Raw genomic sequence first — 57671 nt, 5'->3', positions numbered from 1 at the left:
ATAACATTGGTCACCTTTCACCAAATAGTCAATTAACAAATGGTGCATATGTACAAATTGGTACAAACGTTGACTTATTAAACTCGTTAACACCATATAAACCGACTGTTTACTACTATGTAAAACAAGAGCCAGTCGAAGTTACTCCAGAAGTTGAAAAACAATTGGAAGGACGTGTACTTGTTGACGGTGAGTTTACTTTCAAGTTAACAGAAAAGAGCAGCAGCCCTGATAAACATGAAGAAACAGTTACCAATAAAGATGGTAAAGCTACATTTAGCAAACTTACCTTTAACAAAGTTGGTACTTACACTTACACAATCACTGAGACTCCAGGTTCAGATGCAAACGTTGAATACGATGCAATGACTGTTACCATGACTGTTAAGGTAACTGAAAATGCTCAAGGTGATTTACAAGCTACTGTTAAATACAGTGCTGAAGGTGGATTCAAGTCAGGTGATGAAGATAAAATCTTCAACAACTATGTTGTAGCACCAGTTAAGACTAAGTTTGACTTCAGTAAGAAATTGGCTGGACGTGAACTTAAAGACGGAGAATTCAACTTTGTTCTTAAAGATTCAAGAGGTCAAGAAGTTGAAACTGTTGCCAACAAAAAAGATGGTACAGTGACATTTACTGAATTGTCATTTGACAATACGAAAATTGGCACACATACCTATACTGTAGAAGAAGTTATTCCAGCAACGAAAGAAGTTGGTATGACTTACGATACGATGAAGGCAACTATTACAGTTAAGGTTGCTAAGAACGGTCATACACTTACTACAGTAACAAGCGTATCATCAACTGGTGGTGTAGATGATAACGGAGCATCAACTGATGGTAAGGAAGATAAAGTATTCAACAACAAAATCACTCCTCCGGAAACACCTGAGTTCCAACCAGAAAAATTCGTCCTTAACAAAGAAAAATTTGACCTAACAGGTACAAAATTAATGGACGATGACGATGAGCTTCAGGATGAGTACACAGAAACAAATGCAAATCCATATGCTGATCAAACCAAGAACAACGAAGCAGAAAACATCAATACCAAGACTGTTAACCGCGGTGATAAATTAGTTTACCAAGTATGGTTGGATACTAAGAACTTCACTGACAAGAACAACATCCAATCTGTAGGTATCTCTGATACATACGATGCAGATAAATTGACTGTTAACAGTGCTGATATCAAGGCTTATGACAGCGAAACAGGAGTTGATGTAACATCTAAATTTGATATTACAGTATCTAACGGAGTCATTACAGCTACATCTAAATCTTCTATGAACAAATCTTTAGGTGATGCTGATAACACTCAAGTTATCGACACCACTAAATTTGCATTTGGTCGCTACTACAAATTCGATATCCCAGCAACTGTTAAAGAATCAGTAGCAGGTGGAGTAGACATCGAAAACAAAGCCAACCAAATCGTTCACGTATACAACCCAGTAAGCAAATCTGTAGAAACTCCAGAAAAACCAACTCAAAAACGTGTGAACAGTGTACCAATCACTGCAGAATTCAACTTCACAAAACGTTTGGAAGGTCGTGCGCTTAAAGCTGGCGAATTTACATTTGAGTTGAAAGACAGCGACAATGTTGTGATTGCGACTGTAACCAACGATGCAGATGGTAAGATTAAATTCTCTCCAGTAGAGTACACAAATAAAGCTGGTGAAAAAGTCACTGCCCTTAAATACAAGAAGGGTCAAGAAGGTACTTACACTTACTCTGTAACAGAGGTTAAAGGTGCAGACGCTACTGTCACTTACGATACTATGAAGGCAGAAGTAACTGTAACAGTATCTCACGACGGTACAGCTAAAGCATTGGTTGCTGACGTAACTGAACCAGCTGACAAAGAGTTTAACAATACAGTAACTCCTCCAACAGAACCTAAGTTCCAACCAGAGAAGTATGTATTGAATACAGCTAAATACTCAATCACTGATAACAAACTTCTTGATGATGATGCTGAGTTGACTGATAAATATGGTGAAACAAATACTGATCCATATGTTGATGGAACTTCAAACAACGAAGCAGAAAACATCAATACCAAGACTGTTAACCGCGGAGACAAGATCTACTACCAAGTATGGTTGGATACAACTAAATTCTCAGCTAACAACAAAGAAAACGTTCAATCAGTAGGAATCACTGATGACTTCGATGAAACAAAAGTTGATGTAAATTCTACTAAGATCAAAGCTTACGACTCAGTAACTGGTGACGATGTAACAAACAAATTCGATATTAAAGTTGAAAATGGTGTAATGACTGCAACCCTTAAAGCTGGCTTCACTAAGTCATTGGGTGATGCAGAAAATACTCAAATCATTGACACAACTAAGTTTGCATTTGAACGTTACTACAAATTCGATATCCCAGCAACAGTTAAAGCTGATGTACCAGGTGGAGCAGACATCGAAAATACTGCAGCTCAAGTAGTGAACTACTACAACCCAATAAGCAAGACTGTTGAAAAACCAAACAAACCAACTGAAAAACGTGTAAACAACGTACCAATCTCAGTTGAATTCAACTTCACTAAGAAATTGGAAGGCCGTGAGTTGAAAGCTAACGAATTCAGCTTCGTTCTTAAAGATTCAACTGGTAAAGTTGTTGAAACAGTAAGCAACGATGCGGCAGGAAACGTTAAGTTCTCAACTCTTACATTCAAGAAGGGTCAAGAAGGCGTTCATAACTACACAGTAGAAGAAGTTAAAGGAAACGACGCAACCGTTACCTACGATACTATGAAAGCAAATGTAACCATCACAGTTTCACACGATGGTACAGCTAAAGCTCTTGTGGCAAATCTTGGAGATATTGCAGATAAAGAGTTCAACAATACAGTAACTCCTCCAACAGAACCTAAGTTCCAACCAGAGAAGTATGTATTGAATACAGAGAAATACTCTATCACTGATAACAAGCTTCTTGATGATGATGCTGAGTTGGCAGATAAGTACGGAGATACAAATACTGATCCATATGTTGACAAAGCTAACAACAACGAAGCAGAAAACATCAATACCAAGACTGTTAACCGCGGAGACAAGATCTACTACCAAGTATGGTTGGATACAACTAAATTCTCAGCTAACAACAAAGAAAACGTTCAATCAGTAGGAATCACTGATGACTTCGATGAAACAAAAGTTGATGTAAATTCTACTAAGATCAAAGCTTACGACTCAGTAACTGGTGACGATGTAACAAACAAATTCGATATTAAAGTTGAAAATGGTGTAATGACTGCAACCCTTAAAGCTGGCTTCACTAAGTCATTGGGTGATGCAGAAAATACTCAAATCATTGACACAACTAAGTTTGCATTTGAACGTTACTACAAATTCGATATCCCAGCAACAGTTAAAGCTGATGTACCAGGTGGAGCAGACATCGAAAATACTGCAGCTCAAGTAGTGAACTACTACAACCCAATAAGCAAGACTGTTGAAAAACCAAACAAACCAACTGAAAAACGTGTAAACAACGTACCAATCTCAGTTGAATTCAACTTCACTAAGAAATTGGAAGGCCGTGAGTTGAAAGCTAACGAATTCAGCTTCGTTCTTAAAGATTCAACTGGTAAAGTTGTTGAAACAGTAAGCAACGATGCGGCAGGAAACGTTAAGTTCTCAACTCTTACATTCAAGAAGGGTCAAGAAGGCGTTCATAACTACACAGTAGAAGAAGTTAAAGGAAACGACGCAACCGTTACCTACGATACTATGAAAGCAAATGTAACCATCACAGTTTCACACGATGGTACAGCTAAAGCTCTTGTGGCAAATCTTGGAGATATTGCAGATAAAGAGTTCAACAATACAGTAACTCCTCCAACAGAACCTAAGTTCCAACCAGAGAAGTATGTATTGAATACAGAGAAATACTCTATCACTGATAACAAGCTTCTTGATGATGATGCTGAGTTGGCAGATAAGTACGGAGATACAAATACTGATCCATATGTTGACAAAGCTAACAACAACGAAGCAGAAAACATCAATACGAAGACTGTTAACCGCGGAGATAAATTAGTTTACCAAGTATGGTTAGATACAACTAAATTCTCAGCTGACAACAAAGAAAATATCCAATCTGTAGGAATCTCTGATAACTACGATGAGGCTAAATTAGAACTTGATGTTACTAAGATCAAAGCTTATGATTCAGTATCTGGTAATGATGTAACAGATAAATTTGATATCGTTGAAAACAACGGTGTGATCACTGCAACTCTTAAAGCTGGCTTCACTAAGTCACTTGGCGATGCAGAAAACACTCAAGTGATCGACACAACTAAATTCGAATTTGGACGTTACTACAAGTTTGATATCCCAACAACAGTTAAACAAACAGTTAAAGCTGGTGTAGATATCGAAAACACTGCTGCACAAGTAGTCAACTACTACAACCCAACAACTAAGAAGGTTGAAACTCCAGAAAAACCTACTCAAAAACGTGTTAACAACGTACCAGTACCAGTAGAATTCAACTTCACTAAGAAATTAGAAGGTCGTGAACTTAAAGATCAAGAATTCAGCTTCACACTTAAAGATGCTGACGGTAAAGTTCTTGAAACAGTTAAGAACGACGCTGACGGAAAAGTTAAATTCTCAGCTATTGAGTTCAAGAAAGGTCAAGAAGGAACTTACAACTACACAGTTGAAGAGGTAGTAGGAAGTGATGCAACTGTAACATACGACCCAATGGTCGCTACAGTTAAAGTTGTAGTATCTCACGATGGAACAGCTAAAGCATTAGTTACAAACGTAACAGACGCTGAAGACAAAGAGTTCAACAACCGTGTAACTCCTCCGGAAGAACCTAAGTTCCAACCAGAGAAATACGTTGTTTCTGAAGAGAAATTCGATATCACAGGCGACAAGCTCGTTGATGATGACAAAGAATTGGCAGACAAGTACGCAGATACAAATGCGAACCCATATGCGGACGATGCATCAAACAACGAAAAAGAAAACTTGAACACTAAGACTGTGAAACGTGGCGACAAGTTGGTTTACCAAGTATGGTTGGATACAACTAAATTTGACGCAGCTAACAAGGACAACATCCAATCAGTAGGAATCTCTGATAACTACGATGAAACTAAGTTGGATCTTGATTCTACTAAGATCAAAGCCTACGACTCAGTAACAGGTGCAGAAGTAACAGATAAATTCGATATCGCTGTGGACAACGGTGTGATCACTGCAACTCTTAAAGATGGCTTCACTAAGTCACTTGGCGACGCAGAAAACACTCAAATCATTGACACAACTAAATTCGAATTTGGACGCTACTATAAATTTGATATCCCAGCAACAGTGAAAGACGATGTTGTAGCTGGTGCAGATATTGAAAACAAGGCAGCACAAGTTGTGAACTACTACAACCCAGTAAGTAAGACTGTTGAAAAACCAAACAAACCAACTGAAAAACGTGTCAACAGTGTTCCAATCTCAGTAGAATTCAACTTCACTAAGAAATTGGAAGGTCGTGAGCTTAAAGCTGGCGAATTTACATTCGAGTTGAAAGACAGCGACAATGTTGTGATCGCAACTGCAACCAACGATGCAGCTGGTAAGATTAAATTCTCTCCAGTAGAGTACACAAATAAAGCTGGTGAAACTGTCACTGCCCTTAAATACAAGAAGGGTCAAGAAGGTACCTACAAGTACACAGTAGAAGAAGTTAAAGGAACAGACGCAACCGTTACATACGATACAATGAAAGCTGTTGTTACAGTTGAAGTTCGTCATGATGGTACAGCGAAAGCCTTGATCACAAACGTGACAGATCCTGCTGATAAAGAGTTCAACAATATTGTTCGTCCTCCAGAAGAACCTAAGTTCCAACCAGAGAAATACGTTGTTTCTGAAGAGAAATTCGATATCACAGGCGACAAGCTCGTTGATGATGACAAAGAGTTGGCAGATAAGGTCGCAGATACCAATGCGAACCCATATGCGGATGATGCATCAAACAACGAAAAACAAAACTTGAACACCAAGACTGTGAAACGTGGCGACAAGTTGGTTTACCAAGTATGGTTGGATACAACTAAGTTTGATGCCAAGAACAAGGACAACATCCAATCAGTAGGAATCTCAGATGACTACGATGAAACTAAGTTGGATCTTGATTCTACTAAGATCAAAGCCTACGACTCAGTAACAGGTGCAGAAGTAACAGATAAATTCGATATCGCTGTGAACAATGGTGTGATTACTGCAACTCTTAAAGCTGGCTTCACTAAGTCACTTGGCGACGCAGAAAACACTCAAATCATTGACACAACTAAATTCGCATTCGGACGTTACTACAAGTTCGACATCCCAACAACAGTGAAAGCTGATGTTCCTGGTGGTGTAGACATCGAAAATACTGCGGCTCAAGTAGTTAACTACTACAACCCAACTACTAAGAAGGTTGAAAAACCAAGCAAACCAACTGAAAAACGTGTAAACAACGTACCGGTTTCAATTGAGTTCAACTTTACTAAGAAGTTGGAAGGACGCGAACTTCAAGCCAACGAATTCAGCTTCGTGCTTAAAGATTCAGAAGGTAAGACTCTTGAAACTGTAAGCAATGATGCGGCAGGAAACGTTAAGTTCTCAGCACTTGAATTCAAGAAAGGACAAGAAGGCGTTCACAACTACACAGTAGAAGAAGTTAAAGGAAGCGACGCAACCGTTACATACGACACCATGAAAGCGAATGTAACAGTAACTGTTTCTCACGATGGAACAGCTAAAGTTCTTGTAGCTACTGTAGGCGACATTGCGGATAAAGAATTTAACAACCGTGTAACTCCTCCAGAAACTCCAGAGTTCAACCCAGAGAAGTATATCCTGAATGAATCTAAATTCGATATTACAGGTGACAAACTTGTTGACGACGATAAAGAGTTAGCAGACAAGGTAGCGGATACTAATAAAGATCCATATGCCGATAAGGTTGATAACAACGAAGCTCAAAATATCAATACGAAGACACTTAAGAAGGGTGATAAAGTATACTACCAAGTATGGTTGGATACAACTAAGTTCACTGAAGCGCACAATATTCAATCTGTAGGTGTAACAGATAAATATGACAGCGAAAACTTAGACGTCAACGTAGCAGAAATTAAAGCATACGACTCTGTAACAGGAGAAGATGTGACAGCTAAATTTGATATCAAGGTTGAAAATGGTGTGATTACTGCAACTTCTAAGACAGACTTGACTAAGTCACTTGGAGACGCAGAAAACACTCCAGTAATCGACACTGCTAAATTGGCATTCGGACGTTACTACAAGTTTGAGATCCCTGCAACTATCAAAGCAACAGCTAAAGATGGTGTAGATATCGAAAACACTGCTTCACAAACTGTTCACCAATACGATCCAACTAAGAAATCTGTTGAAAAACCAGAGAAACCAACAGAAAAACGTGTCGTTAACATCCCAACTAAAGTTGAATTTAACTTCACTAAGAAACTTGAAGGACGTGAGCTAAAAGAAGGTGAATTTAGCTTCGTACTTAAAGATAAAGATGGAAAAGTTATCGAAACAGTTAAGAACGATGCATCAGGAAACATCAAGTTCTCTGCATTAGAGTTCAAACGTGGAGATGAAGAAACTAAAACTTACACTTACACTGTGGAAGAGGTTAAAGGTACTGAAGCAGGAGTTGAATACGATAAGATGGTAGCTACAGTAACAGTAACAGTTACTAAAGAAGGCAAAGTCTTAACAGCAACTTCTCAATTACCGGAAGATACTGAGTTCAACAACAAGGTAATTCCACCGAAACCACCAGTAACACCACCAACACCACCGGTGACACCACCAACACCACCGGTAACACCACCAACACCACCGGTGACACCACCAACACCACCAGTAACACCACCAACACCACCGGTGACACCACCAACACCACCGGTAACACCGCCAGCACCAGAACTTCCTTCTACTGGTGAAGAACAATCAGCTTCTGCTGCATTGTTAGGCGCTGCTCTTGGTTTGGTTGGACTGGCTGGCCTTGCAAGACGCAAGAAAAACGAAGACTAAACAAGTGGTAGAAACCAACGATTCACACTAAGATCGTAAATGGTTTAGTTTTCCACAAGGAGGCCTCGCTCTAAGGAGTGGGGCCTTTTTGTTATTTCTTGAAAGCATTGAAATCACGTCTGGCAATATGATACAATAGAGGATATTTACAATAGTTAGGACAAAGGTATGCTTATTTCGATTATTTCACAAGGCTTGATCTGGGCTATTTTAGGGCTAGGAATCTTTATGACCTTCCGTATCTTGGATTTCCCAGATATGACCACAGAGGGCTCCTTTCCACTAGGGGGAGCAGTCGCGGTAACCTTGATCACCAAAGGGGTTCATCCTTTATTAGCCACTCTAGTGGCCGTAGGCGCGGGGTGTTTGGCTGGATTGGCTACAGGTCTACTTTATACCAAAGGGAAGATTCCGACGCTCTTATCGGGGATTTTGGTGATGACTTCCTGTAACTCAGTCATTCTCTTTGTGATGCAACGGGCCAACCTAGGCTTATTAGGATACTCAAAAATCCAAGATATGATTCCTATCGCCAGTGGCGTAAACGAGATTATCATTGGGATCATCTTTGTGACCTTAGTGATTGCCTCTATGCTCTTCTTCTTGGATACCAAATTGGGGCAGGCCTATATCGCAACAGGAGACAATCCTGAGATGGCTAAGAGCTTTGGGATCCATACCAGCCGGATGGAGTTGATGGGGCTAGTGGTTTCTAATGGGATTATTGCCTTGTCGGGTGCCTTGATGGCCCAGCAAGAAGGCTATGCAGATGCATCTCGAGGGATCGGGGTTATCGTCGTTGGCTTGGCTAGCTTGATTATCGGAGAGGTCCTTTTCTCAAAACTGACCTTAGCAGAACGTTTACTCAGTATCGTCATTGGATCGATTATTTATCAATTCTTGATTTGGGCTGTGATTGCTATTGGGGTCAATACCAGCTACATCCGTATCTTTAGTGCTATCATCTTGGCTATCTGTCTCATGATTCCAACCTTTAAAGAGAAACTGCTGAAAGGAGTCAAACTCAGCAAATGACCGCAATTATAGAATTAAAAAATGCCACCATAGTGGTGAATAATGGCTTGAATGAAGAAAAAGTCATTTTGGATAATGTCTCTTTGGAGATTCATGAGCATGACTTTATCACCATTCTTGGGGGCAATGGTGCTGGGAAGTCAACTCTCTTCAATACCTTGGCTGGGACCCTTCCGCTGACGAGTGGTCAAATCTTGATCAAGGGAGAGGATGTGACTCACTATGGTCCAGAAAAACGAGCAAAATACCTATCCCGTGTCTTCCAAGATCCAAAGATGGGGACAGCGCCTCGTATGACAGTGGCTGAAAATCTCCTGATTGCAAAATTCCGAGGAGAAAAGCGGGGTTTGGTTCCTCGTCGCCTTGCCCAGTACAAAGACGAATTTAAAGAGGTTTTGAGCCAGATTGGCAATGGTTTAGAGAGGCATGTCGATACGGCGGTAGAATTCTTATCTGGCGGGCAACGGCAAGCTCTGAGCCTTTTGATGGCTACCCTGAAACGACCTGAACTCTTACTCTTGGACGAACATACAGCTGCGCTCGATCCCAAGACGAGTCAATCCTTGATGGAGCTGACGGATCATTTTGTCAAAACAGATCGACTGACTGCCTTGATGATTACCCACCATATGGAGGATGCGCTCAAGTACGGAAATCGCTTGATTGTTATGCAGGATGGAAAGATTATCCAGGACTTGAATCAAGAGGAAAAGGCTAAGATGGCCTTGTCTGATTACTACCGTTTCTTTGAGTAAATTTAGAAACTAGTTTCAGTGTGTAATCGCTTGCAATACCGATATTAAAGGAGTATACTATAGGTGAAGATAAGGGAGAAGGGGTTGATACCAATGCCTTATAGATTCATACATTAGGTTACTTCGCTTTAGGTCTGTCTTCGCTGACACTTGATTGTGCTTTTTATAAAAAAGCTAGAACGTCGGAAATGTTAAATCGGTTGAGCCGTCAAGTAAGTCTGCTTAACTTACTAAATGACATTGAAATACGTGGAAATAGTAGTGGAAGCTTTAGATGGTTTTCGAACTTCGGTATGCTCAACTGAGTGCTTTGTAACAAAACTGAAAGAGAAATTGCAAAGAAAACCACTGGTATGTAAAAACGTACCATGAATAGAAATGAAAATCATAACTGTTGTTTTCGTTAGCCTAAATGGTTAATCGCCTCTTGTCAGTGAAGCAGACCAGACCTCTAGTCCCGTAAGACTGGAGGTCTTTTTGTCTGTCATGGTAGAAAGTCGAGGTGAGGGCAGTGGGATTGCCGTATGCACATGAATATAGCTGTCGAGCTCACTTTAAAGAAAGAGCAATGGAACGATTTGGAGTCGATGAAGATCAGTTGAGACGCTGGGTCAATCAACACGTGCCCTCGCTTCATCATTTTGATAGCAGTTTTGATCAACGGCCCGATACGGAAGCCTATGTAGCAGAGGACGGTGTCGTCTTTGTGTGTGATCTGAAGAATCGGGAATTTATTACCTGCTTCCAAGCTGTCAATTTGACGGTGGATGAAGAGCAGAAGGAGGCCTGTCAAGATATTCATCGTGAGAATGTGCTAGCCTATAAACATAGTCAAAGCAAGCTCCTGAATCGCTATCGCTTGAAAGAAGCCAAAGAGTTACTAGCCAATATTGAAGAGCATCTGGATCGATTTTATAGCTTGTCTCAAACCCTTAAGAAGGGGGCTCTCAGCGATCGGAATTACCAGCATTTGGAAGAACTGCTAAATGAGTTTCACGTGATCAAGGCGGCGATACGGGTGATTGAGAATAAGAAAAATGATTATCATACGGACTAGTGTTTCTTTACCAAGCTGACAATCTAGGCTCTTGATCTTCGTCTTAATAAAGGGTCCTCTATCAGATGATGGAGGGCTTTTGTTTGATCTGATTTTTGAAAAAATCGTGAAAAAATAGTATAATGTTCTAGATATGCAAGAAATTTGCAAAACTGTAATTCGACTTGGTGAGCCAAGGACCGTAAGTATGAACCATCACATAAAGGAGAAAACATGAGTAACATTAAGTTGATTACTTTAGGTGGAGTCCGTGAAAACGGGAAAAACCTCTACATAGCTGAAGTAAATGACTCTATTTTTGTTTTGGATGCTGGACTCAAGTATCCAGAAAATGAGCAACTAGGGGTCGATGTTGTTATTCCCAACATGGACTACCTCTTTGAGAATAGCGATCGTATCGCAGGAGTCTTTTTAACGCACGGGCATGCGGATGCCATCGGAGCTCTTCCCTATCTTTTAGCGGAAGCTAAAGTTCCTGTATTTGGGTCGGAGTTGACCGTCGAGTTGGCCAAGCTCTTTGTCAAGAGCAATGACAGTGTCAAGAAGTTCAATGACTTCCATGTGATCGATGCCAATTCAGAAATTGATTTTGGAGGAACCGTTGTTTCCTTCTTCCAGACCACCCACTCCATTCCAGAAAGTTTAGGAATTGTCATCAAGACTCCTGAGGGAAATATCGTCTATACAGGAGACTTCAAGTTTGACCAAACAGCGAGTGAGTCTTATGCGACAGATTTTGGTCGTTTAGCAGAGATTGGTCGTGAAGGGGTGTTGGCGCTCCTGAGTGATTCTGCCAATGCAGATAGCAAGATTCAAGTTGCTAGTGAGCAAGAAGTTGGAGATGAAATCCTAGATACCATTGGGGACTGGGATGGCCGTGTCATTGTTGCTGCTGTTGCTAGTAACCTATCACGGATCCAGCAGGTCTTTGACGCAGCTGCAGAGACAGGGCGTCGGGTTGTTTTGACTGGATTTGACGTAGAAAATATCGTCCGGACAGGGATTCGTTTAAATAAGCTTTCTTTGGCCAACGAAAAATTGTTGATCAAGCCAAAAGAAATGTCTCGTTTTGAGGATCATGAATTGATTATTCTTGAAACTGGACGTATGGGTGAGCCGATCAACGGACTTCGTAAGATGTCCATTGGCCGTCACCGTTATGTCGAAATCAAGGATGGTGACTTGGTCTATATCGTAACGACTCCATCTATCGCCAAAGAAGCGGTTATGGCACGTGTAGAAAACATGGTCTACCAAGCAGGCGGAGTAGTGAAACAAATTACTCAAAGCTTGCGTGTATCAGGACATGGAAATGCGCGTGATTTACAGTTGATGATCAACCTCCTTCGTCCCAACTATCTGTTCCCAATCCAAGGGGAATACCGCGAATTGGATGCCCATGCACGGCTTGCTATGGAAGTGGGGATTTTGCCTGAAAATATCTTCATTCCGAAGAAAGGCACCATCATGGAATATGACAATGATGACTTCGTTCCTGCCGGTAGTGTCTCTGCTGGAGATGTCCTCATCGATGGGAATGCCATTGGAGATGTTGGGAATGTCGTTCTCCGTGACCGGAAAGTCCTTTCAGAAGATGGGATCTTTATTGTGGCTATTACGGTTAACCGTCGTGAGAAACGCATCATCTCGAAGGCAAAAGTTCACACCCGTGGCTTTATCTATGTGAAGAAGAGTCGCGATATCTTGCGCGAAAGTGCAGAGATTGTCAACCAAAGTGTGGAAGAATACTTAGCTCAGGACAGCTTCGACTGGGGTGAGCTCAAGGGTGCTGTTCGTGATAGTTTGGCTAAGTACCTCTTTGACCAGACCAAACGTCGACCAGCTATCTTGCCAGTAATCATGGAAGTACGCTAGGATGAACATAAGAGGAAAAGTCGATCGTCGGCTTTTTCTTGTCAAGGAAGAAAGAAATGGTGAGGAAAGATAGATGGCAGTAATGCAGATTGAATACTATTCAGAAGCGCTCGCAATGGAGTGGGGGATCAACGTCCTCTATCCAGATGCGTCTCGAGTGAAAAATCCGGATGATCAAGATATCCCGGTCCTCTATCTCCTTCATGGGATGAATGGTAATCAGTACTCCTGGTTGAAACGGACCAATGTAGAACGGATTCTACGTTCGACCAATTTGATTGTCGTCTTGCCTAATACCAATAATGGTTGGTATACGGATACTCAGTATGGTTATCCCTACTACACAGCCATTGCAGAGGAACTGCCTAAGACCTTGGCACGCTTCTTCCCCAATATGACCAAGAAACGAGAGAAGACCTTTATCGCTGGTCTATCGATGGGGGGCTATGGATCTTTCAAACTGGCCCTTCAAACCAATCGCTTCTCGCATGCTGCTAGCTTTTCTGGTGCTCTTAGCTTTGAGGGGCGTCAACTGGCAGACACCGACCTTGGAAGTGCAGCTTACTGGAAAGGGGTCTTTGGAGAGCTAGAAGATTGGACGACGAGTCCTTACTCCTTGGAAAGTATTGCGGACAAGTATTCAGATAAAAAGACGGTCTTATGGGCTTGGTGTGGAGAGCAAGATGCTCTGTATGAGGCCAACAATACAGCTGTGGATCATCTGAAGGACCTCGGATTTGATATCACCTATAGCCATGGGCCAGGAAAACATGAATGGTTTTATTGGGAGCGGGAGTTGGAGCATTTCTTAGCAACCCTGCCGATCGATTTTGAACTAGAAGAACGACTCGATTAGGAAGCTACTCCTTCGGAGATATGCTATAATAGAGTGAAAAGTGCCTGGGCCAGTTAGATGAGAAGCCCAGAATCAATGAACAATTAGGAGAAATATACGTGACTAAAGATATTCGTGTGCGTTATGCACCAAGTCCAACTGGACTACTACACATCGGTAATGCCCGTACTGCATTGTTTAACTACTTATATGCGCGCCACCATGGTGGAACCTTTATCATCCGCATCGAAGATACGGACCGTAAACGCCATGTGGAAGACGGCGAACGTTCCCAACTTGAAAACCTTCGTTGGTTGGGCATGGACTGGGATGAAAGTCCTGAGACGCATGAGAACTACCGCCAGTCTGAGCGTTTGGAACTCTATCAAAAATACATCGACCAACTCTTGGCTGAAGGAAAAGCCTACAAGTCTTATGTAACAGAAGAAGAGTTGGCAGCGGAACGTGAACGTCAAGAAGCTGCAGGTGAAACACCTCGTTACATCAACGAATACCTTGGTATGAGCGAAGAAGAAAAAGCAGCTTATATCGCTGAACGTGAAGCGGCGGGTATTGTTCCTACAGTTCGTTTAGCTGTTAATGAGTCAGGTATCTACAAGTGGCATGATATGGTCAAAGGCGATATCGAGTTTGAAGGTGGCAATATTGGTGGTGACTGGGTTATCCAAAAGAAAGATGGCTACCCAACTTACAACTTTGCCGTTGTCATCGATGACCACGATATGCAAATCTCTCACGTTATCCGTGGAGATGACCACATTGCCAATACACCAAAACAGCTCATGGTTTATGAAGCGCTTGGATGGGAAGCACCTGAGTTTGGTCACATGACTTTGATCATCAACTCTGAAACGGGTAAGAAGTTGTCTAAACGTGACACCAATACCCTTCAATTTATCGAAGATTACCGTAAGAAAGGTTACCTTCCAGAAGCAGTCTTTAATTTTATTGCTCTTCTTGGTTGGAACCCTGGTGGAGAGGACGAGATTTTCTCTCGCGAAGAACTGATCAAACTCTTTGATGAAAATCGCCTTAGCAAGTCTCCAGCAGCCTTCGACCAGAAGAAACTAGACTGGATGAGCAACGACTACATTAAGAGAGCTGACTTGGCAACTATCTTTGAAATGGCCAAACCATTCCTTGAAGAAGCAGGTCGTTTGACAGACAAGGCTGAGAAATTGGTAGAACTCTATAAACCACAAATGAAGTCAGTGGACGAAATCGTTCCATTGACAGACCTTTTCTTCTCAGACTTCCCAGAATTGACAGAAGCAGAGCGAGAAGTCATGGCTGGTGAAACGGTTCCGACTGTACTTGAAGCCTTTAAAGCAAAACTTGAAGCTATGTCAGACGAAGAGTTTGTGGTAGAAAATATCTTCCCACAAATCAAAGCGGTTCAAAAGGAAACAGGTATCAAAGGGAAAAATCTCTTCATGCCGATCCGTATCGCTGTTTCAGGGGAGATGCATGGACCAGAACTACCAGATACCATTTACTTACTTGGTCGTGAAAAATCTATCCAGCACATTGAAAAAATGTTGGAAGAAATTGCAAAATAGGATTCAACTTTTGAAAATATGCTGTTCATTTCTAAAAAGTCATCAATTCGATGGCTTTTTTTGCTGAGATAGAGCATAGATATAGCCAAAATGATTGAAAATAGGATTCAATCATGTATAATCAAGAGAGAATAATTTTTGAGGAGAGAGGGGCACCCTTACCTTGCTAAAAAAAACATGGAATAGAGTGACGAGATTTAAATTAGTGAAATCGGGAAAACATTGGATTCGAGTAGCCTGTTCGAATGCTTCTTTTTTGCGCTCTAAAAAAGGAAGAGATGTTTCCAATCATTCTAGTATGGATGCGCCAAGATCTATAGCCTTAAAAGGTTTGATTGCTACTGGTTCTATTATGGGTGCTACGTCAATCGTGCATCCGACGGATGCTGATGAGCTAGCAGGTCCAACTTTACAGTCAGAAATAGCTTCGGAAGTGGGAGTAGTAGGTAAAGATAGCTTAGTGCTGAGCAGTGTGGGACAGTCGTCAACGACGAGTCTGTCTACGAGCGAGTGGTCTCCATTAGACTCACAGAGTGGCTCTCTTTCTACTACTTTGTCCATGACGCATTCAGAAGTACGCTCTACTTCAATGACGGAAGCTAGCGTCCTTTCAAATGGGAATCAAAAGGCTGTAGCCGTCTCAGATCCTGCTCGGGAAAAACAGCTTCAAAGTATTGCCCGGGATCTTTATTCGTATATAGAGCAAGCGAAAGAATTGAAGGATGGAGAAGGACTTGTGTTGGAAGCGGAAGGAGCTCTAGAGACGATCCGTAACCAATTAGCCGATCCGAATCAAGATGGAAAGGTGACTCTTCTTCAGGCGAAATCTGCTCGGAATCGCTTGGTCAATGCTGTGTTAAGAGAGCAATCAGGGAAGAGAGATCCGCGTACAGGTAGTGCCTTAGAAGTGGACAGTGCATTTCGTACTCCATTTGTCATGAGTGGTCCGGCAAATAATCATCTGATCACAGCTTATAATTCTGATTCGATTAAGTTGCAATATATTGTGAGAGAGCAGAATGGTGGCGTTATTCTCACCTATATGGGCTATGCTCCCAACAGTGAACGGGTTGATGGGGTTCTCGTTCCCAACGCAACCTTGAAATCGCCTTTTGCTCCCATGTTGATCGAAGGGAAAGTCGGAGGTACAGAGGTTGTCGAACCTGGGAAAACTTATACAATCACGGTTCGTTTTACCAATTCTAGAAATCAGTTCCTCGACCGTTCTTTCCGCATTAAAGTCTTACCTCAAAATGATGGCATCCGAAATCCGATTACTCCGGTGACTTCTAATACTCAAGTGACCGATTTGACCAATCTGACAGAATCAGAAAAAGCGCAGGTTTGGGAAAAATTTAAGGAGGCAAATCCACGTCTACTGGCGTCTAAAGATTTTAAGAGCTACTCAGTCTCTGCAACTGGAGAAATTACGGTTGTCTTCAAGGATAATACGTCTAATACTGTGAAGGTGCCTTTGACAGAGGATCCTCGAACGCAGTCGCTCTCGGTGAGTTATTCACAGAGCGTATCTGAAGCGCAAAGTACTTCTCAAATGCGGTCACAATCGGCTAAGTTATCAGAGTCTTTGTCTGAGAACTATTCAGAATCGGAGAGTGCTTCAACATCAATCGTCGCTTCTCAAAGCACCTCGCTTTCTACAAGTCTCTCGGTATCAAAAGCGGCATCTCAATCTTTGAGTGTTTTAGAATCAGAAAGACTTTCAGAATCTGCTGTGGCCTCAGAGAGTGAGTCTACATCAGTCAGTGTGGTGGTATCTGAGAGTCAGTCAACATCTGTAAGTGGTTCAAAATCTTTGAGTACCTCTGTTTCCACGAGTGAGTCAATTTCGACCTCTGAGTCAGAGTCGATCAGTCAGTCTGCGTCGGCAAGTATTTCAGAGTCAGTCTCCGAATCCGTGAGCACCTCTGTTTCCACGAGTGCTTCAGTTTCGACCTCAGAATCCGAGTCGGTAAGCCAGTCTGCGTCGGCAAGTGTCTCCGACTCAGTCTCAGAATCTTTAAGTACCTCTGTTTCCACAAGTGATTCTATCTCGACTTCTCAATCCGAGTCGGTAAGCCAGTCGCTATCGGCAAGTGTTTCCGACTCAGTCTCGGACTCCTTGAGTACCTCGGTTTCTGTCAGGGAGTCAATTTCGACTTCTCAATCAGAATCGACCAGCCAGTCTGCGTCGGCAAGTGTCTCCAACTCAGTCTCAGAATCTTTAAGTACCTCTGTTTCCACGAGTGATTCAGTTTCGACCTCTGAGTCAGAGTCGATCAGTCAGTCTGCGTCGGTAAGTGTTTCAGGGTCAGTCTTAGACTCGTTGAGTACCTCTGTTTCCGCAAGTGATTCAGTTTCGACCTCTGAGTCCGAGTCGATTAGTCAGTCGGTATCGGCAAGTTTTTCAGAATCAGTCTCGGAATCTTTAAGTACCTCGATTTCCGCCAGTGATTCAGTTTCGACCTCTGAGTCCGAGTCAATCAGTCAGTCAGTCTCGGCAAGTATCTCCGACTCAGTCACCGAATCCATGAGTACCTCTGTTTCCACGAGTGAGTCAGTTTCGGCCTCTGAGTCAGAGTTGATCAGCCAGTCTGCGTCGGCAAGTGTCTCCAACTCAGTCTCCGCGAGTGATTCAGTTTTGATCTCTGAGTCAGAGTCGATCAGTCAGTCAGTCTCGGAAAGTTTTTCAGACTTAGTCTCGTACTCGTTGAGTACCTCGCTTTCCACCAGTGATTCAGTTTCGACCTCTGAGTTAGAGTCGATCAGTCAGTCAGTCTCGGAAAGTTTTTCAGACTCAGTCTCGTACTCGTTGAGTACCTCTGTTTCCACAAGTGATTATATCTCGACTTCTCAATCTGAGTCGGTCAGCCAGTCGGTATCGGCAATTGTTTCCGAATCAGTCTCGAAATCTTTAAGTACCTCTGTTTCCGCCAGTGATTCAGTTTCGACCTCTGAGTCAGAGTCGGTAAGCCAGTCTGCGTCGGCAAGTGTCTCAGAAATAGTCTCGGACTCGTTGAGCACCTCGATTTCCGCCAGTGAGTCTATTTCGACCTTTGAGTCAGAGTCAGTCAGTCAATCTATATCCGCAAGTAGTTCCGATTCAGTCTCAGGCTCTTTGAGTACCTCTGCTTCCACAAGTGAGTCTATCTCGACTTCTCAATCTGAGTCAATCAGTCAGTCGGTATCGGCAAGTAGCTCAGAATCATTCTCCGACTCCTTGAGTGCTTCGGTTTCGGCAAGTGAGTCAGTTTCGACCTTTGAGTCAGAGTCGATCAGTCAGTCTGCGTCGGCAAGTATCTTAGAATCCCTTTTAGACTCTCAAAGTGTTTCAGCTTCTCAAGTTGTCTTTGATAGTCAATCGGAAAGTAGTTCTGAATCAGAATCCATTTCTTTGAGTACCTTGGATTCTACAAGAGAGTCGGATTCAACTTCCCAGTCCGAGTCGACAAGCCAGCTGACATCAGCTATGTTATCAGAGTCAGTCTCTAAATTCATGAGTACCTCAATTTTCGCCAGTGAATCTATGTCGGCTTCTCAATCCGAGTTTGTAAGGAGTTCAGAATCTATTTCGAGTTCTTCGAGTCAATCTGCTCCATCAAGTGAGTCTGTTTCGACACCGGAGTCTAGGTCTAACAGTCAGTCTGATTCACTCAGTCTAACCGAGTCGTCATCAGAATCCTTGAGTGGTTCGATCTCAAGAAGCGAAACCCTTTTAGAGTCCTCATTTAACTCGCATAGACAATCAGAGTCAATCAGTCATTCTCAGTCCGTTTCAATGCTAGATTCAGCAAGTGAAGCTCATTCTGGTGGGACTTCGGGAGTGCTCATTCAGTCCCTATCCTCTTCTACCCCAGTGATCCTATCCAATAAAGAAAGCTCATCGAAAGCCGTTCTTCCAGTAACTGGTGAAAAGAAATCTACAGCATCAACCTTATTTGCTACTCTTGCATCTTTCATTGGACTAACTCTATTGGGACGCCGTAAAAAAGAAGAGGAAGAATAACGGCATTTCTTTATAGGAAAATATCCGTCTAGTATTCAAAGTGTCTGCAAAAGAATCTCATTTTGAGGTTCTTTTTTTCTATTTTACCCTAGTAGATTTCACGGATTTTAGTAAAAGAAAACGGAATTACTTTTGGGAAGGAAATTTTTTGAAAATTGAATGGTTATCTACCTCAAATTACTTGAATATGTATAGTAATGATGTATAATATTAATGACTATAATGTTTAGGGGATATTCATGTTATTTAAACGTTTGAATGGAAAAGTTAGGGAGCTGGATCGAACGACTCGTTTCAAGTTAATCAAGTCTGGGAAGCATTGGGTTCGATCTGAAAATTCTACCTTAGGTTTATTTAAAATTGTTCGTGGAGAAGTGAAAACAACAGTCGGAACGAAGTCAGATAAGGAGCGGTATGTGATCCGTTCTACAAGTCAATTCGTACTGAAAGGCTTATTGGCGACGGGAGCAACTGTTGGTGCCACCGCCATTATCAATACGGCTTATGCGGATGAAGCAGGTGTTGATGTGGCTACAACTTCTGAATTACAGAAAGAAACCTTAGCAGAAGCGAATAGCTTGGTGATTGGTTCTGTATCTGATGCTAGATCAATGTCAGAAGAAAGTCTAGAATCGACAAGTTCTTCTGCCTCTTTAGGCGAGCAAACATCTGAGAGTCTTTCTGTGTCTCAGAGTGAATCTACTTCAGAAACATTGACGACATCAGAGTCAAACGAGGAAACGACCGAAACGGTTCTAGGAGCAACGGATAAGGCTATCCTGGAACAGAATATGTCAGAGGCTACCTTATTGACCCAGATGGCTGAAAATCATGCCTCAAACCTTGCAGATGCGGATCAGAAAACAGCTCTCTCAGTTGCGATTGCTAAGGTACAAACAGAATTGTCAACTGGTACTCAGTTGCTTAATGAACATGTGGCGATGCAAGCCTATGTGGATCAACGTCAACGGTTAAATAAGTCTGTTGATGAAATGATGCTTGTACTGAAAGCGACAGGTTTTGTGGGGAATAGCAGTGTAAACGGCAAACCTGCTATTGCAGCTCAGTTGGCACCGATTTATGAAATCGTAACAGACTCTAAAGAGTTGTCCAATATCACTCCTAATTTGGATGATCGAAACGGGGCTAGCATAGAAGACGTTGCTTTGAAATATGAAGACATAGAAAAGGATCCGAATTTAGATAAATCGGTAATAAATCTCGATCCTGTGACTCTTAAGTCTCTGTCTGAGAAACATGATGTGACGCGCTATACCTTTGCTATTTGGGATTTCGTTAATCGAGTGAAGCCGGACCCTCTGGATTATTATGCAACCTTATCCGTCGACCGTAGCTCGATTGGTTCAACTACTCCTAAAGGTCTCGATGTATACTTCCGTCTGGTTAAAAAATCTAGTGGTACGGAGGTTTTTGCTCAAACAGTTAAAGCAAATAGTGTGGTTGAATTTGATTTACCAAAGGAATTAACAGGTTCAGATACAAACCGCCAATATAGGGTTTCTTACTCAATTTATGATGATGGGAAACCTGGAGTTATACGGATGCAAAGTGTGGATTACCAGACTCCTAAGTTTATGATCCATCAGCTTTATGATGTGGTAGAACCTAAGAATGTAGGTATTTATGCACCATCGACCGTAGCATCAATTGTCCCATCACGAAGTGCTGAACACGTCACTTATTACAAGCTCGTTGACGACAAGGGAGAATTCCGGCAAGGAGCTTACGTTCCGAATGGTAGAGAAACTGTTTTGGCCTCTTATGCCCAGGTTGGTATTGAAGGTCAGGAGTACACAGCTTCAGCTGCTCGACAATTGGACGGATTTGTGCAAGTTCCACTGGTAGACTATCATCAGAATAAGATGTCTGGTGTCTTTGATCTTAGTGAAGTCGGGAAACAGACTGTCGAAACCTATCGAGGAGGGGCAAGAGACCACTATATTAAGCTTGTCCGAGAAGTAACGAGTCCAAATGGTGATTATACCTTAAAATACTATGTCTTGGATCCTTCTAAACTATGGAATTACCGCAAAGGAGATAACGGTACAGTATTTGATCTTGCAAATTATACCTTAGTGTATGAAAAGGCCTTTAGAAACGATCATTGGAATGAAACCTTTGAACATCTTGAGACGCGAGAGGTAAAAAGCAAGAAAGAAGATTATTCTCTTACAGTTACTCCTGATTTTTCAGATGGAAAAAACTTTAAGTTAAAAATCTCAGGTTGGTTCTCCTTGACAGAGAAGGTAAGCTATACGGATGAAAAAACGGGTAAGGAATATTCTTTTCGTAAACCATATACTTCCGCTCCAGAAAAGCAGGCACAGCTGAGTGGTAGCCATATTGTGGGTGATGATGCATCACTGCAAGGCGCTGACGGATTTTCTAAGTTTTATCATACAGTTTCGACCGGGGTGAGTTACTCGCCATCGAAGAGTGTGAATTACTATTACCGAAGAATGACTCCTTCTGAATTGCGATCTCAATCACTCAGTTATTCAGCTTCTCATTCGATGTCAGCACAAGATAGTCTTTCCTACTCAGAAAGCAGCTCACAAGTAGTTGCTTCAGAGTCTCAATCTCTATCTGCAGCTGTTTCTCTGTCGGCTCGTCAATCAACCTCCTTATCTGAGTCGATGTCAAATAGTGATTCAGCATCAGATAGCCTATCCATTTCACAGGTGCTCGAATCTCAATCGCTATCTTCTTCTCAGTCTGATTTGCAGAATGATTCAGAGGTCTCTGCCTCAGCATCGGTAAGTAGCTCCTTGTCAGCCTCAGAGAAGTTAGTTTCTGAATCAGAGAGTGGATCGTTGTCTGTATCAGAATCGATTTCTTCAGCATCAACAAGTGCTTCGGTATCGGCATCAGAGGCATTAGCTTCCGAATCGGTAAGTAGCTCCTTGTCAGGCTCAGAGAAGTTAGTTTCTGAATCAGTGAGTGGATCTCTGTCTGTATCGGAGTCCATCACTTCAGCATCGGCAAGTGCTTCTCTATCAGCATCAGAGGTAGCCGTTTCTGAATCATTAAGTAGCTCTCTATCAGCCTCAGAGAAGTCAGCTTCTGAATCATTAAGTGGTTCCTTATCTGTATCAGAGTCAATCGCTTCAGCATCGGCAAGTAGCTCTTTATCAGCTTCAGAGAAAACCGCTTCTGAATCAGTGAGTGGCTCCCTGTCTGTATCGGAGTCAATCACTTCAGCGTCATCAAGTAGCTCTCTATCAGCTTCAGAGAAAACCGCTTCTGAGTCATTAAGTAGTTCCCTGTCTGTGTCAGAGTCAATTACTTCAGCATCGACAAGTGCTTCGGTATCAGCATCAGAGGCAACCGTTTCGGAATCAGTAAGCAGCTCTCTATCAACTTCAGAGAAAACCGCTTCTGAGTCATTAAGTAGTTCCCTGTCTGTGTCAGAGTCAATTACTTCAGCATCGACAAGCGCTTCGGTATCAGCATCAGAGGCAACCGTTTCGGAATCAGTAAGCAGCTCTCTATCAACTTCAGAGAAAACCGTTTCTGAGTCATTAAGTAGTTCCCTGTCTGTGTCAGAATCGATTGCATCAGTCTCAACAAGTACTTCAGCATCTGTAGCTCAAATGGAATCTTCTGAACTTCAATCAGCCTCAGTCTCTGAGTTGACTTCGGTATCAACCAGCGTTTCCGTTTCAGCATCAACAAGTGCGTCGATTTCAGCAAGTGCATCTGATTCAGTCTTGAATTCCGAGTCTGTTTCAATCAGTAGTTCTGAATCAACTTCATACAAGCAAGCATCTGAGTTGACGTCCGCTTCAGCCTCGGAGTCAGTGTCAACCAGTGAGTCTGAATCGGTAAGTAGCTCAGAGTCTGTTTTGAATTCTACATCGGTTTCAGCAAGCGCCTCAGAATCTATCTTGAGTTCCGAGTCCGTTTCAACAAGTACATTTGAATCAACTTCACGTAAGCAAGCCTCTGAATTGGTATCCGCTTCGGCATCTGATTCAGTGTCAACTAGTGAGTCAGTATCAGTAAGTAGCTCCGAGTCTGTTTTGGATTCTACATCGGTTTCAGCAAGCGCCTCAGAATCAACCTCACGCAAACAAGCTTCAGAGTTTGAATCTGTTTCAGTCTCTGCTTCAGTTTCAACCAGTACATCAGCATCTGTAGCTCAAATGGAATCTTCTGAACTACAATCAGCCTCAGTCTCTGAGTTGACTTCGGAATCAACCAGTGTTTCCGTTTCAGCATCAACCAGTGTGTCAGAAGCAAGTGCGTCAATTTCAGCAAGTGCCTCAGAATCAGTCTTGAGTTCAGAGTCTGTTTCAATCAGTAGCTCTGAATCAACTTCACGCAAGCAAGCATCTGAGTTGGCTTCGGCATCTGCTTCTGCTTCAGTGTCCACTAGTGAGTCATTATCAGTAAGTAGCTCCGAGTCTGTTTTGAATTCTACATCAGTTTCAGCAAGTACATCTGAATCAATCTCAAACAAACAAACTTCAGAGTTGGAATCTGTTTCAGGCTCAGAGTCAGTATCAATGAGCACATCAGCATCTGTAGCTCAAATGGAATCTTCTGAACTTCAATCTGCATCCGTATCTGAGTTGACTTCGAAATCAACCAGCGTTTCAGTTTCAGCGTCAACAAGTGTGTCAGTATCCGAGTTGATTTCTGAATCCACTAGTGTTTCAGTTTCTGCTTCGACAAGTGCGTCCGAATCTGAATTGAATTCTAAGTCTATTTCAATCAGTGTATCTGAATCTGATTTAAGCAAGCAAACTTCTGAGTTAGAGTCAACATCAACATCTGCTTTAGTATCCACTAGTGAGTCTGTATCGGTAAGTAGTTCCGAGTCTGTCTTGAATTCTGAATCAGTTTCAGCAAGTGGCTCAGAATCTACCTCAAGTAAGCAAACATCAGAGTTGACTTCGAAATCACTAAGCGATTCTGTTTCAGCGTCAACAAGTGCTTCAGAATCTAGAGAGTCAATTTCAGCAAGTGCCTCAGAATCTGCCTCAACTAAGCAAGTCTCTGAATTGACTTCGGCATCCACTAGCGTGTCAACTTCAAGTAACCAAGCTTCTGAGTTAGAGTCAGCCTCAACATCTGGATCTATCTCAACATTGGCATCAGCATCGTTCCAAATGAGTGTATCCAACCAGCCTTCGACAGATAGATCGGCTTCGTCTAGTCATTCTATGTCACTGACATCAAATTGGTCATCTGTTTCCGCTTTGGCTTCAAACGAGGTAAACGTATCTGAAGTGGTGTCCGAGTCTGCTTCGGCGAGCCCTCAGGAACCAAGGAGCACACTTGTTTCATCAAAAGCAAGCCAGCTCTTATCGGAATCGACTTCTCTTTCAACGAGTCGGTCTACTTCTAGCTCGGCAAGCCAATCTCATTCAGAAAGTCAAGCGACTCCTCAGATGAGCTCCTCTGGAGAGAAATCGGCTGCTTCTGTATCCGAAGCAAAATCGACGTCGGACTCTCTCGGAGTGACTTCACGTGAGCTGTTCATCACGCTTGTAGTAGCTTTCTTTGCAGGCTTGGCCTCATTTTTCCATCGTAAAAAGTAAATACAATTATCTTTCTTAAAATTGAAAATTTGCTTATTTCGATTCTACTGATATACCGGCAGATCCATGAGAGGATTTGTCGGTTTTCTTTGAGAATGTCGGGGTGAAAAGCCTCGTGAAATATGGTATAATGAATGGAGAAAAGCTAGATGAATAGTGGTTCTTCAGATCATCTTCTGAAGAACTTTTTTCTCTTATAGATAAGAGATTGTTTAGGTGAAATGGTTCAGTCTTATGCGAGTGTTTGATGAGCGGATTTAGGTAGGATAACCATTTGAGAGAAGGGGGAGTAGAAGAGTAGGATATGATGAAACAATCTGGAGTTAGGAATCGATTATGTTGGACGATCCTATTCGTCTTTGTTTATGTTTTAGGAAGTAAAATCACCTTACCCTTTGTAGATCTAGCGAAGGTTTTAAATGTGAACGAAGGTACTGCAAGGGGTCTGGAGTTGACGAGTGCTATCATGGGTGGGAACCTTCGTGGCTTATCCATTTTTGCCCTCGGGCTTTCGCCTTGGATGTCTTCAATGATCTTGTGGCGGTTGTTTACAGTATCTAAACGTCATAACCTGGAGAGAACCAGTTCGGACCTTGTGGAGCGACGGAAGATGTATCTGACACTTGCTTTGGCTCTTGTGCAATCTTTGGCAGTTTCCCTCTATCTCCCGTTAGAAACAGACCTGAGCCCTCTTCTAGTGGTCTCGCTTAATGCCTTGATTATGATAGCAGGTACTTTTTTCTTAGTCTGGTTAGCTGATTTAAATACCGCACTAGGCTTGGGGAATTCTATTGTGATCATGATGGCGGGGATGCTTCTGTACTTACCAGAGGATGTCCTTGGGACCTTATCAAAGAGTGGGCTTCCAGCATACAGCCTTCTGTTTCTATTTCTCCTCTTGTTAGCATTTATGTATATGGTCGTATGCATCGAGTATGCTCGCTATCGGATCCCTGTGAATAAGCTGGGGATTCACAACAGTTTGAAAGCTCACACGTTTTTAGATGTGAAGCTCAATCCAGCTGGAGGCATGCCCTTTATGTATGCCATGACCTTGGTTTCTATCCCGCAATACATATTTTTGCTGGTCCAAGCCATTAATCCCCATGCTTCATGGGCTGCCACTATTGCTAATGAGTTGGTCATAGGAGAGCCAGCCTGGATATTTCTCTATGGTCTGATGATGGTCCTTCTGTCCTTTGCTTTTGCCTTTGTAACGGTCAATGGGGAAGAAATTGCAGACAAAATGATGAAAAACTCAGAGTATATTGATTTCGTTTATCCTGGAGAAGAGACGCGTAGGTACATCAATCGAATTGTCTTTCGTTTAACGGTTTTTGGGACGCTGTATTTAATCCTGTTTACCGTGTTGCCCTTCCTTCTTCTGCTTTGGGATAGAGGGCTCTTGCGTTTGGTCATGATTCCAGGAAGTTTTCTCATGTTTGTGGGGATGATCTCGACGATCCGGGAGGAAGTTCGAGCCCTTCGCGTGAACCAAGGCTATACAAGATTGTTTTAGGAGTTGCTATGTATTACTTTATCCCAGCCTGGTATGGCAGCGAGCGTATTTGGTACAATACGACGACGCCTTGGTATTGGTCGAAAGATATGATTGAATTTGATGAGACCATTCATCAAATTCGAGTCTTCCAGGAAGCGGGAGTGGAGCGGAAATTAGTGCTTCCACATTATTGCCCACAACTGCGTTACTACCTCCATCGGCAAGATTTGTTGGAAACAGACTATCTGTCAATTTTTGATCATATTCAGGGAATTTCCCCTCGCCAAGAGATGATACCGATTCAGGTCGAAGATTTGGAATGGCCAGCTCAAACAAGCTTTGCTTATACTCCTTTTCAAATAGTGGCTTTCTGTCGCGGTCAGGTCATCGCTAGTATCGATTTGGGAGTAGATGGGAATCTTCTTTCAGTTAATCGGCTAAAGGGTAAAGAAACGGTTTATGTGCAGTATCTAGATGACCGAGGTTTTATTTCCAGTGTCTTATACTACAAAGAGGGAAGTCCGTATTTCCAAGACTATTTAACCCCCGAAGGGGACTGGGTTTTGAGAGAGTTATTGACGGATGCTAGCCACATGGTCTTTGTTAATGAAGCCTTTCAGAAGCAGTTTAAACGTGAAACTTACTCGGACATGGGAGAAGTGGTTGCTGAAAAAATGAAAGCCATACTAGAAGACCTAGTTCCGGGTCACGATCGTATGGTGATTGCGGCCCATCCAGCTAACCTATCCTTTATCCAACAAGTGGAGCGGGGCATTTCAAAGGTTCTCTCTTTTTATGGGCAACGCCAGCCACTATCACAAGAAGATTCCTTGCTTCATTTTTCTTTAAAAGAGGTTGACTTGGTGCTAACTGATAGTGAAAAAACGAAACAAGATTTGCTTCGTCTTGCTCCAAGTATTGCTTCTAAGGTCCATCGCCTGACGTCCTTTGATTCGCGGCTGAGATTGGGAAGCAGTCAAGAGAGGAAAGAGTCGAAAATCTTTTTCTATCTGGATGAAAAGAACCTCCCCTCTCAATCCGCTTTAGAGAAAGTGTTCGAAATCTTAGCGAAAAACCCTTTATTTGAAGTCGTTTTCGCGATCTACAATGCTTCTGATGAAGCAGTAGCGACACTGGATAGGCAGTTAGAAGACTTAGCTGGCGAGATGGGGATGGCTGCTAGGGGTGTTCAGGTTGATTCTCGCGAGCTGGGAGAAAACCACATCCTCGAAGATGCTTCTCTCTTTGAAAAGAAGCTAGATCGTTATAAGCTTCGAAATTTCTTCAATGAGAACGACATCATCAAAGAATTAGAACAGACTCGCTTAATAGTAGATATGAGTGAGGAACCCAATCTGTATACACAGATTGCAGGCATTTCGGCAGGGATTCCTCAGATCAATCGCAGCCAAACAGAGTATGTAGACCATTTAAAAAATGGATATGTCCTGGGGGAGATGGAGGAAGAGCTAGAAAAAGCGATGGACTATTTCCTTAGAGATCTTAAACCATGGAATGAATCGCTGATTTATTCCGTCGAAAAGATTCAAGAATACACAGGCCAGCGCTTGATCGCCAAATGGGAAGGATGGATGGAAAACTAGGATGGACAGAAAGTTGGAAACAGGCCATATTCTTCAAATTGGACCTACAAATTGGCAGGGAGAAGTGACGATCCCAGAAGGTCTGAACTGGCATTATTTTTCTATCCAAACACCTCTACAGATAGAGGATTACATGGCGGAGCAAGGCATCAAGCAGTTTAAGGCCTTGGTGCTGGATCATCCTGAAAGGCTATTGAACTTCAAAGAAGAACTGGCTCTATTTCAGCCCTACACTGTTTTCTATGATCAAACATATGATCAAGAGTCATTTACAGAAGAACTGGCTCGTTTGATGCAACTGGTTCAGGCTAAGGCTTGGGATTTTTCTGATAAGGCTCACTTTCTCTATCAACTTCATCGTTTCCTTTATGACGGTCAGTACGGAGATGCTTTTAGCGTCAGAGATTTACGAATTAGAGCAGACTTTGAAGGGATGCAAACGGTCAGAGGGAAACACTTTTTGGAATTAGACGGTTCATATGGAGAGGAGTTTACTCCTATAGCCCAGTGGGTTAACACCTATTCTTATAATGGGACCATTCCTACGGATTTATGGTTAGAGTACGAGAAAACGGCAGGCTGTCAAATCCGTTTGCGGGTCCAATTTTTCCAGAGTGGTAGTCTGGGATCGTTAGAGAAGGAACTCGTCTATTCGGAAGTAGACTTGGTAAGGCCGGTTCTGATTGACGAGCCTGGTCGCTATTACCTATCTTTTTCACTGGAAGCAAGGGGACAGGGACAACTCATTATCGGTGCTTTGCACAAGCGCTTCTCTCACGGTCCCTTTGGAGAAATTTCTCTTGGCTCCCAGACTCTCAGAGACAGCAAGCGTCAGGAAATTTTTGCTTATTTCCATCCAGGAGATCTGAAGCCACCACTGAATATCTATTTCTCTGGTTATCGTCCTGCGGAGGGCTTTGAAGGCTTTTACTTGATGAAAAATATGGGAGCTCCCTTCATTCTCTTTTCGGATCCGCGTCTAGAGGGAGGATGCTTCTATCTTGGCTCTCCAGAGTTAGAAAAGAAGATTCAGGATTTTATCGATTATCATCTCCAAGCCTTAGGATTTGGTCCAAAAGAATTGAACTTTTCAGGTCTATCGATGGGCACTTATGGAGCCCTCTACTATGGAGCTTCATACTCGCCACATGCGATCTTGGTTGGAAAACCTATTGTCAATCTTGGGGATGTGGCGGCCAATCTGAAGTTTAAACGGCCAGATGAATTTGGGACATCACTCGATATGATGCAGTTACTCGTCGGTCAAGTGACGAGTGAAGGGATTGAGGTCTTGAACAAGCGTTTTTGGGATCGATTTGGTCAAGTAACCTTAAAGGATACTCTATTAGCCTTGGCTTATATGCGAGATGATGATTACGACCAGAAGGCTTATTCGGATATTTTAGAAGCTCTTTATCACCAACCGGTTCGGATCATTAGTTCGAGTCGGCCGGGGCGCCACAATGATGCAACGGAATCCATCATTGAGTGGTTCTTGACCCAATACAAAGAAATCATGGAAAGAGATTTTGGTAGAAGCGGATGATTAGGATGAGAAAACAGAAAGGTCGCCAGATTTATTGGGGATCAACCTCTTCGGCAGATTATTTATGGGGGTCTGTTATTCAGAGATTGGCAGTCGATCAGATTCGGTTTACGAATCCTTTAATGCCTTCTGGTCAAGTCTTAAAAACCTGGAAATCCCTCACAAGCTATGGGGAGGATCGGATGGCCCCCAGTCTACCACTTTTACAGAGAGGCCAGACATATGTGCTTGAAGCTCAGATGACTTCTAGGCCTGCTCATACGGTAATGTTGGAAATTGTTTGCCAAGACCGTTTTGGTAAGATGGTGGACCGGCAGGTCAGTACAGAGGGGCAGGTCAGGTTTGTTTATCCAGAGCAAGCTTATTCTTACCAAGTGCGTCTCCTCAGTGCTGGGATGCAAGAGTTTACCTTTCACCATATCACGATTTCTCCGATTTCGTCTGAACAAGGAGCTATTCTGATACAGACTAAATAGATTGCAGTAAATGAGGACCTAGTGGATTTTATTCAATTGAAAAAAATAAAAAAGATTTTAAAAAAGGTTAATGGCTGGAAAGATAGAATGTCTCAATTGACAGACCAGCAGTTACAAGAAAAGACAGAGGAATTCCGCCGTCGTTTCCGAAAAGGGGAGTCACTGGACGATTTGCTAGCAGAAGCTTATGCAGTCGTGAGAGAAGTCTCTCAGCGAGTCTTGGGGATGTTTCCTTACGATGTTCAAGTCATGGGAGCTATCGTTCTCCACCAAGGAAATATTGCAGAGATGGAAACTGGGGAAGGAAAGACCCTAACGGCAACCATGCCAGCTTACCTGAATGCTATAGAAGGGAAGGGGGTTATGGTGATTACCCCCAATACTTATCTGGCAACTCGTGATGCGGAAGAAATGGGTAAGATTTATCGTTTCCTAGGTTTAACGGTCGGGGTTCCACTCCAAGATAGGGAGGGCGAACTCTCCCCAGCTAGGAAGCGGACGCTCTACCAAGCTGACATTGTCTACACTACTAATAGTAGCTTGGGCTTCGACTATCTTTCAGAAAATTTAACAGCCTCTGTCGAAGGTCAATTCCTAGCAAAGTTTAACTATGCTATTGTGGATGAAATTGATTCTATCTTGTTGGATAGTGCTCAGACGCCCTTGATTATCTCAGGTTCTCCTCGAGTTCAATCCAATCTATATGGGATTGTAGATACCTTGGTCCGAACCTTTCAAAAAGGAGAAGAATACAAGATTGACGGAGACAAGAAACAAGTTTGGTTGACCCCTAAAGGGGTGAAGGCAGCCGAGGCTTTTTTATCCATTCAACATTTGTATAATCCTCAACATCGTGATCTCGTCCGCCATATCAATTTGGCATTACAAGCGCATCAAAACTATACAAAAGATAAGGATTATGTCGTCCGTGTAAATGAAAAAGGGGAGAAGGAGATTGTCCTTCTAGATCAGGCAACGGGGCGTCTCATGGAATTGACTCGCCTTCAAGGGGGACTTCATCAGGCACTTGAAGCCAAGGAAGGACTTCCTTTGACACCAGAGACACGGGCCATGGCTTCGATCACTTACCAAAACTTGTTCAAGATGTTTCGGAAACTCGGCGGTATGACGGGAACCGGGAAGGTTGCAGAAGCTGAATTTCTGGAGACCTATGCCATGTCAGTGGTTCAGATCCCAACCAATCGAAAACGCATTCGCCAGGATCTTCCAGATGAGATATACCAGACCTTGCCAGAAAAAGTCTATGCCTCTATTGCCTACATCAAAGAAGTCCATGCAAAGGGAAATCCGATTTTGATTTTTGCTGGATCGGTTGAGATGTCTATCTTGTACTCAAACCTTCTGCTTCGTGAAGGAATTCCCCATAATCTCTTGAATGCCAACAAGGCTTCTCGTGAAGCACAGATTATTGCTGAATCTGGTCAAAAAGGAGCGGTAACAGTTGCCACCTCGATGGCAGGTCGGGGGACAGATATCAAATTAGGGAACGGTGTAGCTGCCTTAGGCGGATTAGTGGTCATCGGGACGGAGAGGATGATGAATCGCAGGATAGATCTCCAAATTCGAGGACGATCAGGACGTCAAGGAGATCCTGGAAAAACCAAGTTCTTTGTCTCTCTGGAGGATGACTTGATCAAAAACTGGGGTCCAAATTGGATCCAGGATAGGTATCAAGATTATGACGTAGAGGATCGACTTCAAGAAGCCAAACCTCTATCTCGGAGAAAATACCAACGTATAATCGCTCAAGCTCAGGATGCGAGTGAAAGTGCTGCGCAAGCTAGTCGTCGCTTGACCTTAGAGTTTGCAGAGAGTATGAATATTCAACGTGATTTAGTTTATAAGGAACGGGATCGTTTAATCAGGTTAGGTAGACGTTTGGACGGATTAATCGAGAAAATTGCCCGAGAAGTTTTTGCCCAGGTAGCCAAAAACAAGAAGTATCAAGACCCGATTGCCTTCTATCACTATATTCTAGATCATATCAGTTATCAGGTTGTTCCTGCCCAGATCCCTCAAGCCTTTCCTTCCAAACAGGCAAAAGAGGATTTTCTCTGGGAGCTAGCCCGCTCTGAGTTACTTGCTAAATATCAAACGCTTGAATCCGATGAGGTGATTGCTCAATTTCAACGGATGGTACTTTTAAAGGCTATTGATGAAAATTGGGTGGAACAAGTGGATTATTTGCAACAATTACGTGTGGCCTTATCTGGCCAGTACACCAGCCAAAAGAATCCGCTGGTCGAATTTTACCAAGAAGCCTACTTGTCTTTCGATCGGATGAAGGCTTTGGCAAAAGAGCAGATGGTTCGCAATCTTTTACTCAGTCGAGTAGAAATCAATACAAAAGGGGAAATTGTCCTGTATTTCCCATAAAAGAGGATTTATGACAGTATACAATATCAATCTTGGGATTGGATGGGCCAGTAGTGGCGTCGAGTATGCACAAGCCTATCGGGCCAAGTTGCTACGACAGATCCAAGAACCCGCAAAATTTATTTTTATGGATATGATATTAGCAGACAATATTCAACACTTAACAGAGAATATTGGCTTTAAAGACCATGAAATCATATGGCTCTACACCCATTTTACAGATATAAAAATTGCGCCTACGACTTACACGGTGGAGCAAGTCCTGGCTGGGTTCGCTGGGAGCCCAACGCGAGAAGAGACCACAGGGAAGGTGAAACGCTATTTCTACGAAGACCAAGACAGTTTTTTGACCTGCTATCTTCGGGACGAAAAGAGTCCCTATGTAGAGCGCTGTGAGTATGTTTCTGGAGGGATCCTAGTCAGAAAAGATTATTTTTCCTATACTCGCTACTGTACAGAGTACTTTATCCCCAAAAATAATCAAGCCCATTTGATTGAACGGCGTTTCTACAATGAGGACGGAAGTGTGGCCTATCGGATGCAGGTGGCAGATGGTCAGGAGATTTACCGTTTCCCGGATCGTTATCTCCTGGGCCGGCAGGAATTGATTCGCTACTTCATGCAAACCCTCAACTTGACCAAACAAGATCTGGTGATTTTGGATCGGGAGACGGACATCGGCCAACCCATTTTTGAAGAGGCCCAAAAAGCTCGTCTAGGAGTCGTGGTCCATGCGGAGCACTATAGTGTCAACAGTACTGATAATCAATATATTTTGTGGAACAATTATTACGATTACCAATTTACTAATGCGGATAAGGTGGACTTCTTTATTGTCGCGACAGATCGCCAAAAGGAAGTTTTGGCAGCGCAATTTGAAAAATATACCCAGCATTCTCCTGCTATTTATACCATTCCGGTAGGAAGTCTTGAAAGTCTACCGCAAAAGGACTCTCGTAAACCTTTTTCTTTGATAACTGCTTCGCGTCTGGCGACAGAAAAACACATCGACTGGTTAATTCGAGCAGTTGTCGAAGCAAAAAAAGAGCTACCTGCTCTCTCTTTTGATATTTATGGAAAAGGCGGAGAGGAAGAGAAACTGCGGTCGCTAATTGAAGAGTTAGGAGCGATGGACTATATCCAGCTCAAAGGGCATATGGATTTGACCGCTATTTACAAAGATTATGAAGTCTATCTATCGGCTTCAACCAGCGAAGGCTTTGGCCTCACCTTGATGGAGGCAATTGGTTCTGGTCTTCCAATCATTGGCTTTGATGTACCCTACGGCAATCAGAACTTTGTTAGAGATGGGGAGAATGGCTACTTGCTTCCGACTGAACCAGACCAGATTGTGGACAGGATAGCGAGGTCCTTCGCTGAAAAGATCCACTTGCTATACCAGAGTCAAAAGGTGGCATCCATGCGTCAAGCATCTTATGCGCGTGCAGAAGATTTTCTAACCAGTAAGGTTGAAAAAGCTTGGTCTCAATTGATTGAGGAGGTGACCCATGCTTAATGTGTTTGATCGGTTTTCGCGCGAAAGCCAAGATCTGCTCTATTCTTTACAAAGAGCAGGTTATAGGCATCCAACCATCGTCTTGGAAGCAAATGGTTTTTTACCCGATGGAGTGGAGTCGCCTTTTCTTTACTTTTTAGGTCGACCGACAGGTGAAAAACGGGGGCGCTTTTTTAACGAAATTTTAGTTCCTGATTTTTGGGAAATTACTGGAGATGCGTCTGGCGGCCGGATTTCCTATTACGGCCAAGAAAAAGCGCGTATCTATTACCAAGGAGCGACTCATAAGCGAATTGTTGAGCGGGTAGAGTGGTTCAATCAAGAGGGACAAGTAAGGACAGTGGATCGCTATGATCAGTATGGTCGCAAAATAGCGGTAACCAGTTGTGATGGTCAGGGCAATCCTTTGTTAACCACCTACTTCGAAGAAGAAGTTGAACGCCTGACAGAAAATCATCAAACAGGTGATCTGCTCTTGACCCTGGATCATGAGCCTATGCGTATCTTTAAAAATCGACTAGATTTCTACGTCTTTTATGTCCAATACCGAGGATTTGCTTTAGATCAGGTGATTTTCAATACGCTGGCTCAGTCTTTTGCTTTGAGTTTGCAACTCGGCAAAATGGGACTGGTAGGCCGGGATGTTTTGGTTTGGCAAGAGCCATTACGGGATAATCTGCCAGGCAATATGCAACTCATCCTAAACAGTCCAGATATACGGACGAAGAAGATCTTCATCCCTCAAAGGGAGACCTATCTCCGTGCTCTACAGTTGGTATCACCAGAGCAACAGGGCTTTTTTGCCCCTCTTGGCTATATCTATGATTTTGTAATCAAAGATGATGTTCGTAAGGATGCTTTTGTATTAACAAATTCAGATCGGATTGAAGCCTTACCTTATTTGCTAGAGCAATTACCGGATGTGACCTTCCGAGTTGCTGCAGTGACAGAAATGTCTCCAGAGCTCATGTCTCTAGTCCGCTACCCCAATTTGGTCCTGTATCAGAATATTAGCCAGGAGCGGATCAAGGAGCTCCTTCACCAATCTAGTATCTATCTAGACATCAATCATTTTGGGGAGGTACAAGGGATTGTTCGCAAGGCCTTTGAGCACCGACAGCTAATCCTTGGCTTTGAACAGACTTTACATGACCCGCCTTATCTTGCTAAAGAAAATGTCATTAGGCAAGGAGAAAAAGACAAACTCGTAGCACGTATTAAAGAAATTTATCAATCAATAGAGAACTATCGACACGCAGTTTCAAATCAAATTGCACAGTCTAATGCGATCGAACAGGAAGTATTCCGTTCGAGATTCCAAGAAGGGATAGGTGATAGAAATGCCTGATCAGAAGAAGGACTTGTTCTATAAAGAAGTAGAAGGACGAATGAATGCTCTGAAGCGACGATCCGCAGAAAAAGAAAAAGCAACGCGCTCGGAAAAAGTCAACCTGACTTTAAATGTTGTTATCGGTCTCGTTATCTTGTTGGGGGTACTGCTCACCCTTTTCCGAGTTTTTGGAGGATAAGATGGAAATGCTATTTGTTGTGCTGATGTTCCTTCTATCGATCAGTCTAATCTTGTTGGTGCTGTTTCAACCTCGTCAACAACAATCACTGTCAACAGATGCGACCAGTAACTTAGGGAAGCCAAACTATTGGCTAGCCCGTCGAGGGATGAAGCTAGCGACCTTGATCGTTAGTGTCCTCTTTTTCTTAGTCTTGTTAATCTATCTGCTACTTGCTCGGGCATAGAAGGGGAGGGAAATGAGAAGAAGGCCCTTTCTCTTGAAGTAGTTGCTTGGAACGGGAGCAGAAGTGAGGTCGATAGGTCTGAATCTTTACTTCTTAGTGATAACTATTTTTTATGGAAGGTATATGAAATATATATTTTTCAAGCTTTCTATTCTATGATAGACTAAGTGTCACCAAGAGAAAAAGAGGTGGATTTATGACAACATTCCAGATTCATACAGTTGAGACAGCGCCAGAAGAGGTAAAAGAGGTTCTTGAAACTGTTCAAAAAGATAATAACGGCTATATTCCAAATCTTATCGGTCTTTTAGCAAACGCACCGACAGTTCTAGAAGCCTATCGCACAGTCGGTGCGATTAACCGTCGCAACAGTTTGACACCAGTTGAACGTGAAGTTGTCCAAATCACTGCTGCGGTGACCAACGATTGTGCCTTCTGTGTGGCAGGGCATACAGCTTTTTCGATCAAACAGATCCAAATGAATGACGACCTTCTTCAAGCTCTGCGCAATCGTACTCCGATTGAAACAGATCCGAAATTGGATACCTTGGCTAAATTCACCCTAGCAGTGATCAATACCAAGGGACGCGTTGGAGATGAGGCCTTAGCTGAATTTTTAGAAGCAGGTTATAGTCACCAAAATGCTTTGGATGTGGTCCTAGGTGTGAGTCTGGCTAGTCTCTGTAACTATGCCAATAACTTGGCCAATACACCTATCAATCCAGAATTGCAGCCCTACGCGTAAAAGAACCAAGCTTGTGCATGAAATGATGGAGCTAAGCTTAAAAATAAGAAAATGAGAAGGAGATTTTATATCTACTTCTTTTTTTGATGATGCCTTCTGGTATTTTATGTTATACTGAAAGTGATAAAATAATTGGAGATCAAGATGAAAAAGATTCCTTTAGCATTTTCAGGTTGTCTATTAGGTTTAGCAGGAGCGGGAAACCTTCTGTCTGATACCTTCCCAGTTCTGGCCCATTTTTTCAGTTTGACGGGTTTGTTTCTATGGGTCTTCTTTTTGTTTCACCATCTGATCTACTGGCAAGAAACAAAGATCGAACTTCAAGAACCAGCCCTTCTATCTGGAATGGCGACCTTTCCCATGGCTGGGATGATTCTATCGACCTATCTCCTACGACTGTTTCCTACATTTGGAGGACTTGCCCAGACAGTTTGGTGGTCTGCTTTCCTTTTAGATTGTAGCTTAATTTTCTACTTTACCAAGACCCATATTTTTGCAAAACCAAGAGCCAATGCCACCCCTAGTTGGACCGTCCTTTATGTAGGGATTGCTGTGGCAGCCTTGACCTATCCAGTGGTAGGGGTGGTTGAGTTGGCCTATCTGACTCTCGGGTTTGGCTTTGTCTTAACCTTGATTCTTTACCCGCTAATCTATCAGGGATTGAAAACTACCCCTTTACCGAGCCACTTATTGGGGCAAGAAGGCATTTATTGTGCGCCCTTTTCTCTTCTGTTAGCGGCCCTCGTTCGTCTTGGTGGAGCTAGTCTGCCGGTTTGGCTCTTATATATCATGATCGGTCTCTCTCAAGGTTTTTATTTCTTCGTTTTAACGCGTCTGCCCAGAATGATAAAAGAAGGGTTTCAACCAGCCTTTTCAGCCTTAACCTTTCCCACGGTCATCACAGCTACTTCCCTGAAAATGGCCCAAGACTTATTGCAAAGTCCTCTTTTAAGGCCCCTTGTCTGGCTAGAAACCATTCTTTGCCTAGCCATTCTTGTGTCTGTGCTAGTGGGCTTTATGACTTACAGAAAAGGGTAGAAGAAAGCTTGATAATCGCTACAATAAGCTGGTATTCCAATAGAAACTAGAGGTTAGAGACGGCTGTCTCGACCTCTTTTTTATCTACTTTCTAATTGAATCCTAGGAATGATTATGGTAAGATGCAATAAATCATTTTTAATCCCTTGAAAGGAATGTATGAAATTTTTAAAGACAAAGGCCAAGCTCTTTTATCCACTTTTATTGCTGGTCTTTTACATCTTGGTGCGGCCGCAATTTCGCGAGTTAGCCCAGCTAGTCAGCAACCAAGTCGGCCAAGCCCTTAGCTATTTTTGGACCCTTCTCTTTTTAGAAGCAGGTTATCTGATGCTTGTTTTTTCATTCGTGAAGAAGTATAGTCCACGTAGCGTTTTTCAGTGGGCAAAGAAGAAACAATTCCTCCCCGCTATCTACGCCACTATATTCACTAGTTGTGCCATCTATTGGCTGGACTACTTTCTCAGTGGTTTTACCAAAGGACGTCTAGCTATTTATCACTCCTTTCCGGTGACCTTGGAAGCCTTAGGATCTCTCATCCTCTTTGTCCTAGTGGTCATCATTCGACCGATGACAGTAGAATTGGTCTTCCGTGGAGCGCTTGTCCAAGCCTATTTTAAAAAATGGCCCTTCTATGCGAGTGTATGGGCGCCTGCCCTCATCTATAGCGGATTTCAATTCCTCCAGCATCCCTTTACTGTCTTGAGTTTTTTGATCTATACGATCCCTTCTCTTCTGTTTGGATTACTGAATGAAAAGACAGGCTCCTTGTATTATCCTATCCTTGCTCATATCGGACTGAACTTCATTTATAGCCTACCCATCATCTTGTCAACTATCCAGCATCTCTTCTCCTAGTCGTTTTAACAGTACTGGAGGAAGCTTCAAACCAAGGGCCAGAAGGTCGTTGGTTTTTTTTGAAATTATGGTATAATAGAATAAATTTAAAAGAGGGAGTGGGAGTTTGAGAAAAAGCTATCGTGTCAAGCGAGAAAAAGATTTCAATGCCATTTTTAAAAGTGGTATGAATTGTGCGAATAGAAAATTTGTGATCTACCGTTTGCCACAAGAGCAGCCCCATTTCCGTGTCGGCTTATCTGTTAGTAAAAAACTAGGAAATGCTGTGACACGCAACCGAATCAAGCGCTTGATTCGTCATGTTTTGATGAAGCACCAGGATCATCTTGTAGCAGATGATTTTGTTGTGATTGCTCGAAAGGGTGTTGAAGAGCTGGATTTTGACCAAGTTGAAAAAAATCTAGTCCATGTATTAAAATTAGCGCAAGTCTATCGTCAGGAAAGGTAATTACGTGAAAAAGAAATTAAAAGTAGCTAGCTTATTAGGAGGGGCCCTCCTTTTATTAACAGCCTGTGGAACGTCTGAAGTGACTTCCCAATCATCAGGAGTTTGGGAAAAATTCGTTTACTTCTTTGCAGAAGTCATCCGTTTTCTTTCGATTGGAGGAAATACCGGAGTTGGGATTATCCTCTTCACTCTCTTGATTCGGACGATTCTTTTACCAGTTTTCCAATACCAAATGACCTCCTCGCGCAAAATGCAGGAGATTCAGCCACTAGTGAAAGAAATCCAGGCCAAGTATCCTGGGAAGGATTTGGAAAGCCGCACTCGTATGTCAGAAGAAATGCGGGCCCTCTATAAAGAAAAAGGAGTTAAGACTTCCTCGGCCTTCTTGCCATTGTTTATTCAAATGCCAGTCTTGATGGCCTTGTTCCAAGCTTTGAGTCGGGTAGAATTCCTAAAAGTCGGTCATTTCCTTTGGTTGGATATGAGCGCAACAGACCCAACCTTTATTTTGCCAGTTTTGGCAGCCGTCTTTACTTTCTTTAGTACCTGGTTGAGCAACAAAGCCATGCCAGAAAAAAATGGTGGAATGACAGCCATGATGTATGCAATGCCAGTCATGATTTTCTTCTTCGCCATGTACTCAGCTAGCGGGGTTGCTCTCTACTGGGTAGTTTCCAATGCCTACCAAGTTGGGCAAACTTACCTGTTGAACAATCCATTTAAGATCATTGCGGCGCGTGAAGCAGAGCAACAGGCAATCAAAGATATAGAAAAACAAAAACGACGTGCATTTAATAAAGCACAGAAAAAGAAAAACTAAGAAGGAGTTTGACAGATGGTCCAATATACAGGAGTCAATGTTGAAGAAGCCATTCAAAATGGTTTGAAAGAATTAGATATCCCGCGCATGAAAGCACATATTACTGTCGTTTCTCGTGAAAAGAAAGGGTTCCTTGGTCTCTTTGGTAAGAAGCCAGCTGTGGTAGACATCGAACCGATTGCAGAAACTACGGTTACAAAAGCTAATCAACAAGCTGTTAAGGGAGTTCCTGAGGAAATAAATGTTCAAAACGAACCTGTCAAGAGTGTCAGTGAAGAGACTGTTGATTTGGGTCGTGTGGTGGCTGCGATTAAAAAAGTTGAAGAAGAAGGCCAAGAAGTTTCGGAAGAGGTGAAGGCTGAGATTCTTAAACATGAGAAGGCTCCTGAAACCATTCTTGAAGAACAAGGTCATGGGGAGATTCTCGATTCAAGTCCTAAAGAAGCTGAGTCACGCCAAACGTCTGATTTTGCTGATTTGGGCATTGAAGTAGAAGAAAGCTATGACATCGAAAAGGTTGTTTCTGATGTCACTTCCTATGTTCAAACAGTAATTGATGAAATGGATGTAGAAGCTAGCATTTCAAGTAGCTACAACCGTCGAACCATCAATATGCAGATTGATACCAATGAGCCAGGCCGTGTGATTGGATACCACGGGAAAGTTCTCAAAGCCCTTCAATTGTTGGCGCAGAACTATCTTTACAATCGGTATTCTAAGAATTTCTACATTGCTATTAACGTCAATGATTATGTTGAACACCGTGCAGAAGTTCTTCAAAGCTATGCGCAAAAATTGGCAAGTCGTGCTCTAGAAGAAGGTCAAGCACAACATACAGATCCAATGTCTAATAGCGAACGCAAGATCATCCACCGTATCGTATCGAAAATGGATGGAGTAACGAGCTATTCAGAAGGGGAAGAACCAAATCGTTACGTTGTCGTCGATATTGAAGGTTAATCTACCGTCTAAAAAAGAAGATTTCAAAAGGGAGAGAGGAGTGTAAGCTTGGTCTCTCCTTTTATTTTTGAGAAGGGAATAGCAGTATGTTTGTTAAGATTAAAGACTTTTTGAATTGTCAGGGGATCAAGTACCTAGCCCCTGCTAAAGCAGGTGAGGATGCGGAGCGAATGTTGGTCTATCGAGAGATGGGCCAAGAAGCTCGCAAGGAGTTCACTCATCTGGTCAGTGATTTTCAGAAGATTTTTCCGCACTTAAAACAAGAGCGGACCAGTCAGTGGATGAATCAAGCCCAAATTCTTCGCCCTCATTTTTGGGCCTATCTCCAAGGAGAGGGAGAAATAGCGGATCCGATGTTCGCCTTGCGACTTTATGGGGATGCGAAGGACTTTGGTGTATCCTTGGAAGTGAGTTTTATCGAACGCAAGAAGGATGAGGAGAGTCTACAAAAGCAGAACCGAGTTTTAACTCTTCCGGTTTCTTCGCCAGTCTATTATTTCGCCCAAATAGAAGGTGTCAGCCAACGATTTCAAGGAACAGAAGCCAATCGTCTGAGACTTCTCAAAGGTGTGGAAGCTAGCCAAGTCCGAAAGGTCTTGGTTAAAGTCGATGTAAATCTATCACAAGCGACTAGCCGAGATGCCATTCTTGAGGAATTAAAAAAAGGAATGGCCTGCTTGCTTCCATACTATGAAGCAACTCGTCAAAGGATAGAAGGAGATGCCTAATAAAAGCGGTATCATTGAACCTGACCCAACAAATTTTTCATAGCTATTGACAAACAGCCTTGAATCAGATAGAATAGTAAAGTATGTTTAGTAACTGATCACATTATAGCCGGCTAAACGAATACAAAATCTATGAGGAGGTATTCATCGTGAAACGTACTTATCAACCAAGTAAACTTCGTCGTGCGCGCAAACATGGTTTCCGTCACCGTATGGCAACTAAAAACGGTCGTCGCGTATTGGCAGCTCGTCGTCGTAAAGGACGCAAAGTTTTGGCTGCTTAATTCAGATAAAAAGCTAAAAACCAGTAGAAACTCGAGACTACTGGTTTTTGTTTTGCCAAAAGTGTATTCAGCTATGCTTTCTGTTATAATAGAGTGAGAAAAATCGTAGAAAAGGATCCATATGCAGATTTTTGATACCCATACTCACCTCAACGTTGAAGAGTTTGCAGGGCGAGAACAAGAGGAATTAGAACTAGCAAAAGAGCTGGGAGTCATTGCCCATAATGTTGTTGGCTTTGACAAACCAACCATTGAACGAGCAATAGAATTGGCAGACCAGTACCCAGAGGTTTATCTCACCCTTGGTTGGCATCCTACTGAGGCAGGCGATTATAGTCCTGAGGTAGAGGCTTATCTACTGGAACGGCTGAAACATCCTAAAGTCGTCGCCTTAGGGGAAATCGGTCTGGACTACCACTGGATGACAGCACCTAAGGAAGTTCAAGAGAAGGTCTTTCGCCGTCAAATTCAGCTATCTAAGGAACTAGACTTACCATTTGTAGTGCATACGCGTGATGCTCTCGAAGATACCTATGCCATTATCAAGAGTGAAGGAGTTGGCCCACGCGGTGGGATCATGCATTCTTTCTCAGGAAGTCTGGAAGATGCCAAACGCTTCATGGATTTAGGCATGATGATCTCTTTCTCGGGAGTGGTGACCTTCAAAAAAGCGACAGACATTCAGGAGGCAGCCAAAGAATTACCTTTGGACAAAATCTTGGTTGAAACAGATGCACCCTATCTGGCACCAGTTCCTAAGCGTGGCCGAGAAAATAAAACAGCCTACACCCGTTATGTAGTAGACTTTATTGCAGAACTACGTGGCTTAACGACAGAAGAGGTGGCACAAGCGACCTATGACAATGCGAGAAAGGTATTTGGCCTTGACTGAGAAAAGAAAAATACCAGAAGTGATTGTTGTTGAAGGCAAGGACGATACGGCCAATCTGAAACGCTATTATGAGGTGGATACCTATGAGACACGTGGCTCTGCTATTAATCAGGATGATTTAGAACGAATTGCTACATTGCAAGAGTTGCGTGGAGTCATTGTCTTTACGGATCCAGATTACAATGGGGAGCGGATTCGTAAAATCATCATGCAAGAAATTCCGCAGGTCAAGCATGCCTTTTTAAATCGTGGCGAAGCAGTACCCAAATCCAAGACCAAGGGGCGTTCCTTGGGAGTAGAGCATGCCAGCTATGAAGACTTAGAAAAAGCCCTATCTGGACTGGTTGGCTCCTATGAAGATGAGCATTTCTTTGATATTACCAAGTCAGACCTGATGCGTCTCGGTCTCTTGATGGGCAGTGACAGTCGCAAACGACGGGAATACTTGGGAGAAGAGCTCCGCATCGGCTACTGTAATGGCAAACAACTGCTCAAACGTTTGGAGTTGTTTGGGGTTTGTCTGTCTCAAGTAGAAGAGTCCTTGGCTTCTTATAAAAAATAGCGATGGAGGTAGCAGATGGGATTGTTCGACTTGTTTACAGATAAGAAAAAAGGGATAGGATATTCTTTAGAGGATGTTCAAGCAAAACATCAAAAGAATCCACGGCACTTTTTGATTCCCAGTCAAGAAGAAATCAACCAATTGAAGATGGGGGACCAGGTTCGCCTCATCTTTGTGCTGGATACAGTCTTGGAGAATGGGTGTCGTGCAGAGCGTATGTGGGTCGAACTCACTGAAATCCGCGATGGGAAGTTCAAAGGACGTTTAACCAATCAACCCGCTTATATTACCTCCATCCAGCTTGGAGATGAGCTGGATTTTGCGCGGGAACATATTGCAAGCTTGATGCTCCCCCAGTTGAATCTTGATACACAAAAAGGGGCAATGATTACCAAGGATTGCTTCCTACGACGTGAGATAAATTGGGCAGTTCACGATCTACCTCATCACCCGCAAGATAGTGGTTGGCAATTTTTTACAGGTTATGAGTCTCATGAAGACTTGGACGATCCGTCTAAGATTGCCATCATTAGCCTTGAAGCGGCCCTGGATATCGAACCCTTGTTGGAGACGGTCTTAGACAAGGATGGAGAAGCTTATGTCTACCAAGCGGAGAAGAACGCATTCGTAGAAGACTGTTAGACTAGCCTGTGGAGAAAAACAAGAGGGATATAGCCCTAAACTGATTAGAAAAGAGAAGATATGAGAATTGCAGATTATAGTGTGACCAAGGCAGTGCTGGAGCGTCACGGCTTTACCTTTAAAAAATCCTTCGGCCAAAACTTCTTGACCGATACCAACATCCTTCAAAAGATTGTGGACACCGCTGAGATTGATAAACAGGTCAATGTGATTGAAGTCGGTCCCGGAATCGGTGCTTTGACAGAGTTTTTGGCGGAAAATGCCGCAGAAGTGATGGCCTTTGAGATTGATGACCGCTTGGTTCCTATCTTAGCGGATACCTTGCGGGATTTTGACAATGTGACCGTTGTCAATCAAGACATCCTCAAGGTGGATCTCAACCAGTATATCGCTGAGTTTAAAAATCCAGAGCTTCCGATCAAGGTAGTGGCCAACCTTCCTTACTACATCACGACTCCGATCCTCATGCACTTGATCGAATCCAAAATCCCTTTCCAAGAATTTGTGGTTATGATGCAAAAAGAGGTAGCAGACCGCATCTCAGCTCAACCGAATACCAAGGCTTATGGATCTTTGTCCATTGCGGTCCAATACTATATGACGGCTAAGGTAGCCTTTATCGTGCCACGCACCGTCTTTGTGCCAGCACCAAACGTCGACTCTGCCATCCTCAAGATGGTCCGTCGCGAAAAAGCGGCAGTGGCAGTCAAGGATGAAGATTTCTTCTTCTCCGTCAGCAAAGCTAGCTTTGTCCACCGTCGCAAAACTCTTTGGAACAACTTGACTAGTCGCTTTGGCAAGACCGAAGACGTGAAGGCAAAATTGGAAGCCGGAATCGAAGCAGCCAGTTTGAAGCCATCTGTACGAGGAGAAGCTCTTAGTTTAGAAGACTTTGCCCGTCTAGCTGACGGTCTTCTAGAAGCAGGGATAAAATAATGGAAAAGACATGGGCTTCAAAGCTCATGTCTTTTTGAGTAATAAAAGGAAAGGACGGGATTTGAACCCGCGCGTGAAGAAGATCCACTTGCCGGATTTCGAGTCCGGTGCCGTACCAGACTGGGCCACCTTTCCAAGATGCGGAGAAAGGGATTTGAACCCTCACGCCCGAAGGGGCACATGCGCCTGAAGCATGCGTGTCTGCCGTTCCACCACCTCCGCATAGTTCTATTATACTCTTTTTGACAGAAATGCCAAGAAAAAATAGCATACTTTCTATCGAATGTATGGAGATAGCAGAAAGAGGCTGGGACAAAAGTCCGGCCTCTCAATTGTCTTTGGATTGTCGAGCAAGACGCAGTGGTTGAGTGGGCTCTACTACGCTGATTTTATCAGCTTTTACAGCCCTACTCAACTGTGCGGAGGTGGGACGACGAAATCGAATTCTAACGAATGACCGATTTCTGTCCCACTCTCTTCTTTCTTTTACTTATTCATAACTAAGTTGAGGATAAAGTTTTTCTTGTTCTGCAGAGGTATCTTTGAGAAGGAAGATAGCCCATAAGAGAGCAAGAAGAAAGACGACTAAGCCAGGGATCCCGCCTTCAGGTCCAAACTCACCACCTGTGATAAAGGTCCGGTTTGAAGTCGTGAAGTACATAAGAGAGGATTCACTATCAAAGCCACTAACATGGAAGCCGTAGACATTGCCCATGATGAAGTTCCAGGCGAAGTGGAAGCCACAAGGACCCCAGATATTTCCTCTCTTCAAGGCATAGACGGCTGTGAAGAGTCCGAAAACAAAGAGGTGGACCGTAGATAGCCAAGAAGCACCATTGTTATTCAAGTGGAAGTAAGAGAACATAGTGGAAGAAATGAGGATGGCAAGGTAGGAATTTTTGTGATAAGAAATAATTGGAATGAGCCAGCCACGAATATAGATTTCTTCGGCTGCCGTTTGGAAAATATAGCCAATTAGAACCAAGATCCAAGATACGAGGAAAGGAAGGCTAAATTGAATGCGATCGAAACGGACATCACCAGTGATAAAGAAGACGATTAAGACCGTGGTAATCATAATGGCGCCGACCAAGACCCCCTTAGCGAATTCGGACAGGCCGTTTCCTTTGGTAAAGCCCATGGTCCGAACCGGTCTTTTTTCAATGAGTTTCACCCAGAGGAAGAAGGCGATGATGGTGTAGAGGAAGGACAAAAGGTCTAGAATATTCCACCAGTCAGGAATCCAACTTTGTTTGTTCAAAAAGAAGTTTGTGGAAGCTGTACTAATTGGAGACATGTATTGGGTGATGTAATAGAGAATAAAGGGAGCTAAAAACCAAGGGGTTAAAAACTTCCCTTTTTTTACATTGGAAACGAGAGGGTTACTCTTGGAAAGAAATGAAAAACTCATAAAGGACCTCCTTATAACTGGCAGGGATTAGTAAGAAAGTCAGAAATACTGCCACAAAAATAAGGCTTCTTTCATTACTAATCAGGTAGCTTCGTCAATAAATGTATCAGTCTCCGTCACTTCCTTTCTGTCAAATAGTCTGCACTTCCCACAAGAGGCATATATATTATGTCCTTTCTCTCTATTATAAACCTATCTGAAAACGTTTACAACCGCTTGTGTGCATCTTGCTCAAAAAAACTGAATGGACTTCTTTTTTCATACTTAAGTAAGCAAGCGCTATCGTATATTTTTTGATATAATGGTAGTATTAACTTTAAAGGAGTGCTAGTTGCAAGGAACGATTGTTAAAGCCTTGGCCGGTTTTTATTATGTGGAGTGCGAAGGGGAAATTTACCAAACACGCGCCAGAGGAAATTTCCGGAAAAAAGGACAAACTCCCTATGTTGGAGATAAAGTAGAATTTTCAGCTGAAGAAAATTCGGAAGGCTATATTTTAAAAATATTCCCTCGAAAGAATAGCTTAGTCCGTCCACCGATTGTTAATATTGATCAGGCTGTCGTTATCATGTCCGCCAAAGAGCCCGATTTTAATGTTAATTTATTGGATCGCTTTTTGGTCCTCTTGGAGCAAAAAGTCATTCATCCAATCGTCTATATTTCAAAAATGGACTTACTAGAAGATCCGGCTGTCATGCTTCCTTTTCAAGAAGTCTATCGCCAAATGGGGTATGACTTTGTCACTGATAAGGAAGAGCTCTTGCCTCTCTTGAAGGATCAGGTGACGGTCTTTATGGGCCAAACAGGAGTGGGGAAATCAACCCTCTTGAATACCTTGGCTCCAGAGTTGGAACTAGAGACAGGAGAGATCTCCGACAGCCTTGGACGAGGTCGCCATACGACGCGAGCCGTCAGCTTTTATGATCTCAATGGTGGCAAGATTGCGGATACCCCTGGCTTCTCCTCTTTAGATTATGAAGTCGACAATGCAGAAGATCTGAATCATGCTTTTCCAGACATCGCCAAGGTAAGCCAGGATTGCAAGTTCCGTACTTGTACCCATACACATGAACCATCTTGTGCCGTCAAACCTGCTGTCGAGGAAGGGATCATTGCTTCCTTCCGCTTTGAGAATTACTTACAGTTCTTGAGTGAGATCGAAAATAGACGAGAAACCTATAAAAAAGTATCGAAAAAATTACCCAAATAAGGAGACCTGAATAATATGAAAACAAACAAATTAGCCCCATCTATTTTGAGTGCGGATTATGCAAATTTTGAAAGTGAATTGAAGAAATTGGAAGCATCTGGTGCGGAGTACGCTCACATCGATGTGATGGACGGCCACTTTGTACCGAATATCAGCTTTGGTGCGGGTGTAGTTGCTAGTATGCGTCCTCACAGTAAGCTAGTTTTTGACTGTCACTTGATGGTGACCAATCCTGAGCAACATATCGAAGAGTTTGCGCGTGCCGGGGCAGATATCATTAGCATTCACGTAGAAACGACTCCACACATCCATGGGGCCCTTCAAAAAATTCGTTTGGCAGGGGTAAAACCAAGTGTGGTCATCAATCCAGGAACCCCTGTTGAAAGTATCCAACACATTTTGAACTTGGTGGATCAAGTACTTGTCATGACTGTCAATCCAGGATTTGGTGGGCAAGCCTTCCTGCCAGAAACCATGGATAAGATTCGTCAATTGGTTCAATTGCGTGAAGAGAAAGGCTTGGATTTCGATATTGAAGTGGATGGGGGAATTGACGACAAGACGATTCACGCTGCGAAAGAAGCAGGGGCAAACGTCTTTGTAGCAGGTTCCTATGTATTTAATGGAGATGTGAATGAACGAGTTCAAACCCTTCGAGCAGCCATCCAAGACTAAGGTTGCGATTGTAGCTGGAGGCCAAGTGGAAACCATTCCGTTAGACTTGGATGTTTATGTCGGAGTGGATGCAGGTTGCCTTTTCCTATTAGAGCAAGGGCTGGAACTATCTTTAGCAGTTGGAGATTTTGACTCTGTTGAGCCAGAAGAATTCCAGAGGATTCAATCTGCGGCTCACGAATTACGGACTTCGGTAGCAGAAAAAAATGATACTGACCTGGAATTGGCGATTAAGGAAGTAGTAGAACGTTGGCCTCAAGCGGAAATTCTAATCTTTGGAGCCTTTGGTGGTCGCATGGATCACCACTTGGCCAGCGTTTTTTTGCCCACTGATCCAGAGATTGCTCCCCTTATGTCGCAACTTTGCTTGATGGACCGACAAAATTATCTCTGCTATCGTCCAGCAGGTCGCCACACCATTCAGCCCCTAGCAGGCTATACGTATGTAGCTTTCATGCCGGTTGAGGGAGCTTCCATCCAGATTGAAGGAGCCAAGTATCCCTTAAATTCGACCAATTATTTTAAAAAAGCTATTTATGGTTCCAACGAGTTTAGCAATCAGCCGATCACCTTAAGCGTTGATCGAGGCTATGCTGTTATCATTTATAGCAAGGATGGGAAATAAGATGGAATTAATCCTTTTTGTATTAGGAGTGGGAAATCTTGTCTTGCTCTTCTTGCTGTACCAACAACGGACAGCTGATAACAAACGGATCCGTGACTTACTAGAAGACCAAGAAGATCATCTTTCGGATCAGCTGGATTACCGATTTGAGAGAGAGCGACAAGCTCAGCAAATCACTGGTCAGCAGATAGAGATGGCGATCAGTGACCGTCTAATGGAATTACGGACAGAAATGCATCAGCAAACGACTGCTTTACGAGCAGAACTTGCTGAGAATTTTACTAAAAACCGAGACAAAACGGACGAACGGATGCAACAGATTCAAGCCTCCAATGATTTGCGGTTGGAGCAGATGCGTCAAACGGTCGAAGAAAAGTTGGAAAAAACCTTGCATAGTCGTCTCCAAACCTCTTTTGAGACTGTCTCCAAACAATTGGAGTCGGTTAATAAAGGCCTTGGGGAAATGCAGACGGTCGCTAGAGATGTGGGGAGTCTCAATAAGGTCCTCTCTAATACCAAAACCCGTGGGATTATGGGAGAACTTCAACTGGGCCAGATCATTGAAGATATCCTAACTCCCGCTCAATACGAGAGAGAGTTTGTAACAGTTCCTCATTCCAGCGAACGCGTCGAGTATGCAATCAAGATGCCTGGTCAGGTAAGAGGGGAATACGTCTATCTGCCAATCGACTCTAAGTTTCCTCTGGAGGGTTATTACCGACTGGAAGAAGCCTATGAAAGTGGAGAGAAAGAGGAGATTGAACGGTGTCGCAAGCTCCTTCAGACTAGTATTAAACAATTTGCCAAGGACATTCATCAAAAATACCTATATCCGCCTGCCACTACTAATTTTGGGATTCTCTTTTTACCGACGGAAGGCCTCTATTCAGAAGTGGTCCGCGACCCAGCCTTCTTTGATCGCCTCCGAAGAGAGGAGCAGATCGTTGTCGCGGGGCCAAGTACTCTTTCAGCCTTGTTAAATTCCCTATCGGTCGGATTTAAGACTCTGAATATTCAACGAAGTGCAGATGATATTAGCAAGGTCCTTGCTTCAGTCAAGACAGAGTTCCAAAAATTTGGAGGCGTTTTAGAAAAGACCCAACGGCAGTTGAAACATGCTTCTGGAAATATTGATGAACTCTTAAATCGAAGAACAAATGCTATCGAGCGTACACTTCGAAGTATAGAAACGTCAGAGAATCTAGATATGGCAAGCCTATTGAATTTAGAAGATGGAGAAGATGATGGTCAAAATTAATCAAATGAAAAAAGACGAATTGTTTGAAGGCTTCTACCTCATTAAGTCAGCAGATGTTCGTCAGACACGGGCTGGAAAGAACTATCTTGCCTTTGTCTTTCAAGATGAGACAGGCACGATTGAAGGAAAATTGTGGGATGCTCAGCCGCATAATGTGGAGCAGTTCCAAGCTGGTCGCGTAGTTCATATGAGCGGACGCCGAGAGGTCTACAACAATACGCCCCAGGTCAATCAATTGACCTTGCGTTTGCCTCAAAGCGGGGAACCGTCTAATCCAGCAGACTTTAAAGAAAAACCTCCGGTGAATCCAGTTGATTTGAAAGATTACCTGTCGGGGATGATTTTCAAGATAGAAAATCCAGTTTGGCAACGTGTGGTGAGGGCGCTCTACAACAAGTACGACAAGGAGTTTTACTCGTATCCTGCGGCCAAAACCAATCACCATGCATTTGAGACTGGCTTGGCCTATCATACAGCAACCATGGTTCGATTGGCCGAGAGCATCTCTCAGGTTTACCCTCAATTAAATCAAAGTCTCCTCTATGCAGGGATCATGCTCCATGATCTTGCCAAGGTATTGGAGCTCTCAGGTCCCGAGAATACGGAATATACGGTCAGAGGGAATCTCATCGGACACATTGCTCTGATTGATGAAGAAATTACCAAGGTCTTGCAAGAGCTGAAGATTGATGATCAAAAAGAAGATGTGATTGTGTTACGACATGTCATTTTAAGTCACCATGGTCAATTAGAGTATGGTAGTCCAGTTCGTCCGAAAATTATGGAAGCGGAGATCATTCATATGATTGATAATCTAGATGCCGAAATGATGATGATGACCTCAGCCTTGGCTTTAGTGGGACCTGGTGAAATGACCAATAAGATTTTTGCCTTGGATAACCGCTCCTTCTATAAGCCAAATTTATAAACAAGACCCAAAAAAGCCTTCTCTTAGTTTGTTAGTAAAAAAACGAGAAACGAATGTTGTAAGACTAACAATGTTCGTTTTTTGGTATAATATGGTATAATACAATAAAAAACTATGTGGAGAGATAATGAAGCTAAGAAGAAGTGAGCGGATGGTTGTGATCTCGAACTACTTGATTAATCATCCCTACGAATTGACAAGTTTAAATACATTTGCGGAGAAATATGAATCTGCCAAATCCTCTATTTCTGAGGACATTGTTATTATTAAACGGGCCTTTGAAGAAATGGAAATTGGACACATTGAAACTCTCACTGGGGCAGGTGGAGGGGTCATCTTTACACCATCGATTTCGGATGCAGATTCAAGAGAAATTGTCCAAAACTTGTGCAATCAATTGTCAGAAAGCAATCGGATTTTACCAGGTGGTTATATCTACCTTTCAGACCTATTGAGCAATCCAAAAATCCTAAATAATATTGGGCGCATTATTGCCAAGGCTTTTCGAGATCAAAAAATCGATGCTGTTATGACGGTGGCAACCAAGGGAGTTCCATTAGCAAACGCGGTAGCCAATGTCTTAAATGTTCCCTTTGTCATTGTGCGACGAGATCTAAAAATTACAGAAGGATCAACGGTCAGTGTGAACTATGTATCAGGTTCCAGTGGCGATCGGATTGAGAAAATGTTTTTGTCCAAACGCAGTTTGAAAGCGGGCAGCCGTGTCTTGATTGTCGATGACTTCCTTAAAGGGGGGGGGACTATCAGTGGGATGGTTAGCCTCTTAGCTGAGTTTGAATCAGAGTTAGCAGGAGTCGCTATTTTTGCGGACAATGCTTCGGCTAGAAGTAAAGATTTATTTGATCACAAGTCACTTCTACGTGTAACCAACATTGATGTAGTAGAAAATAAAATTGATGTAGAAATCGGAAATATTTTCGATAAGGATTAAGTCTGGAGAGGGAGATAGGAAAATGAAAACAATTTTAGACCGTTTTGATCGTAGCCCCCTATGGCTTCGATTGGCAACGATATTCATCTTGACAGGAGTTCTTGTCGGTGGGCTTTATACGGTTCGAAAAAATTCTGCAGACCAAGTTACAGTGGTGAAACAAGAAGCCAAAAAGACAGGTTCTCTTCCTATTAAAAAGAAAGACCCTAAAAAAGCAAAAGAAGAAGAGGAAGCGAAAATCGCTGAAGATGCAGAAAAGGCAGTCGCTCATTTTGAAACGACTGCAACCCAAGAAACCTTAACAGCTGCCCGAGAAGCCGTGGAAAAAGTGAAGGACGAAACAAAGAAACAGGCCTTCCAAGCCCGAATTCAGTACATTGTAGACTACTATGGAATGCAAACCAACCAGAATACTCAATCAACTGATACGAATCAAGCTAGTCAAACAGGGCAACCTCAACAAGTGGTTCCGGCAGAAGTTCCTCAATATCAGTCCAATGAAGTTCCTCAAGTTTCGAATGCTACAATTCCAGCTGTAACGCAACAATATGAACAATAATTTAGCACGGTTTTAAGAAGAAGCAATCGTGCAAAAAAGAGAAAAAAATCTTGACAGTGAAAGTACCGCTATGTTACAATAATAGACGGTACTTTTTACTTTTGGTCTCTCAAGAGTGTACAGGGACGTGCTGACAAATGTTGCAAAAGTACACACAGATGATAGCTGTCACCAAGTGTATCATCACCAAAAATAAAAAAAAACACAGGAGAATGTAGATGCCTACAATTAACCAATTGGTTCGCAAACCGCGTAAATCAAAAGTAGAAAAATCTAAATCACCAGCTTTGAACGTTGGTTACAACAGTCATAAAAAAGTTCAAACAAACGTTTCTTCACCACAAAAACGTGGTGTAGCAACTCGTGTTGGAACTATGACACCTAAAAAACCTAACTCTGCCCTTCGTAAATTTGCTCGTGTACGTTTGAGCAACTTGATCGAAGTTACTGCCTACATCCCAGGTATCGGACACAACTTGCAAGAGCACAGCGTGGTGCTTCTTCGTGGTGGACGTGTAAAAGACCTTCCAGGGGTACGTTACCATATCGTCCGTGGTGCACTTGATACTGCAGGTGTTAACGATCGTAAACAAGGCCGTTCTAAATACGGTACTAAACGTCCGAAAAAAGCATAAGGAAAGGGGATAAAGAGAAATGAGTCGTAAAAATAGAGCTCCAAAACGTGACGTATTGCCAGATCCGCTTTACAATTCACAACTAGTTACTCGTCTTATCAACCGCGTTATGCTTGATGGTAAACGTGGTACAGCAGCTTCAATCGTTTACGGTGCTTTTGAGCAAATCAAAGAAGCTACTGGAAATGACGCACTTGAAGTATTTGAAACAGCTATGGAAAACATCATGCCTGTACTTGAAGTACGTGCACGTCGTGTTGGTGGATCAAACTACCAAGTCCCAGTTGAAGTTCGTCCAGAACGTCGTACAACACTTGGACTTCGTTGGTTGGTAACAATCGCTCGTCAACGTGGTGAGCACACAATGGTTGACCGCCTTGCTAAAGAAATCTTGGATGCTGCAAACAACACTGGTGCAGCTGTTAAGAAACGTGAAGACACTCACCGTATGGCTGAAGCTAACCGTGCCTTCGCACACTTCCGCTGGTAAGAATAAGATACTGAGGGCGTTAAAAAAGCGACTGAAAATTAGGAAGTTTGACGCAGAATCAAAGATTCTAGGAAAGCTTATCTATTTTCCGAGCTTTTAGCCCGGGTTCAATTGAGCTCGGTCCGCTCTTTAGTTCAATTCAACTTACCATCTCGTAAGTTGAAACCAACACATACATGAGAACACTGAGAACGGGTAGGTCCTGCCTATCCGTTTTTGTTAAATCATGTTATAATAGTATAGAAATAAAAAATATAGGAGAAACAAACCTCATGGCACGCGAATTTTCACTTGAAAAAACTCGTAATATCGGTATCATGGCCCACGTCGATGCTGGTAAGACAACTACAACTGAGCGTATCCTTTACTACACTGGTAAGATTCACAAAATTGGTGAAACTCACGAAGGTGCGTCACAAATGGACTGGATGGAGCAAGAGCAAGAACGTGGTATCACTATCACTTCTGCAGCTACAACAGCTCAATGGAAAGATACTCGTGTAAACATCATCGACACACCAGGACACGTGGACTTCACGATCGAAGTTCAACGTTCACTCCGCGTTTTGGACGGTGCTGTAACCGTTCTTGACTCACAATCAGGTGTTGAGCCTCAAACAGAAACTGTTTGGCGCCAAGCAACTGAATACAGAGTTCCTCGTATCGTATTTGCGAACAAGATGGATAAAATCGGTGCTGACTTCCTTTACTCAGTAAGCACTCTTCATGACCGTCTTCAAGCAAATGCTCACCCAATCCAATTGCCAATCGGTTCAGAAGATGACTTCCGTGGAATCATCGACTTGATCAAGATGAAAGCTGAAATCTACACCAACGACCTTGGTACAGATATTCTTGAAGAAGATATCCCAGCTGAATACCTTGAACAAGCTCAAGAATACCGTGAAAAATTGGTCGAAGCAGTTGCTGAAACTGACGAAGATTTGATGATGAAATACCTTGAAGGTGAAGAAATCACTAACGAAGAATTGAAAGCTGGTATCCGTAAAGCGACTATCAATGTTGAATTCTTCCCAGTATTGTGTGGTTCTGCCTTCAAGAACAAAGGGGTTCAATTGATGTTGGATGCGGTCCTTGACTACCTTCCAAGCCCACTTGATATCCCTGCAATCAAGGGTGTAAACCCAGATACAGATGAAGTAGAAGAACGTCCAGCATCTGATGACGAGCCATTTGCAGCTCTTGCCTTCAAGATCATGACTGACCCATTTGTAGGTCGTTTGACATTCTTCCGTGTTTATTCAGGTGTCTTGAACTCTGGTTCATACGTATTGAACACTTCTAAAGGTAAACGTGAACGTATCGGACGTATCCTTCAAATGCACGCCAACACTCGTATGGAAATCGAAACAGTTTACTCTGGAGATATCGCAGCTGCTGTTGGTTTGAAAGATACAACAACTGGTGACTCATTGACAGATGAAAAAGCAAAAGTTATCCTTGAGTCAATCGAAGTTCCAGAACCAGTTATCCAATTGATGGTTGAGCCTAAATCTAAAGCAGACCAAGACAAGATGGGTATTGCCCTTCAAAAATTGGCTGAAGAAGATCCAACATTCCGCGTTGAAACAAACCCTGAAACTGGTGAAACAGTTATCTCTGGTATGGGTGAGTTGCACTTGGATGTCCTTGTTGACCGTATGAAACGTGAATTCAAGGTTGAAGCAAACGTTGGTGCTCCTCAAGTATCTTACCGTGAAACATTCCGCGCTTCTACACAAGCACGTGGATTCTTCAAACGTCAATCTGGTGGTAAAGGTCAGTTTGGTGATGTATGGATCGAATTTACTCCAAACGAAGAAGGAAAAGGATTCGAGTTCGAAAATGCAATCGTCGGTGGTGTGGTTCCACGTGAATTCATCCCTGCAGTAGAAAAAGGACTTCAAGAATCTATGGCGAACGGTGTTCTTGCTGGCTACCCAATGGTTGACGTGAAAGCGAAGCTTTACGATGGTTCATACCACGATGTCGACTCATCTGAAACTGCCTTCAAGATCGCTGCATCTCTTGCTCTTAAAGAAGCAGCTAAATCAGCACAACCAGCTATCCTTGAACCAATGATGCTTGTAACCATCACAGTTCCTGAAGAAAACCTTGGGGATGTTATGGGTCACGTAACTGCTCGTCGTGGACGTGTAGACGGTATGGAAGCACACGGTGCAAGCCAAATCGTTCGTGCTTATGTACCACTTGCTGAAATGTTCGGTTACGCTACTGTCCTTCGTTCTGCAACTCAAGGACGTGGTACCTTCATGATGGTATTTGACCACTACGAAGATGTACCGAAATCAGTACAAGAAGAAATCATTAAAAAAGCTAAAGGTGAAGCATAATTTTGCCGTCTAGCTAAAAGCTTTCCTCTTAGGAGGAAGGCTTTTTTGATTCGAAAGAGTTCAACCCCTCTTCCTCATAAGAGATAGTGAAAATGAATATGAAAGTTTGTGTAATATTTCTAATCCTACTGAAATCAGTTGCATTTTAGGGGAAGAAAGTATATAATAATATTGTTGAAAGATGATTTGTAACCTATCAAGTTACTCTTTTCACATAAAAATTTTTTGATTTTCATAAGGAGGAAATCACGAATGGTAGTTAAAGTTGGTATTAACGGTTTCGGTCGTATCGGTCGTCTTGCTTTCCGTCGTATCCAAAACGTAGAAGGTGTTGAAGTTACTCGCATCAACGACCTTACAGATCCAGTTATGCTTGCACACTTGTTGAAATATGACACAACTCAAGGTCGTTTCGACGGTACTGTGGAAGTTAAAGAAGGTGGATTCGAAGTTAACGGTAAATTCGTTAAAGTTTCTGCTGAACGTGATCCAGAACAAATCGACTGGGCTAACGACGGTGTAGAAATCGTTCTTGAAGCAACTGGTTTCTTTGCTAAGAAAGAAGCTGCTGAAAAACACTTGCACCCAGGTGGAGCTAAGAAAGTTGTTATCACTGCTCCTGGTGGAAACGACGTTAAAACAGTTGTATTTAACACTAACCACGACATTCTTGATGGTACTGAAACAGTTATCTCAGGTGCTTCATGTACTACAAACTGCTTGGCTCCAATGGCTAAAGCTCTTCAAGATAACTTTGGTGTTGTAGAAGGATTGATGACTACTATCCACGCTTACACTGGTGACCAAATGATCCTTGACGGACCACACCGTGGTGGTGACCTTCGTCGTGCTCGCGCTGGTGCAGCTAACATCGTTCCTAACTCAACTGGTGCTGCTAAAGCTATCGGTTTGGTAATCCCAGAATTGAACGGTAAATTGGACGGATCTGCACAACGCGTTCCAACTCCAACTGGATCAGTTACTGAATTGGTTGCAGTTCTTGAAAAGAACGTTACTGTTGATGAAGTGAACGCAGCTATGAAAGCAGCAGCTAACGAATCATACGGTTACACAGAAGATCCAATCGTATCTTCAGATATCGTAGGTATGGCTTACGGTTCATTGTTTGACGCAACTCAAACTAAAGTTCTTGACGTTGATGGTAAACAATTGGTTAAAGTTGTTTCATGGTATGACAACGAAATGTCTTACACTGCACAACTTGTACGTACTCTTGAATACTTCGCAAAAATTGCTAAATAATTCATGTGTATGATGAGAGGAGGGTGACCTCCTCTTTTTTTGTACTTTTTTTAGTTCCTCCTCACCTTATTATAGGATTTGCTAAAATGGATTGACAGACCTCTCTTTAAAGGGGTAAACTAAATTTGAGTGAAGATTTCCAATTAAACAAAATGTAAGCGATTGCACGAGAGCAAAGGAGAAGTGTTTTAGGAGATTGGAAATTAGTAAAATAAGATGGAGGTCAAGATGAAAGGTCATCAATTTGAAAAACAACAACGTTTTAGTATCCGAAAATTCAGTGTGGGAGTTTGTTCTGCACTGATTGGATTGGCATTTTTAGGGACGGGGGCTGTCTCAGCGGATGAGACGCATGCTGCGAATGAACAACCCTTAGAAGCCACTTCAGCAACTGCAGAAGATGTAAATCATTTGATCAGAGAAGCTGGTGTCTACACTGCAGATGCTGTCTTGCCAACTACAGAATCAGTGAAACCAGTTGAGGAAGCCACTTCAGCAACTCCAGAGGCTACTTTAGCAACTCCCGAAGTTAGCCCGACGACCACAGATAGTCCAGCGGTTTCAGCGACAGAACAGCCAAAAGCAAGCACAGAAAAAGTAGAAGATTTACCAACTAATGAAGAAAAACAATTAAGACCGAAAGAGGTCAAATTTGATACATGGGACGATTTGTTGAAATGGGAACCTGGTAAACGAGTAGATGATGATTTGAACCGAGCAAGTGTCCCCCTCGCTAGCCGTTTTCAAGGGAAGCAAATCAACGAGCAAGCAAACCCTGATGCAAAGATTCAGGCTCTGTCTAACATGAACTCAAA

General features: G+C 42.8%; 43 protein-coding genes and 2 tRNA genes (2 of these 45 running past the window's edge). 42 read left to right on the top strand and 3 right to left on the bottom strand.

What is annotated here, in order from left to right:
• The 30 genes from N596_RS06250 to rsmA all read left to right on the top strand — a co-directional run.
• Positions 1-8084, top strand: partial view of an SspB-related isopeptide-forming adhesin gene (locus N596_RS06250; RefSeq protein WP_023027323.1) — the 3' portion only. Its footprint begins 1753 nt before the window's first position; 8084 of the gene's 9837 nt are visible here — the last part of the coding sequence; its start codon lies off the left edge, out of view; its stop codon occupies positions 8082-8084.
• A 168-nt stretch (positions 8085-8252) separates the two neighbouring features.
• The gene (locus N596_RS06245; protein WP_023027322.1) at positions 8253-9119 is read left to right on the top strand and encodes an ABC transporter permease; all 867 of its coding nucleotides are present in this window, start codon (positions 8253-8255) and stop codon (positions 9117-9119) included.
• Positions 9116-9874, top strand: a complete 759-nt coding sequence (locus N596_RS06240; protein ID WP_023027321.1) for an ABC transporter ATP-binding protein — start codon at positions 9116-9118, stop codon at positions 9872-9874. Before N596_RS06245 ends, N596_RS06240 begins: the two co-directional genes overlap by 4 nt.
• Positions 9875-10442: 568 nt before the next feature.
• Entirely contained in the window at positions 10443-10931 is a 489-nt protein-coding gene (locus N596_RS06235; RefSeq protein WP_023024564.1) for a hypothetical protein, read from the top strand.
• 213 nt (positions 10932-11144) lie between these two features.
• Positions 11145-12806: a ribonuclease J gene (locus N596_RS06230; protein ID WP_023024562.1), complete on the top strand. Its 1662-nt coding sequence runs from the start codon at positions 11145-11147 to the stop codon at positions 12804-12806.
• Positions 12807-12879: 73 nt separating this feature from the next.
• Positions 12880-13662, top strand: a complete 783-nt coding sequence (locus tag N596_RS06225; RefSeq protein ID WP_023024561.1) for an alpha/beta hydrolase — start codon at positions 12880-12882, stop codon at positions 13660-13662.
• Between the two features lie 98 nt (positions 13663-13760).
• Positions 13761-15221, top strand: a complete 1461-nt coding sequence (gene gltX, locus N596_RS06220; RefSeq protein WP_023024559.1) for a glutamate--tRNA ligase — start codon at positions 13761-13763, stop codon at positions 15219-15221.
• 187 nt (positions 15222-15408) lie between these two features.
• Positions 15409-19224 (top strand): KxYKxGKxW signal peptide domain-containing protein, encoded by a 3816-nt coding sequence (locus N596_RS06215; RefSeq protein WP_258025863.1) that lies wholly within the window; start codon positions 15409-15411, stop codon positions 19222-19224.
• Between the two features lie 239 nt (positions 19225-19463).
• A complete protein-coding gene (locus N596_RS09480) occupies positions 19464-24791 on the top strand; it encodes an accessory Sec-dependent serine-rich glycoprotein adhesin (RefSeq protein ID WP_052329308.1) in 5328 nt (1775 codons plus the stop codon).
• Positions 24792-25095: 304 nt separating this feature from the next.
• The gene (secY2, locus tag N596_RS06205) at positions 25096-26310 is read left to right on the top strand and encodes an accessory Sec system protein translocase subunit SecY2 (RefSeq protein WP_023027319.1); all 1215 of its coding nucleotides are present in this window, start codon (positions 25096-25098) and stop codon (positions 26308-26310) included.
• Between the two features lie 8 nt (positions 26311-26318).
• Positions 26319-27896 carry an accessory Sec system protein Asp1 gene (asp1, locus tag N596_RS06200; protein WP_023027318.1) on the top strand — a complete coding sequence of 526 codons (1578 nt, stop codon included), beginning with the start codon at positions 26319-26321 and terminating at the stop codon, positions 27894-27896.
• Position 27897: 1 nt separating this feature from the next.
• Positions 27898-29442 (top strand): accessory Sec system protein Asp2, encoded by a 1545-nt coding sequence (gene asp2, locus N596_RS06195; protein WP_023027317.1) that lies wholly within the window; start codon positions 27898-27900, stop codon positions 29440-29442.
• Positions 29443-29447: 5 nt separating this feature from the next.
• Positions 29448-29918, top strand: a complete 471-nt coding sequence (gene asp3 / locus N596_RS06190) for an accessory Sec system protein Asp3 (RefSeq protein ID WP_042361434.1) — start codon at positions 29448-29450, stop codon at positions 29916-29918.
• Positions 29919-32315 (top strand): accessory Sec system translocase SecA2, encoded by a 2397-nt coding sequence (gene secA2, locus N596_RS06185; RefSeq protein ID WP_444547696.1) that lies wholly within the window; start codon positions 29919-29921, stop codon positions 32313-32315.
• Between the two features lie 10 nt (positions 32316-32325).
• Positions 32326-33831, top strand: coding sequence for an accessory Sec system glycosyltransferase GtfA (gene gtfA / locus N596_RS06180; RefSeq protein ID WP_023027314.1), 1506 nt, complete (start codon positions 32326-32328; stop codon positions 33829-33831).
• Entirely contained in the window at positions 33824-35179 is a 1356-nt protein-coding gene (gtfB, locus tag N596_RS06175; RefSeq protein WP_023027313.1) for an accessory Sec system glycosylation chaperone GtfB, read from the top strand. Before gtfA ends, gtfB begins: the two co-directional genes overlap by 8 nt.
• Positions 35172-35360, top strand: a complete 189-nt coding sequence (gene asp4, locus N596_RS06170; RefSeq protein ID WP_023024538.1) for an accessory Sec system protein Asp4 — start codon at positions 35172-35174, stop codon at positions 35358-35360. The genes gtfB and asp4 overlap by 8 nt, the downstream gene beginning before the upstream one ends.
• A 1-nt stretch (position 35361) precedes the next feature.
• A complete protein-coding gene (gene asp5 / locus N596_RS06165) occupies positions 35362-35586 on the top strand; it encodes an accessory Sec system protein Asp5 (protein WP_023027312.1) in 225 nt (74 codons plus the stop codon).
• 196 nt (positions 35587-35782) lie between these two features.
• Entirely contained in the window at positions 35783-36331 is a 549-nt protein-coding gene (locus N596_RS06160; RefSeq protein ID WP_023027311.1) for a carboxymuconolactone decarboxylase family protein, read from the top strand.
• Positions 36332-36475: 144 nt separating this feature from the next.
• On the top strand, positions 36476-37369 hold the full coding sequence (locus N596_RS06155) for a TDT family transporter (RefSeq protein ID WP_023027310.1): 894 nt from the start codon (positions 36476-36478) through the stop codon (positions 37367-37369).
• Between the two features lie 159 nt (positions 37370-37528).
• Positions 37529-38224, top strand: a complete 696-nt coding sequence (locus N596_RS06150; RefSeq protein ID WP_023024531.1) for a CPBP family intramembrane glutamic endopeptidase — start codon at positions 37529-37531, stop codon at positions 38222-38224.
• 106 nt (positions 38225-38330) lie between these two features.
• Entirely contained in the window at positions 38331-38672 is a 342-nt protein-coding gene (gene rnpA / locus N596_RS06145) for a ribonuclease P protein component (protein WP_023024530.1), read from the top strand.
• Between the two features lie 4 nt (positions 38673-38676).
• Complete coding sequence (locus N596_RS06140; protein WP_023027309.1) at positions 38677-39492, top strand: YidC/Oxa1 family membrane protein insertase; 816 nt, start codon at positions 38677-38679, stop codon at positions 39490-39492.
• A 15-nt stretch (positions 39493-39507) separates the two neighbouring features.
• Positions 39508-40452, top strand: coding sequence for an RNA-binding cell elongation regulator Jag/EloR (gene jag / locus N596_RS06135; protein ID WP_023027308.1), 945 nt, complete (start codon positions 39508-39510; stop codon positions 40450-40452).
• 86 nt (positions 40453-40538) lie between these two features.
• Positions 40539-41180 (top strand): hypothetical protein, encoded by a 642-nt coding sequence (locus N596_RS06130; protein WP_023024524.1) that lies wholly within the window; start codon positions 40539-40541, stop codon positions 41178-41180.
• A gap of 149 nt (positions 41181-41329) precedes the next feature.
• Positions 41330-41464 carry a 50S ribosomal protein L34 gene (gene rpmH, locus N596_RS06125; protein WP_003003086.1) on the top strand — a complete coding sequence of 45 codons (135 nt, stop codon included), beginning with the start codon at positions 41330-41332 and terminating at the stop codon, positions 41462-41464.
• 121 nt (positions 41465-41585) lie between these two features.
• Positions 41586-42356 carry a TatD family hydrolase gene (locus N596_RS06120; RefSeq protein ID WP_023024522.1) on the top strand — a complete coding sequence of 257 codons (771 nt, stop codon included), beginning with the start codon at positions 41586-41588 and terminating at the stop codon, positions 42354-42356.
• The gene (rnmV, locus tag N596_RS06115; RefSeq protein ID WP_023027307.1) at positions 42328-42918 is read left to right on the top strand and encodes a ribonuclease M5; all 591 of its coding nucleotides are present in this window, start codon (positions 42328-42330) and stop codon (positions 42916-42918) included. Before N596_RS06120 ends, rnmV begins: the two co-directional genes overlap by 29 nt.
• A 15-nt stretch (positions 42919-42933) precedes the next feature.
• On the top strand, positions 42934-43560 hold the full coding sequence (locus N596_RS06110) for an immunity protein Imm33 domain-containing protein (RefSeq protein WP_023024518.1): 627 nt from the start codon (positions 42934-42936) through the stop codon (positions 43558-43560).
• Positions 43561-43620: 60 nt separating this feature from the next.
• Positions 43621-44496, top strand: a complete 876-nt coding sequence (gene rsmA, locus N596_RS06105) for a 16S rRNA (adenine(1518)-N(6)/adenine(1519)-N(6))-dimethyltransferase RsmA (RefSeq protein WP_023024516.1) — start codon at positions 43621-43623, stop codon at positions 44494-44496.
• 46 nt (positions 44497-44542) lie between these two features.
• Here the strand turns inward: rsmA and N596_RS06100 are convergent.
• The 3 genes from N596_RS06100 to N596_RS06090 all read right to left on the bottom strand — a co-directional run bounded on the left by N596_RS06100 (position 44543) and on the right by N596_RS06090 (position 45907).
• Positions 44543-44631, bottom strand: a tRNA-Ser gene (locus N596_RS06100).
• Positions 44632-44635: 4 nt separating this feature from the next.
• Positions 44636-44718: transfer RNA gene (locus N596_RS06095), tRNA-Leu, on the bottom strand.
• A 268-nt stretch (positions 44719-44986) separates the two neighbouring features.
• Positions 44987-45907: a CPBP family intramembrane glutamic endopeptidase gene (locus tag N596_RS06090; RefSeq protein ID WP_023024514.1), complete on the bottom strand. Its 921-nt coding sequence runs from the start codon at positions 45905-45907 to the stop codon at positions 44987-44989.
• A gap of 331 nt (positions 45908-46238) precedes the next feature.
• Here N596_RS06090 and rsgA point away from each other — a divergent pair, with 331 nt between their 5' ends.
• From rsgA to N596_RS06030, 12 genes are all read left to right on the top strand, one after another.
• Positions 46239-47117 carry a ribosome small subunit-dependent GTPase A gene (rsgA, locus tag N596_RS10095; protein WP_042361264.1) on the top strand — a complete coding sequence of 293 codons (879 nt, stop codon included), beginning with the start codon at positions 46239-46241 and terminating at the stop codon, positions 47115-47117.
• Positions 47118-47132: 15 nt separating this feature from the next.
• A complete protein-coding gene (gene rpe / locus N596_RS10090; protein WP_042361263.1) occupies positions 47133-47792 on the top strand; it encodes a ribulose-phosphate 3-epimerase in 660 nt (219 codons plus the stop codon).
• A complete protein-coding gene (locus N596_RS06075) occupies positions 47752-48417 on the top strand; it encodes a thiamine diphosphokinase (protein ID WP_023027306.1) in 666 nt (221 codons plus the stop codon). Before rpe ends, N596_RS06075 begins: the two co-directional genes overlap by 41 nt.
• Position 48418: 1 nt before the next feature.
• The gene (locus N596_RS06070; RefSeq protein WP_023024506.1) at positions 48419-49675 is read left to right on the top strand and encodes a DNA recombination protein RmuC; all 1257 of its coding nucleotides are present in this window, start codon (positions 48419-48421) and stop codon (positions 49673-49675) included.
• A complete protein-coding gene (locus tag N596_RS06065; RefSeq protein ID WP_023027304.1) occupies positions 49662-50603 on the top strand; it encodes a 3'-5' exoribonuclease YhaM family protein in 942 nt (313 codons plus the stop codon). The genes N596_RS06070 and N596_RS06065 overlap by 14 nt, the downstream gene beginning before the upstream one ends.
• Before the next feature lie 127 nt (positions 50604-50730).
• The gene (purR, locus tag N596_RS06060; RefSeq protein WP_023027303.1) at positions 50731-51555 is read left to right on the top strand and encodes a pur operon repressor; all 825 of its coding nucleotides are present in this window, start codon (positions 50731-50733) and stop codon (positions 51553-51555) included.
• A gap of 22 nt (positions 51556-51577) precedes the next feature.
• On the top strand, positions 51578-52114 hold the full coding sequence (locus tag N596_RS06055; RefSeq protein ID WP_023024500.1) for a hypothetical protein: 537 nt from the start codon (positions 51578-51580) through the stop codon (positions 52112-52114).
• A gap of 218 nt (positions 52115-52332) precedes the next feature.
• Complete coding sequence (rpsL, locus tag N596_RS06050; protein ID WP_001142333.1) at positions 52333-52749, top strand: 30S ribosomal protein S12; 417 nt, start codon at positions 52333-52335, stop codon at positions 52747-52749.
• A 19-nt stretch (positions 52750-52768) separates the two neighbouring features.
• A complete protein-coding gene (gene rpsG / locus N596_RS06045; protein WP_003003105.1) occupies positions 52769-53239 on the top strand; it encodes a 30S ribosomal protein S7 in 471 nt (156 codons plus the stop codon).
• A 272-nt stretch (positions 53240-53511) separates the two neighbouring features.
• Positions 53512-55593: an elongation factor G gene (gene fusA, locus N596_RS06040; RefSeq protein WP_023027302.1), complete on the top strand. Its 2082-nt coding sequence runs from the start codon at positions 53512-53514 to the stop codon at positions 55591-55593.
• Positions 55594-55845: 252 nt separating this feature from the next.
• On the top strand, positions 55846-56856 hold the full coding sequence (gap, locus tag N596_RS06035; protein WP_006595530.1) for a type I glyceraldehyde-3-phosphate dehydrogenase: 1011 nt from the start codon (positions 55846-55848) through the stop codon (positions 56854-56856).
• Positions 56857-57084: 228 nt separating this feature from the next.
• Positions 57085-57671: the start of an endo-beta-N-acetylglucosaminidase gene (locus tag N596_RS06030; RefSeq protein ID WP_042361260.1), read on the top strand. Its footprint extends 4198 nt past the window's final position; the window shows 587 of its 4785 coding nt (coding positions 1-587); it begins with the start codon at positions 57085-57087; its stop codon lies beyond the right edge, outside the window.

Source organism: Streptococcus ilei, from assembly GCF_000479335.1.
GTDB classification, from domain to species: Bacteria; Bacillota; Bacilli; order Lactobacillales; family Streptococcaceae; genus Streptococcus; species Streptococcus ilei.
The sequence above is the reverse complement of the archived record's forward strand: the minus strand, read 5'-3'. Positions and strand labels throughout refer to the sequence as shown.

Bases quoted from the DNA above. Each gene is read 5' to 3' on its own strand.
- asp5 (WP_023027312.1), top strand. From the start codon at position 35,362: ATGGAAATGCTATTTGTTGTGCTGATGTTCCTTCTATCGATCAGTCTA.
- rpsL (WP_001142333.1), top strand. From the start codon at position 52,333: ATGCCTACAATTAACCAATTGGTTCGCAAACCGCGTAAATCAAAAGTA.
- rpsG (WP_003003105.1), top strand. From the start codon at position 52,769: ATGAGTCGTAAAAATAGAGCTCCAAAACGTGACGTATTGCCAGATCCG.
- asp4 (WP_023024538.1), top strand. From the start codon at position 35,172: ATGCCTGATCAGAAGAAGGACTTGTTCTATAAAGAAGTAGAAGGACGA.
- N596_RS06055 (WP_023024500.1), top strand. From the start codon at position 51,578: ATGAAAACAATTTTAGACCGTTTTGATCGTAGCCCCCTATGGCTTCGA.
- asp1 (WP_023027318.1), top strand. From the start codon at position 26,319: ATGTATTACTTTATCCCAGCCTGGTATGGCAGCGAGCGTATTTGGTAC.
- N596_RS06090 (WP_023024514.1), bottom strand. From the start codon at position 45,907: ATGAGTTTTTCATTTCTTTCCAAGAGTAACCCTCTCGTTTCCAATGTA.
- purR (WP_023027303.1), top strand. From the start codon at position 50,731: ATGAAGCTAAGAAGAAGTGAGCGGATGGTTGTGATCTCGAACTACTTG.
- N596_RS06240 (WP_023027321.1), top strand. From the start codon at position 9,116: ATGACCGCAATTATAGAATTAAAAAATGCCACCATAGTGGTGAATAAT.
- N596_RS06075 (WP_023027306.1), top strand. From the start codon at position 47,752: ATGAACGAGTTCAAACCCTTCGAGCAGCCATCCAAGACTAAGGTTGCG.
- N596_RS06120 (WP_023024522.1), top strand. From the start codon at position 41,586: ATGCAGATTTTTGATACCCATACTCACCTCAACGTTGAAGAGTTTGCA.
- N596_RS06065 (WP_023027304.1), top strand. From the start codon at position 49,662: ATGGTCAAAATTAATCAAATGAAAAAAGACGAATTGTTTGAAGGCTTC.
- N596_RS09480 (WP_052329308.1), top strand. From the start codon at position 19,464: ATGTTATTTAAACGTTTGAATGGAAAAGTTAGGGAGCTGGATCGAACG.
- jag (WP_023027308.1), top strand. From the start codon at position 39,508: ATGGTCCAATATACAGGAGTCAATGTTGAAGAAGCCATTCAAAATGGT.
- N596_RS06070 (WP_023024506.1), top strand. From the start codon at position 48,419: ATGGAATTAATCCTTTTTGTATTAGGAGTGGGAAATCTTGTCTTGCTC.
- N596_RS06155 (WP_023027310.1), top strand. From the start codon at position 36,476: ATGAAAAAGATTCCTTTAGCATTTTCAGGTTGTCTATTAGGTTTAGCA.
- rsmA (WP_023024516.1), top strand. From the start codon at position 43,621: ATGAGAATTGCAGATTATAGTGTGACCAAGGCAGTGCTGGAGCGTCAC.
- N596_RS06110 (WP_023024518.1), top strand. From the start codon at position 42,934: ATGGGATTGTTCGACTTGTTTACAGATAAGAAAAAAGGGATAGGATAT.
- N596_RS06230 (WP_023024562.1), top strand. From the start codon at position 11,145: ATGAGTAACATTAAGTTGATTACTTTAGGTGGAGTCCGTGAAAACGGG.
- rpe (WP_042361263.1), top strand. From the start codon at position 47,133: ATGAAAACAAACAAATTAGCCCCATCTATTTTGAGTGCGGATTATGCA.
- asp3 (WP_042361434.1), top strand. From the start codon at position 29,448: ATGAGAAAACAGAAAGGTCGCCAGATTTATTGGGGATCAACCTCTTCG.
- N596_RS06235 (WP_023024564.1), top strand. From the start codon at position 10,443: ATGGAACGATTTGGAGTCGATGAAGATCAGTTGAGACGCTGGGTCAAT.
- gtfA (WP_023027314.1), top strand. From the start codon at position 32,326: ATGACAGTATACAATATCAATCTTGGGATTGGATGGGCCAGTAGTGGC.
- fusA (WP_023027302.1), top strand. From the start codon at position 53,512: ATGGCACGCGAATTTTCACTTGAAAAAACTCGTAATATCGGTATCATG.
- N596_RS06160 (WP_023027311.1), top strand. From the start codon at position 35,783: ATGACAACATTCCAGATTCATACAGTTGAGACAGCGCCAGAAGAGGTA.
- gtfB (WP_023027313.1), top strand. From the start codon at position 33,824: ATGCTTAATGTGTTTGATCGGTTTTCGCGCGAAAGCCAAGATCTGCTC.
- N596_RS06130 (WP_023024524.1), top strand. From the start codon at position 40,539: ATGTTTGTTAAGATTAAAGACTTTTTGAATTGTCAGGGGATCAAGTAC.
- rnmV (WP_023027307.1), top strand. From the start codon at position 42,328: ATGCGAGAAAGGTATTTGGCCTTGACTGAGAAAAGAAAAATACCAGAA.
- N596_RS06245 (WP_023027322.1), top strand. From the start codon at position 8,253: ATGCTTATTTCGATTATTTCACAAGGCTTGATCTGGGCTATTTTAGGG.
- N596_RS06225 (WP_023024561.1), top strand. From the start codon at position 12,880: ATGGCAGTAATGCAGATTGAATACTATTCAGAAGCGCTCGCAATGGAG.
- asp2 (WP_023027317.1), top strand. From the start codon at position 27,898: ATGGACAGAAAGTTGGAAACAGGCCATATTCTTCAAATTGGACCTACA.
- gap (WP_006595530.1), top strand. From the start codon at position 55,846: ATGGTAGTTAAAGTTGGTATTAACGGTTTCGGTCGTATCGGTCGTCTT.
- secY2 (WP_023027319.1), top strand. From the start codon at position 25,096: ATGATGAAACAATCTGGAGTTAGGAATCGATTATGTTGGACGATCCTA.
- N596_RS06150 (WP_023024531.1), top strand. From the start codon at position 37,529: ATGAAATTTTTAAAGACAAAGGCCAAGCTCTTTTATCCACTTTTATTG.